This window comes from Mycobacterium montefiorense, from assembly GCF_003112775.1.
Classification (GTDB): domain Bacteria; phylum Actinomycetota; class Actinomycetes; order Mycobacteriales; family Mycobacteriaceae; genus Mycobacterium; species Mycobacterium montefiorense.
Window position 1 is genome coordinate 53,303 of sequence record NZ_BFCH01000018.1, and the last position, 57,188, is coordinate 110,490.

Annotated in this window: 53 protein-coding genes and 4 pseudogenes (1 of these 57 cut by a window edge); 33 read left to right on the top strand and 24 right to left on the bottom strand. The window is 66.3% G+C overall.

Annotated elements, in window-relative coordinates:
* From DB708_RS12960 to DB708_RS12995, 8 genes are all read left to right on the top strand, one after another.
* Positions 1 to 591, top strand: the 3' portion of a protein-coding gene (locus DB708_RS12960) for a PaaI family thioesterase (protein ID WP_409347595.1). The gene continues 33 nt to the left of window position 1, outside the view; only the last 591 of its 624 coding nucleotides appear in the window; the start codon falls outside the window, past its left edge; the stop codon is at positions 589 to 591.
* 230 nt (positions 592 to 821) lie between these two features.
* Positions 822 to 1,754, top strand: coding sequence for a glycosyltransferase family 2 protein (locus DB708_RS12965; protein ID WP_201263512.1), 933 nt, complete (start codon positions 822 to 824; stop codon positions 1,752 to 1,754).
* 179 nt (positions 1,755 to 1,933) lie between these two features.
* Positions 1,934 to 3,988, top strand: coding sequence for a threonine--tRNA ligase (gene thrS, locus DB708_RS12970; RefSeq protein ID WP_108922405.1), 2,055 nt, complete (start codon positions 1,934 to 1,936; stop codon positions 3,986 to 3,988).
* A complete protein-coding gene (locus DB708_RS12975) occupies positions 3,981 to 4,553 on the top strand; it encodes an HIT family protein (protein WP_108922407.1) in 573 nt (190 codons plus the stop codon). The genes thrS and DB708_RS12975 overlap by 8 nt, the downstream gene beginning before the upstream one ends.
* Positions 4,550 to 5,215: a phosphatidylinositol phosphate synthase gene (gene pgsA / locus DB708_RS12980; RefSeq protein WP_108922409.1), complete on the top strand. Its 666-nt coding sequence runs from the start codon at positions 4,550 to 4,552 to the stop codon at positions 5,213 to 5,215. The genes DB708_RS12975 and pgsA overlap by 4 nt, the downstream gene beginning before the upstream one ends.
* Entirely contained in the window at positions 5,212 to 6,162 is a 951-nt protein-coding gene (locus tag DB708_RS12985) for a phosphatidylinositol mannoside acyltransferase (RefSeq protein WP_108922410.1), read from the top strand. Before pgsA ends, DB708_RS12985 begins: the two co-directional genes overlap by 4 nt.
* Positions 6,162 to 7,286 (top strand): glycosyltransferase family 4 protein, encoded by a 1,125-nt coding sequence (locus DB708_RS12990; protein WP_108922412.1) that lies wholly within the window; start codon positions 6,162 to 6,164, stop codon positions 7,284 to 7,286. Before DB708_RS12985 ends, DB708_RS12990 begins: the two co-directional genes overlap by 1 nt.
* Positions 7,286 to 8,305, top strand: a complete 1,020-nt coding sequence (locus DB708_RS12995; protein WP_108922414.1) for an NUDIX hydrolase — start codon at positions 7,286 to 7,288, stop codon at positions 8,303 to 8,305. Before DB708_RS12990 ends, DB708_RS12995 begins: the two co-directional genes overlap by 1 nt.
* A 6-nt stretch (positions 8,306 to 8,311) precedes the next feature.
* On the opposite strand, the gene DB708_RS13000 is transcribed toward DB708_RS12995, so the two are convergent.
* Positions 8,312 to 9,619, bottom strand: a complete 1,308-nt coding sequence (locus DB708_RS13000; protein WP_133251006.1) for a PE-PPE domain-containing protein — start codon at positions 9,617 to 9,619, stop codon at positions 8,312 to 8,314.
* 16 nt (positions 9,620 to 9,635) lie between these two features.
* Entirely contained in the window at positions 9,636 to 10,712 is a 1,077-nt protein-coding gene (locus DB708_RS13005) for a PPE family protein (RefSeq protein ID WP_108922418.1), read from the bottom strand.
* A gap of 165 nt (positions 10,713 to 10,877) precedes the next feature.
* Here DB708_RS13005 and DB708_RS27680 point away from each other — a divergent pair.
* Positions 10,878 to 11,152, top strand: a pseudogene (locus DB708_RS27680) (pyridoxal 5'-phosphate synthase lyase subunit PdxS); the annotation flags it as partial.
* Positions 11,153 to 11,172: 20 nt separating this feature from the next.
* On the opposite strand, the gene DB708_RS13010 reads toward DB708_RS27680, so the two are convergent.
* The 3 genes from DB708_RS13010 to DB708_RS28205 are packed head-to-tail and all read right to left on the bottom strand — an operon-like array spanning position 11,173 to position 13,159.
* On the bottom strand, positions 11,173 to 12,507 hold the full coding sequence (locus DB708_RS13010; RefSeq protein ID WP_108922420.1) for a PE-PPE domain-containing protein: 1,335 nt from the start codon (positions 12,505 to 12,507) through the stop codon (positions 11,173 to 11,175).
* Positions 12,504 to 12,881: a PPE family protein, SVP subgroup gene (locus DB708_RS28200; protein ID WP_108922422.1), complete on the bottom strand. Its 378-nt coding sequence runs from the start codon at positions 12,879 to 12,881 to the stop codon at positions 12,504 to 12,506. The genes DB708_RS13010 and DB708_RS28200 overlap by 4 nt, the downstream gene beginning before the upstream one ends.
* Positions 12,878 to 13,159, bottom strand: a complete 282-nt coding sequence (locus tag DB708_RS28205; RefSeq protein WP_369692929.1) for a PPE domain-containing protein — start codon at positions 13,157 to 13,159, stop codon at positions 12,878 to 12,880. Before DB708_RS28205 ends, DB708_RS28200 begins: the two co-directional genes overlap by 4 nt.
* Positions 13,160 to 13,603: 444 nt before the next feature.
* Here DB708_RS28205 and DB708_RS13025 point away from each other — a divergent pair.
* Positions 13,604 to 13,750 (top strand): annotated as a pseudogene (locus DB708_RS13025) (exopolyphosphatase); the annotation flags it as partial.
* A 23-nt stretch (positions 13,751 to 13,773) separates the two neighbouring features.
* On the opposite strand, the gene DB708_RS28085 reads toward DB708_RS13025, so the two are convergent.
* Both DB708_RS28085 and DB708_RS28310 read right to left on the bottom strand, forming a co-directional pair.
* Positions 13,774 to 15,690: a PPE family protein, SVP subgroup gene (locus DB708_RS28085; RefSeq protein ID WP_409347605.1), complete on the bottom strand. Its 1,917-nt coding sequence runs from the start codon at positions 15,688 to 15,690 to the stop codon at positions 13,774 to 13,776.
* 54 nt (positions 15,691 to 15,744) lie between these two features.
* Positions 15,745 to 16,275 (bottom strand): annotated as a pseudogene (locus DB708_RS28310) (PPE family protein); the annotation flags it as partial.
* Positions 16,276 to 16,570: 295 nt separating this feature from the next.
* Here DB708_RS28310 and pdxS point away from each other — a divergent pair.
* Genes pdxS through pdxT form a run of 3 tightly spaced genes read left to right on the top strand, consistent with a single transcriptional unit; the run spans position 16,571 to position 18,926 of the window.
* Positions 16,571 to 17,482 (top strand): pyridoxal 5'-phosphate synthase lyase subunit PdxS, encoded by a 912-nt coding sequence (gene pdxS, locus DB708_RS13035; RefSeq protein WP_108922425.1) that lies wholly within the window; start codon positions 16,571 to 16,573, stop codon positions 17,480 to 17,482.
* Positions 17,483 to 17,496: 14 nt separating this feature from the next.
* Positions 17,497 to 18,333, top strand: coding sequence for an acyl-CoA thioesterase II (tesB, locus tag DB708_RS13040; protein ID WP_108922427.1), 837 nt, complete (start codon positions 17,497 to 17,499; stop codon positions 18,331 to 18,333).
* Positions 18,334 to 18,341: 8 nt separating this feature from the next.
* Positions 18,342 to 18,926 (top strand): pyridoxal 5'-phosphate synthase glutaminase subunit PdxT, encoded by a 585-nt coding sequence (pdxT, locus tag DB708_RS13045; protein ID WP_409347606.1) that lies wholly within the window; start codon positions 18,342 to 18,344, stop codon positions 18,924 to 18,926.
* Here pdxT and DB708_RS27280 read toward each other — a convergent pair.
* Positions 18,923 to 19,072, bottom strand: coding sequence for a hypothetical protein (locus tag DB708_RS27280; protein WP_165839816.1), 150 nt, complete (start codon positions 19,070 to 19,072; stop codon positions 18,923 to 18,925). The genes pdxT and DB708_RS27280 overlap by 4 nt on opposite strands.
* 158 nt (positions 19,073 to 19,230) lie before the next feature.
* Here DB708_RS27280 and DB708_RS13050 point away from each other — a divergent pair, with 158 nt between their 5' ends.
* Positions 19,231 to 19,986, top strand: a complete 756-nt coding sequence (locus DB708_RS13050; protein WP_108922431.1) for a YebC/PmpR family DNA-binding transcriptional regulator — start codon at positions 19,231 to 19,233, stop codon at positions 19,984 to 19,986.
* Here DB708_RS13050 and DB708_RS13055 read toward each other — a convergent pair whose 3' ends face one another.
* From DB708_RS13055 to DB708_RS13075, 5 genes are read right to left on the bottom strand one after another with little or no spacing between them, the layout of a single operon-like run.
* Positions 19,987 to 21,567 (bottom strand): polyamine aminopropyltransferase, encoded by a 1,581-nt coding sequence (locus tag DB708_RS13055; RefSeq protein WP_108922433.1) that lies wholly within the window; start codon positions 21,565 to 21,567, stop codon positions 19,987 to 19,989.
* The gene (locus tag DB708_RS13060) at positions 21,564 to 22,019 is read right to left on the bottom strand and encodes a DUF350 domain-containing protein (RefSeq protein WP_108922434.1); all 456 of its coding nucleotides are present in this window, start codon (positions 22,017 to 22,019) and stop codon (positions 21,564 to 21,566) included. Before DB708_RS13060 ends, DB708_RS13055 begins: the two co-directional genes overlap by 4 nt.
* 14 nt (positions 22,020 to 22,033) lie before the next feature.
* Positions 22,034 to 22,465, bottom strand: a complete 432-nt coding sequence (locus DB708_RS13065; RefSeq protein WP_108924155.1) for a DUF4247 domain-containing protein — start codon at positions 22,463 to 22,465, stop codon at positions 22,034 to 22,036.
* Complete coding sequence (locus DB708_RS13070; protein WP_108922436.1) at positions 22,462 to 22,974, bottom strand: DUF2617 family protein; 513 nt, start codon at positions 22,972 to 22,974, stop codon at positions 22,462 to 22,464. Before DB708_RS13070 ends, DB708_RS13065 begins: the two co-directional genes overlap by 4 nt.
* Positions 22,975 to 22,983: 9 nt before the next feature.
* Positions 22,984 to 23,592: a DUF4178 domain-containing protein gene (locus DB708_RS13075; RefSeq protein ID WP_108922438.1), complete on the bottom strand. Its 609-nt coding sequence runs from the start codon at positions 23,590 to 23,592 to the stop codon at positions 22,984 to 22,986.
* A 181-nt stretch (positions 23,593 to 23,773) separates the two neighbouring features.
* On the opposite strand from DB708_RS13075, the gene ruvC reads away from it, so the two are divergent.
* The 5 genes from ruvC to DB708_RS13100 all read left to right on the top strand — a co-directional run bounded on the left by ruvC (position 23,774) and on the right by DB708_RS13100 (position 27,243).
* Positions 23,774 to 24,355 carry a crossover junction endodeoxyribonuclease RuvC gene (gene ruvC / locus DB708_RS13080; RefSeq protein ID WP_108922440.1) on the top strand — a complete coding sequence of 194 codons (582 nt, stop codon included), beginning with the start codon at positions 23,774 to 23,776 and terminating at the stop codon, positions 24,353 to 24,355.
* The gene (ruvA, locus tag DB708_RS13085; protein ID WP_108922442.1) at positions 24,352 to 24,966 is read left to right on the top strand and encodes a Holliday junction branch migration protein RuvA; all 615 of its coding nucleotides are present in this window, start codon (positions 24,352 to 24,354) and stop codon (positions 24,964 to 24,966) included. Before ruvC ends, ruvA begins: the two co-directional genes overlap by 4 nt.
* Entirely contained in the window at positions 24,963 to 26,021 is a 1,059-nt protein-coding gene (ruvB, locus tag DB708_RS13090; protein ID WP_108922444.1) for a Holliday junction branch migration DNA helicase RuvB, read from the top strand. The genes ruvA and ruvB overlap by 4 nt, the downstream gene beginning before the upstream one ends.
* 8 nt (positions 26,022 to 26,029) lie before the next feature.
* Entirely contained in the window at positions 26,030 to 26,416 is a 387-nt protein-coding gene (locus tag DB708_RS13095) for a DUF1304 domain-containing protein (RefSeq protein WP_108922446.1), read from the top strand.
* Between the two features lie 116 nt (positions 26,417 to 26,532).
* Positions 26,533 to 27,243 carry a hypothetical protein gene (locus DB708_RS13100; RefSeq protein ID WP_108922448.1) on the top strand — a complete coding sequence of 237 codons (711 nt, stop codon included), beginning with the start codon at positions 26,533 to 26,535 and terminating at the stop codon, positions 27,241 to 27,243.
* A gap of 68 nt (positions 27,244 to 27,311) precedes the next feature.
* Here the strand turns inward: DB708_RS13100 and car are convergent, their stop codons facing one another.
* Positions 27,312 to 30,827: a carboxylic acid reductase gene (gene car / locus DB708_RS13105; RefSeq protein ID WP_108922450.1), complete on the bottom strand. Its 3,516-nt coding sequence runs from the start codon at positions 30,825 to 30,827 to the stop codon at positions 27,312 to 27,314.
* Between the two features lie 241 nt (positions 30,828 to 31,068).
* On the bottom strand, positions 31,069 to 32,409 hold the full coding sequence (gene gabT / locus DB708_RS13110) for a 4-aminobutyrate--2-oxoglutarate transaminase (RefSeq protein ID WP_108922452.1): 1,341 nt from the start codon (positions 32,407 to 32,409) through the stop codon (positions 31,069 to 31,071).
* Positions 32,410 to 32,660: 251 nt separating this feature from the next.
* On the opposite strand from gabT, the gene yajC reads away from it, so the two are divergent.
* The 6 genes from yajC (at position 32,661) to DB708_RS13140 (ending at position 40,935) form a co-directional block, all read left to right on the top strand.
* Entirely contained in the window at positions 32,661 to 33,011 is a 351-nt protein-coding gene (yajC, locus tag DB708_RS13115) for a preprotein translocase subunit YajC (RefSeq protein WP_108922453.1), read from the top strand.
* Positions 33,012 to 33,098: 87 nt separating this feature from the next.
* A complete protein-coding gene (gene secD, locus DB708_RS13120) occupies positions 33,099 to 34,970 on the top strand; it encodes a protein translocase subunit SecD (protein ID WP_108922455.1) in 1,872 nt (623 codons plus the stop codon).
* A gap of 3 nt (positions 34,971 to 34,973) precedes the next feature.
* A complete protein-coding gene (gene secF / locus DB708_RS13125; protein WP_108922457.1) occupies positions 34,974 to 36,278 on the top strand; it encodes a protein translocase subunit SecF in 1,305 nt (434 codons plus the stop codon).
* Positions 36,279 to 36,316: 38 nt separating this feature from the next.
* Positions 36,317 to 37,987 (top strand): ABC transporter substrate-binding protein, encoded by a 1,671-nt coding sequence (locus DB708_RS13130; RefSeq protein ID WP_409347607.1) that lies wholly within the window; start codon positions 36,317 to 36,319, stop codon positions 37,985 to 37,987.
* The gene (locus DB708_RS13135; protein WP_108922461.1) at positions 37,984 to 38,526 is read left to right on the top strand and encodes an adenine phosphoribosyltransferase; all 543 of its coding nucleotides are present in this window, start codon (positions 37,984 to 37,986) and stop codon (positions 38,524 to 38,526) included. The genes DB708_RS13130 and DB708_RS13135 overlap by 4 nt, the downstream gene beginning before the upstream one ends.
* 30 nt (positions 38,527 to 38,556) lie before the next feature.
* Positions 38,557 to 40,935: a RelA/SpoT family protein gene (locus DB708_RS13140; RefSeq protein WP_108924157.1), complete on the top strand. Its 2,379-nt coding sequence runs from the start codon at positions 38,557 to 38,559 to the stop codon at positions 40,933 to 40,935.
* Between the two features lie 9 nt (positions 40,936 to 40,944).
* Here the strand turns inward: DB708_RS13140 and DB708_RS13145 are convergent, their stop codons facing one another.
* Complete coding sequence (locus tag DB708_RS13145) at positions 40,945 to 42,723, bottom strand: protein kinase domain-containing protein (RefSeq protein ID WP_261859581.1); 1,779 nt, start codon at positions 42,721 to 42,723, stop codon at positions 40,945 to 40,947.
* A gap of 79 nt (positions 42,724 to 42,802) precedes the next feature.
* Positions 42,803 to 43,690: a peptidylprolyl isomerase gene (locus tag DB708_RS13150; protein ID WP_108922463.1), complete on the bottom strand. Its 888-nt coding sequence runs from the start codon at positions 43,688 to 43,690 to the stop codon at positions 42,803 to 42,805.
* Positions 43,691 to 43,793: 103 nt separating this feature from the next.
* On the opposite strand from DB708_RS13150, the gene DB708_RS13155 reads away from it, so the two are divergent.
* From DB708_RS13155 to DB708_RS13170, 4 genes are all read left to right on the top strand, one after another.
* Entirely contained in the window at positions 43,794 to 44,468 is a 675-nt protein-coding gene (locus DB708_RS13155; RefSeq protein WP_108922465.1) for an MBL fold metallo-hydrolase, read from the top strand.
* On the top strand, positions 44,465 to 45,739 hold the full coding sequence (gene hisS / locus DB708_RS13160; protein ID WP_108922467.1) for a histidine--tRNA ligase: 1,275 nt from the start codon (positions 44,465 to 44,467) through the stop codon (positions 45,737 to 45,739). The genes DB708_RS13155 and hisS overlap by 4 nt, the downstream gene beginning before the upstream one ends.
* 116 nt (positions 45,740 to 45,855) lie before the next feature.
* The gene (locus DB708_RS13165; protein WP_165839817.1) at positions 45,856 to 46,116 is read left to right on the top strand and encodes a hypothetical protein; all 261 of its coding nucleotides are present in this window, start codon (positions 45,856 to 45,858) and stop codon (positions 46,114 to 46,116) included.
* Positions 46,117 to 46,176: 60 nt separating this feature from the next.
* On the top strand, positions 46,177 to 47,544 hold the full coding sequence (locus DB708_RS13170) for an HNH endonuclease signature motif containing protein (protein WP_108922471.1): 1,368 nt from the start codon (positions 46,177 to 46,179) through the stop codon (positions 47,542 to 47,544).
* Between the two features lie 50 nt (positions 47,545 to 47,594).
* Here DB708_RS13170 and helR read toward each other — a convergent pair whose 3' ends face one another.
* Complete coding sequence (gene helR / locus DB708_RS13175; protein ID WP_201263513.1) at positions 47,595 to 49,790, bottom strand: RNA polymerase recycling motor ATPase HelR; 2,196 nt, start codon at positions 49,788 to 49,790, stop codon at positions 47,595 to 47,597.
* An 81-nt stretch (positions 49,791 to 49,871) separates the two neighbouring features.
* Between helR and DB708_RS13180 the strand changes: the two genes are divergently transcribed.
* Positions 49,872 to 50,897, top strand: coding sequence for an Rv2578c family radical SAM protein (locus DB708_RS13180; protein ID WP_108922473.1), 1,026 nt, complete (start codon positions 49,872 to 49,874; stop codon positions 50,895 to 50,897).
* 12 nt (positions 50,898 to 50,909) lie between these two features.
* Here the strand turns inward: DB708_RS13180 and DB708_RS13185 are convergent, their stop codons facing one another.
* On the bottom strand, positions 50,910 to 51,755 hold the full coding sequence (locus DB708_RS13185; protein WP_108922475.1) for a patatin-like phospholipase family protein: 846 nt from the start codon (positions 51,753 to 51,755) through the stop codon (positions 50,910 to 50,912).
* 63 nt (positions 51,756 to 51,818) lie between these two features.
* On the opposite strand from DB708_RS13185, the pseudogene DB708_RS13190 reads away from it, so the two are divergent.
* A pseudogene (locus tag DB708_RS13190) lies at positions 51,819 to 52,250 on the top strand (hypothetical protein).
* On the opposite strand, the gene DB708_RS13195 reads toward DB708_RS13190, so the two are convergent.
* Positions 52,251 to 52,589 (bottom strand): gamma-glutamylcyclotransferase family protein, encoded by a 339-nt coding sequence (locus tag DB708_RS13195; RefSeq protein WP_108922477.1) that lies wholly within the window; start codon positions 52,587 to 52,589, stop codon positions 52,251 to 52,253.
* Complete coding sequence (locus DB708_RS13200; protein WP_108922479.1) at positions 52,586 to 53,104, bottom strand: helix-turn-helix domain-containing protein; 519 nt, start codon at positions 53,102 to 53,104, stop codon at positions 52,586 to 52,588. The genes DB708_RS13195 and DB708_RS13200 overlap by 4 nt, the downstream gene beginning before the upstream one ends.
* 60 nt (positions 53,105 to 53,164) lie before the next feature.
* Between DB708_RS13200 and DB708_RS13205 the strand changes: the two genes are divergently transcribed.
* Together DB708_RS13205 and DB708_RS13210 are read left to right on the top strand one after the other, a co-directional pair.
* Positions 53,165 to 53,950, top strand: coding sequence for an aldolase (locus DB708_RS13205; RefSeq protein WP_108922480.1), 786 nt, complete (start codon positions 53,165 to 53,167; stop codon positions 53,948 to 53,950).
* 26 nt (positions 53,951 to 53,976) lie between these two features.
* On the top strand, positions 53,977 to 54,852 hold the full coding sequence (locus DB708_RS13210) for a dihydrodipicolinate synthase family protein (protein WP_108922482.1): 876 nt from the start codon (positions 53,977 to 53,979) through the stop codon (positions 54,850 to 54,852).
* On the opposite strand, the gene ypfJ is transcribed toward DB708_RS13210, so the two are convergent.
* The 3 genes from ypfJ to DB708_RS13225 are packed head-to-tail and all read right to left on the bottom strand — an operon-like array spanning position 54,849 to position 57,148.
* Complete coding sequence (gene ypfJ / locus DB708_RS13215; protein WP_108922483.1) at positions 54,849 to 55,727, bottom strand: KPN_02809 family neutral zinc metallopeptidase; 879 nt, start codon at positions 55,725 to 55,727, stop codon at positions 54,849 to 54,851. The two genes, DB708_RS13210 and ypfJ, sit on opposite strands and share 4 nt — an antisense overlap.
* Before the next feature lie 19 nt (positions 55,728 to 55,746).
* Positions 55,747 to 56,250 (bottom strand): SRPBCC family protein, encoded by a 504-nt coding sequence (locus DB708_RS13220; protein ID WP_108922485.1) that lies wholly within the window; start codon positions 56,248 to 56,250, stop codon positions 55,747 to 55,749.
* A 10-nt stretch (positions 56,251 to 56,260) separates the two neighbouring features.
* Positions 56,261 to 57,148, bottom strand: a complete 888-nt coding sequence (locus DB708_RS13225) for an oxidoreductase (protein WP_201263544.1) — start codon at positions 57,146 to 57,148, stop codon at positions 56,261 to 56,263.
* Positions 57,149 to 57,188 lie beyond the last annotated feature (40 nt).

Sequence of the window (57,188 nt, forward strand, 5' to 3'; positions counted from 1 at the left end):
GGGTTCAACCCACCCGAACCGACGACCAAGGGCGGGCCCGACTACGGCCGGTTCGTCGATGCGGTGCGCAAGCTGCAAGACCATGCGCGTGCCGTCGACGCCCCCGACGAGGTCATCAGCGAGGCCGCGGACACGCTGGAGAAGCTGTCTGCGCTGCTGAGCCCGTACGACGCCGACGAGTGGGCGTCGCCGTCGGGGCGGCGGATGGACTTGCCGATGCGCGGCAACATCCTCACGGTGCCGTTGTCGTCCCGCAAGACCGAGGACGGGCGGATCGAGGGAACGGCCCGCTTCGCGCGGTTTCACCTGGGGCGCAACGGCGCCGTGCACGGTGGGTCGCTCGGGATGCTGTTCGACACCATCCTCGGCCTGACCGCCTCAGTGCTCACCGGCAGCCCCCGTCAGCGCACCGCCTATTTGAAGATCAATTACCGCAATATCGTGCCGGTCGAAAAAGAGGTGCAGTTCGACGCGGGCATTGACGAGGTGGACGGCCGCAAAATCTTTGTGTCGGGCAGGTTGACCGACGGCGACACGCTGCTGGCCGAAGCCGATGCGTTGTTCGTGAAACTCAAACCCGGCCAGCCCTGATCGCGTTGCGTCTCGCATGACAATAGCCCCAGCTCATTGTTGTCTTGACAGACTATTGCACAGGTGTAGATTGAGCTACCGAGGTAGCTATGAGCGCGAACAAGTACGTCAGATTGTGCGTAGTGACCGCCGCGAAATCCGCGGCGAGACTGACGGTCGCGCCAAGGCCTCGTTGTTCTAGACGGGCCGGTGCCGTGCCGGCGATGGCCGACAGGCGCCGGTGCCCGTCGGTGGCGATCGTCATTCCGGCCTACAACGAGGAACGTTTCATCGGCAGGTGCCTTGAAGCGTGCCTCAATCAAACGTCGAGACCGGACGAGATCATCGTCGTCAACAACAGGTCGACCGATGGCACCGCCTCGATAGTGCGGAGATATCAAGCTGGCCAGCCCCGCACCGACATACGCCTGATCGATCAAAACGAGGTTCAGGGCATCGCGCCAACGCGCAACCGCGGGTTCGACGACGCGCGAAGCGATGTGATCGGCCGTATTGATGCCGACTCCGTCATTGCCAGCGACTGGGTCCAGACGATTCGCGGCCGCTTCCGGGACCCGGTCATCGATGCGGCGACCGGACCTGTCATCTACTACGACATGCCGATGCGCGGACTTTTCCTCCGGATCGATCGCACGGTCCGTGCCTGGTTGCAGTTCAGCTGCAAGGACCAACGGTTCCTGCTCGGGGCCAATATGGCCATCCGTGCCTCGGCGTGGAGGGCGGTCCGTCAGCTGACGCGGCTCGATCCGGAAGATCTCCTGCATGAAGACATTGACCTGGCGGTGACGCTGTTCAAGAACGACTTCGAGGTCGCATACGAGCCCACACTCGTTGCCGGCATGTCCGGTCGGCGGGTTGAATGCTTGCCGCGCGAGTTCTACCGCTACGCCACGCGCTACACCAGGACCATCAGGGCGCACGGAGTCAAGAGCGGTCCCGCCCGCTTGACGGTCGCCATCCTCCTGCTGGGGTACTTCCCAGCTCGCATGCTTCGGTTCTGTTACGACGTAGACAAACTTCGGTTCACCACGACGAAGCTGCGCGCCACACTTGGCGAGCTCACCAGCCGCGCCGGACGCGATGCGCGGGCGCAGGTGTTCAAACTGGGTGGGACCGACCCTGCCGCGCGACCGGTAGCCCCGTTGCGTGATCGAGCGGCGTAGCGGCCGACTCGCTCGCATTTGTTGAGATGTTGGTCCGCCCGGCCGCGTCCGGGATGGGTTAAGCCCCGGCCAACCGGTATTGCCTTGGGCTCCTCGAGGTCCGCCCCGATAGCATGGCAACGTCCAATCAGGATCATTGGTGACCCGCAAACACAACTAAGCCTTGGAGACCCAACTCGATGAGCGCCCCCGCCGACTCCGTCCCAGCAGCCCCGATCCGGGTTCCTGCCGGGACTACCGCGGCCGCCGCGGTCGGCGAGGCGGGGTTGCCCAGACGCGGTACGCCCGACGCCGTCGTGCTGGTACGCGACGCCGACGGCAAGCTGCGCGATCTGAGCTGGGCGCCCGAGGCCGACACGCAGGTCGTCCCGGTCGCCGCCAACACCGACGACGGCCGCAGCGTCATCCGGCATTCGGCCGCACACGTGCTGGCCCAGGCTGTCCAAGACATGTTCCCGCACGCCAAATTGGGCATCGGGCCGCCGATCACCGATGGCTTCTACTACGACTTCGACGTGCCGGAGCCGTTCACGCCCGAGGACCTGACGAAGCTGGAAAAGCGGATGCGCCAGATCGTCAAGGATGGCCAGCTGTTCGACCGGCGGGTGTACGAATCCAAGGAAGCGGCGCGCCAGGAACTCGCCGGCGAGCCCTTCAAACTGGAGCTAGTCGACGACAAGTCCGGCGATCCCGATGTCATGGAGGTCGGCGGCGATGAGCTCACCGCATACGACAACCTCAACCCTCGTACCCGCGAACGGGTTTGGGGTGACTTGTGCCGCGGGCCGCACATCCCGACCACCAAGCACATCCCGGCGTTCAAGCTCACCCGTAGCTCGGCCGCCTACTGGCGCGGCGACCAGAGCAACGCAAGCTTGCAACGCATCTACGGCACCGCCTGGGAGTCGCAAGAGGCGCTCGACAAACATCTGGAGCTCCTCGAGGAGGCGCAGCGCCGTGACCATCGCAAGCTGGGCGTCGAGCTCGACCTGTTCAGCTTTCCCGACGAAATCGGTTCTGGCCTAGCGGTTTTCCACCCCAAGGGCGGCATCATCCGCCGTGAGCTGGAGGAGTACTCGCGGCGCAAGCACATCGAGGCCGGGTACGAGTTCGTCAATACCCCGCACATCACCAAGGAGCAGCTGTACATCACGTCGGGCCACCTCGAGTGGTACGCCGACGGAATGTACCCGCCGATGCACCTCGACGCGGAGTTCAACGCAGACGGGACGGTGCGCAAGCCCGGGCAGGACTACTACCTCAAGCCGATGAACTGCCCGATGCACCACCTGATCTATCGGTCTCGCGGACGCTCGTACCGCGAGCTTCCGTTGCGGCTCTTCGAGTTCGGCAGCGTGTACCGCTACGAGAAGTCGGGCGTGGTGCACGGGCTGACGCGGGTGCGCGGCATGACGCAGGACGACGCTCACATCTACTGCACGCGAGAGCAGATGCGCGACGAGCTGACCTCGCTGCTGCGCTTCGTGCTCGACTTGCTGGCCGACTACGGTCTCAACGACTTCTACCTGGAGCTGTCCACCAAGGACCCGGAGAAGTATTCCGGCTCTGACGACATGTGGGACGAGGCCACCGAAGTCTTGCGTGAGGTCGCCGTGGCGTCCGGGTTGCATTTCGTTCCCGACCCCGGTGGCGCGGCGTTTTATGGCCCGAAGATCTCGGTGCAGGTCAAGGACGCGCTGGGCCGCAGCTGGCAGATGTCGACCATCCAGCTCGACTTCAACATGCCGGACCGATTCGAGCTGGAATACACCGCATCCGACGGGTCGCGGCAGCGGCCGGTGCTCATCCACCGGGCGCTGTTCGGCTCCATCGAGCGATTCTTCGGCATCCTCACCGAGCACTACGCCGGGGCCTTCCCGGCATGGTTGGCGCCGCTCCAGGTGATCGGCATCCCGGTCTCCGACGAACACGCGGCATACCTAAAAGATGTTGCTGCGCAATTGAGGTCGCGAGGCGTTCGGGTGGAGGTGGACAACAGCGACGACCGGATGGCGAAAAAGATCGTGAACCACACCGCCCAGAAGGTCCCGTTCATGTTGCTGGCCGGCGACCGTGACGTGCAGGCTGGGGCGGTCAGCTTCCGCTTCGGCGACCGCACCCAGATCAACGGCGTGCCGCTGGACGCCGCGATCGATACGATCGTCAAGTGGATCGCGGACCGCGAGAATGCATCTCCCACAGCAGAACTGGTAAAGGTAGCCGGCGGTGAGTGAGCAGGACAGCGCCGATGGCAGCGACGACACCATTCTCGACAGAGGTGTCGGCGAGCGTGACCATCTGCAGCGGTTGTGGACGCCGTATCGGATGACGTATCTGGCCGAATCGCCGGCCAAGCGCGACAACGGCAAAACCGAGGAGCCGTTCTCCGACATTCCAGACTTGCCCGACGAGGAGGGCCTGGTGGTCGCCCGCGGCGAGCTTGTGTACGCCGTGCTCAACCTCTACCCGTACAACCCCGGGCATCTGATGGTGGTGCCCTACCGACGGGTTTCGGAGCTCGAGGACCTGACCGGCGCGGAGAGCGCGGAACTGATGTTGTTCATGCAGAAGGCAATTCGCGTGATCAAGAACGTATCGCGGCCACACGGCTTCAATGTTGGCCTGAATTTAGGGACATCGGCGGGTGGATCGCTGGCCGAACATCTGCACGTGCACGTGGTGCCGCGCTGGGGTGGCGACGCAAACTTCATCACCATCGTCGGGGGCGCGAAGGTGATCCCGCAGTTGCTGCGAGAGACGCGCCAGTTGCTGGCCACCGAATGGTCGAAACAAGAATGAGTAAGGCGCCCTTCCTATCCCGGGCCGCGTTCGCCCGGCTCACTACTCCGACGGCCCGGGCGCTGCTGCGGTTGGGTTTGACGCCGGACGCCGTCACCATCGTGGGCACTATCGCGTCGGTCGCGGGGGCGTTGACGCTCTTCCCGATGGGCAAGCTGTTCCCCGGGGCATGTGTGGTCTGGTTTTTCGTGCTGTTCGACATGGTTGACGGTGCGATGGCTCGCGAGCGCGGCGGCGGCACCCGATTCGGCGCGGTGCTCGACGCCACGTGTGACCGGATCAGCGACGGTGCGGTGTTCAGCGGGCTGCTGTGGTGGATTGTCTTTGGCCTGCACGACAAACCGCTCGCGGCGGCGACGCTGATCTGTCTGGTCACATCCCAGGTGATCTCCTACATCAAGGCCCGGGCCGAAGCCAGCGGGCTGCGCGGCGATGGCGGAATCATCGAACGGCCGGAGCGGCTGATCATCGTGCTGTCCGGTGCCGGGGTGTCGGACTTTCCGTTCGTCGCCTGGCCGCCCGCGCTGCCGGTGGCGATGTGGGTATTGGCGGCGGCCAGCGTCCTCACCTGCCTGCAGCGGCTACACGCGGTGCGGACGTCGCCCGGTGCTCCCGAACCCTTGCCGCCCAATCCCGGTGGCCAGGAAACGAGCCAACCGTGATCTCCATTCCGCTGCGCCGCAATGTCCTCACGGCGCCGCGCGACCTGTTGACCCGGACGGCGACCGACTGGGCGTACGCGGCCGGCTGGATGGCGGTACGCACGGTCCCGGAGTTCGCCGCGCGCAACGTGTTCGACACCGGAGCGCGCTACGCCGCCCGCGGCGGCGGACCCGAGCAGCTGCGCAAGAACCTGGCCCGGGTCACCGGTGTGCCGCCGGCGCAGGTGCCGGACAGCCTGATGCGGGCTTCGCTGGCGTCCTATGGCCGTTACTGGCGGGAGGCGTTTCGGCTGCCGTCGATGGACCATCGGGTGCTGGCCCGGCAGGTCGACGAGACGTTCGTGGGAGCCGACCATATCGACGCCGCCCTGGCCGCCGGCCGGGGTGTGGTGCTGGCGCTGCCGCACAGCGGCAACTGGGACATGGCCGGGCTGTGGCTGGCGCAGACGCGCGGCACTTTCACCACGGTCGCCGAGCGGCTCAAACCCGAGTCGCTGTACCGGCGTTTCATCGCCTACCGGGAAAGCCTTGGCTTCGAAGTGCTACCGCTGTCCGGCGGCGACCGTCCGGCCTTCGAGGTGCTGTGCGAGCGGCTGCGGGCCAACCGGGTGGTGTGCCTGATGGCCGAGCGCGATCTCACCCGCAGCGGCGTCGAAGTCGACTTCTTCGGCGAGCCCACCCGGATGCCGGCCGGGCCGGCGAGGCTCGCGATCGAAACCGGGGCAGCGTTGTGCGCGGCGCACTGCTGGAATGAGCCCGACGGCTGGCCCGTCGAGATATTTCCGCCGCTGGACTGTTCCAGCGGGGATGTCAAAGCCATCACTCAGGCGCTGGCCGATCAGTTCACCCGCAACATCGCCGCGCACCCCGAAGATTGGCACATGCTGCAGCCGCAGTGGCTGGCCGATCTTTCCGACGACAGACGCGCCCGGCTGAAGGAAGCCTGATGCGGATCGGGATGGTCTGTCCCTACTCGTTCGACGTGCCGGGCGGGGTGCAGTCGCATGTCTTACAGCTGGCCGAGGTGATGCGCGCACGGGGCCATGAGGTCAGTGTGCTGGCTCCGGCGTCGCCGCATGCCGCGCTGCCGGACTACGTCGTCTCCGCCGGAAAGGCCGTCGCGATTCCGTACAACGGCTCGGTGGCTCGGCTCCGATTCGGCCCGGCGACCCACCGCAAGGTCAAGAAGTGGCTTGGCGAAGGCGCTTTCGACGTCTTGCACCTGCACGAGCCCAATGCGCCGAGCCTGTCGATGCTGGCCCTGAATATCGCTGCCGGGCCAATTGTGGCGACCTTTCACACCTCGACCACCAAATCATTGACGCTGACCGTCTTCCAGGGTTTCCTGCGGCCGATGCACGAGAAGATCGTCGGCCGCATCGCGGTGTCCGACCTGGCTCGGCGCTGGCAGGTGGAGGCGCTCGGGACGGATGCGGTGGAGATCCCCAACGGGGTCGACGTCGACTCCCTGGCCTCGGCGCCGCAGTTGGACGGGTATCCGCGGCAGGGCAAGACGGTGTTGTTCTTGGGCCGCTACGACGAGCCGCGCAAGGGCATGGCGGTGCTCATCGAGGCGCTGCCTCAGGTGGTGGAGCACTTTCCGGATCTTCAAGTGCTGGTCGTCGGCCACGGCGATGAGGACGACTTGCGCACGCAGGTAGGTGCATTGGCGGCGAACATGCGCTTCCTCGGTCTGGTCGACGACGACGGAAAGGCGTCGGCGATGCGCAGCGCCGATGTCTACTGCGCGCCCAACATGGGCGGGGAGAGCTTCGGCATCGTCCTGGTGGAGGCGATGGCTGCCGGGACGCCAGTGGTGGCCAGCGACCTGGACGCCTTCCGTCGCGTGCTGCGCGATGGGGAGGCCGGGCGGCTGTTTCCGGTCGGCGATGCGGCCGGGCTGGCCGATGGGCTGATCGAGATGCTGGAAAACGACGTGCTGCGCGAACGGTACGCGGCGGCCGCGTGCGAAGTGGTGGCACGCTACGACTGGTCGGTGGTGGCCAGTCAGATCATGCGGGTGTACGAGACGGTTGCCGGTTCGGGCGTCAAGGTTCAGGTGGCCAGCTGATGACCTGGCTGCTCGCGGTCCTCATCGTGCTGCTCATTGTGTTTGCGCTGATCGGCATTTGGGCGATCCGGACGGCCCAGCGGCTGGACCGGCTCAACGTCCGCTACGACCTGTCCTGGCAGGCGCTGGACGGCGCGCTGGCGCGGCGCGCGGTGGTCGCACGCGCTGTCGCGATCGACGCCTACGGCGGCTCCACCGAAGGCCGAAAACTTTCCGCGCTGGCCGATGCCGCCGAGCGGGCGACCCGCCAGGCGCGGGAGAACGCCGAAAACGAGCTTTCGGCGGCGCTGGCGACTGTCGACCCGGCGGCCCTGCCCGCCGGTCTGATCGCCGAACTGGCCGACGCCGAGGCCCGGCTGCTGCTGGCTCGCCGATTCCACAACGACGCGGTCCGCGACACCCTCGCGCTGGCCGAGCGGCGCCCGGTACGCGCCCTTCGGCTCGGTGGAACAGCCACGCTGCCAAGTTATTTCGAGATCGTCGAGCGGCCGCACGCGCTGGCGTATACCGGTCACGGGATGCCCAAACACCGCACCTCGGCGCGGGTGGTGTTGGTCGACGAGACCGGCGCGGTGCTGTTGCTGTGCGGCTCGGATCCGGCGGTCGCCGACGCGCCCCGGTGGTGGTTCACCGTGGGCGGTGAGGTGCGGCCGGGCGAGCGGTTGGCCGCGGCCGCAGCGCGAGAGTTGGGCGAGGAGACCGGTTTACAGGTCGCGTCGGGCGACATGATCGGACCGATCTGGCGCCGCGATGAGGTGTTCGAGTTCAACGGCACGCTGATCGATAGCGAGGAGTTCTTCTTCGTGCACCGCACCCAACGCTTCGAGCCGTCCTGCACCGGCCGGACCGAACTGGAACGCCGCTACATTCACTGCCACCGCTGGTGCGATGCCAACGACATCGCCGAACTGGTGGGCGCGGGCCAGACCGTTTACCCACGCCAGCTGTCCGAACTGCTCGCCGATGCGATCGCATTGGCGAGCAGTCGGGCGCCGGGGCCGCTGTTGGGAATTCGCTGAGGAGAGCTAGAGCCCGTTCGACGGGACGAGCAGGGCGCCCGCGGGCGGCGGTCCCGCGGCCAGCGCGAGCCCGAAACCCGGGATTGCGGCGGCGCCCGCCGGCGGTCCCGCGGCCAGCGGGAGCCCGAAACCCGGGATTGCGGCGGCGCCCGCCGGCTGTCCCAATGCCAGCGGGAGCCCGACACCCGGGCCTGCGCCGGCGACGGCGAGCGAGCCGATGGACTGCAGCGGCCCGGGAAGCCCGGTGGCGTAACCGAATTCGACTAACGGCTGCAGGAACGGTTGCAGCAGATCGGCCAGCGGATTCCCCAGGATGGGGATCAGCCGCAGTGGATCCAGCAGCGGCAAATTCATGGTGGGGACGATGAAGTAGGTCGTGTTGCCGATCTGCTGTTGGATCGCGGTGGCAAGTTGCGCAGCGGTCAGCAACGGAGTTTGGGTGTGCAGCGGCAAGCCGAAAAGGGCGTTGAGGTCGGCCGAGATATTGAAAATGCCCGCGGGAAACTGTGCGACGGGGTCCCACTGGATGCCGTAAATGGCGGTCGTGTAGATGGTGTCTATCGGCGTAGGCACGTGAAATCCGGTGAAGGCCCCCGGGATAAAGCGGGTCAGGATGCCGCCGGTCACCGGATTGTTCGGATCGGCGAGCATCATGAAGTTCAGCAGGTTGGGGCTCGGCCGCAGGGCGGCTGGTAGGGCGTCGAGATAGCGCATCTCCATCGTGGCGATCGTGGCGCTCTGCGAATAGCCGACGACGAGGATTTGGTCGCCCGCGGCGGTATGGGTCATCACCGCGTTGTTCAGTATCGCGATGCCCTCTTGGACCGACTGCCCAAAGGTTTGGCTGTTGAGGCCGGTGAGCGGCCACAGCTGCTCGGGCGTGGTTAGACCCTGCGCGGTATAGGTGGGGTAGTTCGGGAGGACGTACGTTTGGTAGACCGCCTGCAGATAGCTGGCACTGGGTTCCGGGTTGCCGGTACCGCCCATGATCAGTGCAATCTGGTTGCCTGCCGCCGACTGCATGGCGGACGCGTTGGATGCCTCGGCTTGGGCGTAGTTGTTCTCTGCGATTGTCAGCGTTTGCACGAATTGGTCGTGGAACAGTTCCGCCCGCGCGGCTAGCGTCTGATACTGCGCGGCCTGGGCGTCCAGGAATCCGGCCATGCGCACCGACACCGAATCCGTAGCCGGCGGCAGCACTCCCGTCGTCGGGGCTGCCGCGGCCGTGTTCGTCGCATCGAGTGCCGCACCGATCCCTTGCAACTCGTCGGCGGCCGCCCCTATCGCGTCGGGGTCAGTGATCACGTATGGCATCGGGCGTGCCTCCTGACTAGTCCACCATTCGGCGCGGTGGCCCACCCGCGCGGTGCGCGGCGACCGCTGGAGCGGCCGCGCTCATCAATCGCCCGGGCACATTCATCGAGGGCGGGTGCGGGGTGGCGGGCAGGCTGGTTGACAGTGGGCTCACCGTGGCAGTGGCCACCCCGGCCGCCGCGGGAACTTGGGGTGCCGCGGGCGTGGCATTGGCCCAGGTCGCCGGCACGGACAACGGCCCAACGGTGGAAGCCCTGCCCATTCCCCCGGTCATCACGGCGCCCGTGAGCTGCACCGCGCCCGGCCCGCCCACAGCCGGACTGACCGTCGACGCCAGGAAGGGATCCATTGCCGGGACACTGGCGGCACCGCTGAGCAATGGGTTCGCGCCGGACATGAGCTGGCCCATCGCCATTTGCATCGGTTCCATCGCGAACTGCGCGGGCGTCGAGAGCATCTGCAGCTGCGTCATCGGGTTCATCAGCTGCTGGGTCAGCGAATTGAACAGCGAGTCGAACAGCCGCTGAAGGGGCGAGATGTAGGTGAGGGTAGGCAAGCTGAACAGGTTCAGCGGCGGGTTGCTGAACGGCGTCCATCCCGCCTGAGCCGCCGTGATGCTCGCGTCATAGCCCGTCATGGCCGTCACGTCCTGGGCCCACATCTCGGTGTAGTCGGCCTCGGTCGCCGCGATTGCCGCGGTGTTTTGCCCCAAGATGTTGGTCGCGATCAGCGTCATCAGCAGGGTGCGATTGGCCACGACGACCTCGGGGGGCACCGTCGCGGTAAACGCCGCTTCGAATGCGCCGGCCGATAACCGGGTCTGGGTGGCCAGCAGCTCTGCGTTTGCCGACGTCGCGGTCAACCATTGCACGTAGGGAGTGGCTGCATTTGCCATCATCGTCGCCGCCAGGCCCTGCCAGGGCCCGCTGGTCAGCGACGACACCGTCGACTGGAAGGAGCTTGCCGTAGACCCCAACTGGGCGGCCACCGTATCCCAGGCTGCTGCCGCAGCCCACATCGTCCCCGACCGCGGTCCGGCGTACATGCGAGCGGAGTTAATTTCTGGCGGCAACAGCACGAAATCCGGCAACATCTCCGAACCCCTCCTCGACCAAACCCCACCGGCGGTGTGACCAGGGCTGTGACCCGTGAATTCGCACGGGCAGCAACAGTCTGCGCAAACGGTTGACGCAATTTTTAGCACAATGTGACCTACGTCGCACCCGTTTGTGACCGGAATCGGGCGGAACAGCCGTTAGAGGACAGCGGCGCGGTCGCGGTGACGGAGCTGCAGCGAGTGCCCGCCGATATTCAGGGCGGGGTGTCACGAATGCGGTGATGACTAAGGCGCAGTGGGTATTTCATTGAGGCGCTAATTCTGCGAGGCCTCGGTGTGGATTACGGTGGCAAATCCGAAGTGCTCACCCCCCGGCCGATTGCACCATCAGATCGACAAGTGGAAATTCATCGTGCTATTCGTTGGCGATCAATTTCGGCGAGGCGCTGCGGCGCATCACCGAGCGCGCGGCCATCCGTTCCACCGAGCTGCCGAGCTAGAACCCGCTCGCGACACCGGTGGGGACCAGCGAGCCCACCGGGGGCAATCCTAGGGAGTCCACCGGCGGCATTCCGATGGAGCCCAGCGCGGGGAGTTCGGTGCCGGCCAGCGCCGGCATTCCGGTGGAGCCGAACGCCGGCATTCCGGTGGAGCCGAACGCCGGCATTCCGGTGGAGCCCAGTGCCGGGAATCCGGTGGTGATCCCAGCTGTGCTGCCCGTGCCAATGGCTCCCCCGAGGTTGAGCGGACTTGGGAGCAACCCGTAGTGGCCCAGGTCGACGATCGGCTTGAGGAACGGTTGGAGCGTGTCAGCCAGCAGATTTCCCAGGGTGGGGAGGTACCACCGCAGCGGATCCAGCAGCGGCAATCGTGTGGACGGTATGAAGTGCATCGTCACGTTGCCGATTTGTTGTTGGATGGTGCCGACCCCAGATTCTAACGCGGCGATATGGGAAGTTATGTAGTGCGTGTCAAAGAAGCTGAACAGCGAGTTCAGGAAAGTTGGAGGCCACAACGGGTTCTTCGGGAAATCGGCTACCACGTCGTACTGCATCGTGAACATCTGGGTCGCGTATTGCGTCGTCAGCGGCATGGGGAAGCGTAACTCTCCGAAACCCGGGATCGGTTGCGTCAGAATGCCGCCGAACGGGTTACTCGGATTGGCTGTCAACGTGAATTCCAGTAATTGTGTACTTGGCCGTAGGGCGGCCGGAAGGGACTCCAGATAGCGCATGTGCACGCTGGCGACGGTTGCGCTCTGCGAATGCCCTATGACGACAACCTTGTTGCCAGCGAGGGTCTCCGTCATGACTGCATGGTTCAAGGCTGAGACACCTTCGGCGACCGATCTGCTGAAGGTTCGGCTGCCGATAATCGGCGCGAACTCTGACGGAGTTCGCAGACTCACCAGTTCGATGTTTGGGTATTTCTGCAGAAACGCCTTTTGGATTGTCGTCATATACGCGGGGTCCGGTTTCGGGTTTCCGGTGCCGCCCATGATCAGCGCTTTTGTTCTTTGCGTCGCCGCCCCCGCCGCCATGCTGGCGTTATTTTCGGCTTCGGTTTCGGCATAGTACTTCTGCGCATTGAGCAGGGTTTGCACGAACTGCTCATGAAATAGCTTCGCCTGCGCGCTGACCACCTGATACTGCTCGGCCCGTGCGACCAGGCGTGCCGCCGTTCGCACCGATACTGAATCCGTGGCCGGCGGCGGCACAGCCGTCATCGGGGCCGCGGCGGCGGCGTTCGTCTCGTGCAGCGTCGCACCGATCCCGCGCAACTCCCCGGCCGCCGTGCCTATCGCTGCGGGGTCGGTAATCACAAATGTCATTGGGCGCGCCTCGTTGTGGCCACGCTCGTCGAAACCGGGCTCACCGCGGCGGTGGACACCCCGGTCGCCGCGGGAATTGCGGGCGCCGCCGACGTGGCATTGGCCCAGGTTGCCGGCACGGACAACGGACCAATCGAGGCCGCCCGTCCCGCGCTCGCGCTGACCAAGCGGCCAGCTGCCGCCGGACTGACGGCGGATGCCAGCACCGGATTCATCGCCGGAACGCTGCCGGCAGTGCTCGGCAACACGTTGGCGCCGGACATGAGTTGGCCCATCGCCATTTGCATCGGTTCCATCGCGAACTGCGCCGGCGTCGAGAGCAGCTGCAGCTGCGTCATCGGGTCCTTCAGTTGACCCATCACCGCGCCTGTCATCCACTCGAACAACTGCTCAGGGAAGGAAACGAACCTCCCCTCGGGATGCTGGCCGATAATGCCGTTTGGAGGGCCACCGCCGCTGCGTTTTCCGAGTCGCAGTTAACCACTGCACGTACGGAGCGGCTGCGGTCGCCATCATTGTCGCCGCCGGGCCCTTTCAGGGGCCCGGCGGTCAGCGACGTCACGGTCGCACGGAAGGAGCTTGCCGTGTACTCCAACTCGTGCCAGGCTGCTGCGGCTGCCAACATCGGCCCCGAGTGCGCCCCCGAATACATGAGTCCTGAATCGATTTCCGGCGGCAACAGTCCGTAGTTCAGCGACACCTGATCCTCTTCTCGTTTCTCGCTCTCGGCCAAACCTCAAATTCCGAGGGCCGAAGTGTGGAGGGCGACCTCCCCCCATAGATATCGGGCAAAGGAGCACAATGGCCTGTTGCGGATATCTGACCGTATTTTTAACACGACGTGGCGGCCATTTGCGGGCGATGTGACACGCGTCAACCGCCCCATGGAAATCTCACATAAACGGCGGGAAAACCGCTTTCGTGCCTCACCACTAGAGTCCAAGCGCGACTCAAGGCGACAGGGACCTAGTGGACAGCGGCCAACAGTCGAGTACGGCACTGACGGGAACGGCGCGGGTCAAGCGCGGTATCGCCGAGATGCTCAAGGGAGCACCGCACCTCGGCACGGGTGGTGATGACCGAATCGAGCACCGTGCTGTCCGAGGAGACCGATTTACCGGTTGCGTCGGCCGGCATCGTCGGACTGATTTGGCGGCGCGACAAAGTGTTCGAGTTCAATGGCGCGCTGATCGACAGCGAGGAGTTCTTCTTCGTGCACCGCACGCAACGCCGTGAGCCGTCGCCGGCTGCAGTCCATGCGCTGAGCTAGAACCCGCTCGCCACACCGGCGGGGACCAGCGGCGGCAACGGCATCCCGATGGAGCCCACCGGCGGCAACGGCATTCCGATGGAGCCTACCGGCGGCATTCCGATGGAGCCCAGTGCGGGGAGTTCGGTGCCCACCGGCGGCAACGGCATCCCGATGGAGCCTACCGGCGGCATTCCGATGGAGCCCAACGCCGGCATTCCGGTGGAGCCCAGCCCGGGGAGCTCGGTGGAGGCCAGCACCGGCGTTCCGGTGGCTGCCAGCGCCGGGAATCCGGTGGTGATCCCAGCTGTGCCGCCCGTGCCAATGGCTCCCCCGAGGTTGAGCGGACTCGGGAGCAACCCGTACTGGCCCAGGTCGACGATCGGCTTGAGGAACGGTTGGAGCGTGTCAGCCAGCGGATTTCCCAGGGTGGGGAGGAACATCCGCAGCGGATCCAGCAGTGGCAGGTTCACGTTCGGGATGAAGTGCATCGTCACGTTGCCGATTTGTTGTTGGATGGTGCCGATCCCGGATTCTAACGCGGAGACATAGGAAGCCATGTGGTGTGCTTTAAACAAGCTGAACACCGAGTTCGCGCCAGTCGGAAGCCAGAACGGGTTCTTCGGGAAGTCGGCGACCGCGTCGTATCCCAGCGTGAATATCCGGGTCGCGTATTGCGTCGTCAGCGGCGTCGCGAAGCGAAACTCTCCGAAGCCAGGCATCCCGAACCCGAAGAGCCCTTGCGACAGACCCCCGGTGAACGGGTTGTTCGGATTCGCCGCCAAGGTGAATTCCAGTAGTTGTGTACTTGGCCGTAGGGCGGCCGGAAGGGACTCCAGGTAGCGCATGTGCACGCTGGCGATGGTTGCGCTCTGCGAATATCCCATGACGACAACCTTGTTGCCGGCGAGGGTCTCCGTCATGACTGCATGGTTCAAGGCTGAGACACCTTCGGCGACCGATCTGCTGAAGGTTCGGCTGCCCAGGCCGGTAAGAGGCCAGAGCTCTTCCGGAGTTCGCAGACTCACTAGTTCGATGTTTGGGTATTTCTGCAGAAACGCCTTTTGGATTGTCGTCATATACGCGGGGTCCGGTTTCGGGTTTCCGGTGCCGCCCATGATCAGCGCTTTTGTTCTTTGCGTCGCCGCCCCCGCCGCCATGCTGGCGTTATTTTCGGCTTCGGTTTCGGCATAGTACTTCTGCGCATTGAGCAGGGTTTGCACGAACTGCTCATGAAATAGCTTCGCCTGCGCGCTGACCACCTGATACTGCTCGGCCCGTGCGACCAGGCGTGCCGCCGTTCGCACCGATACTGAATCCGTGGCCGGCGGCGGCACTGCCGTCGTCGGGGCTGCCGCGGCCGTGTTTGTCGCATCGAGTGCCGCACCGATCCCGCGCAACTCCCCGGCCGCCGTGCCTATCGCTGCGGGGTCGGTAATCACAAATGTCATTGGGCGCGCCTTATGCCTAGGCCCGTACCGGGCACGATGTCGGAGCCTTTGCGCGCCGCGGCCGCCGCTGCCGCGGCACCCACCACTCGCCCGGGCATGCTGATCGAGGGCGAAGACGACGTTGTGGCCACGCTCGCCGAAAGCGGGCTCACCGCGGCGGTGGACACCCGCGGTCGCCGCGGGAATTGCGGGCGCCGCCGACGTGGCATTGGCCCAGGCTGCCGGCACGGACAACGGACCAATCGAGGCCGCGCGTCCCGCGCTCGCGCTGACCAAGCGGCCAGCTGCCGCCGGACTGACGGTGGATGCCAGCACCGGATTCATCGCCGGAACGCTGCCGGCAGTGCTCGGCAACACGTTGGCGCCGGACATGAGTTGGCCCATCGCCATTTGCATCGGTTCCATCGCGAACTGCGCCGGCGTCGAGAGCAGCTGCAGCTGCGTCATCGGGTCCTTCAGTTGACCCATCACCGCGCCTGTCATCCACTCGAACAACTGCTCAGGGAAGGAAACGAACCTCCCCTCGGGGACGCTGAACAGGGTCAGCGGCGGTATGCTGAACGGTGTCTGCGTGGCGCCGGCCGCCGCCGTGGCGAGGTCATAGCCGGTCATGGCCGCGACATCTTGGGCCCACATCTCCATGTACAAGGCCTCGGTCGCCGCGATTGCCGGGGTGTTTTGACCCAAGATGTTGGTCGCGATCAAAGCCAGCAGCAGGTCGCGGTTGGCCTCGATGACCGGTGGGGGCACCGTAGCGGCAAACGCCGCTTCGAACGCGCTGGCCGATAATGTCGTCTGGAGGGCCACAGCCGCTGCGTTTTCCGAGCTCGCAGTTAACCACAGCACGTACGGAGCGGCAGCCGTCGCCATCATTGTCGCCGCCGGGCCCTTCCAGGGCCCGCTGGTCAGCGACGTCACAGTCGCACGGAAGGAGCTTGCCGTGTACTCCAACTCGGCGGCCACCACGGACCACGCTGCTGCCGCTGCCAACATCGGCCCCGAGTGCGCCCCCGAATACATGCGCGCGGAATTTATTTCCGGCGGCAACAGTCCGTAGTCCAGCGACATTGAACCTCCCCCGTTTCTCGCTCTCGGCTAAACGCCAAACATCAAATACCAAAAGGCCGAATAACAAAGGCCAAAATAATGAGGGACCCCTCCCTCAACTAAATATCCGGCAAAGGAGCTCAATGGCACTGCTGCGGATATCTGCAAGCATTTCTATCACGAAATGATGGCCATTTACGTCCTCTGTGACTTAGGTCAAACGGCTCATAGAAACCTCACACGAACGGGGGGGAAACCGATTTTTGTGCCCCACCACTAGAGTGGAAGCGCGATGGTTCAAGGAGAGAAGGGGCTAGTGAACAGCGGCGCAGAGTCGAGCCAGGCCAACAAGACGGGAACGGCGCGCGTCAAGCGCGGCATGGCCGAGATGCTTAAGGGCGGCGTCATCATGGACGTCGTCACCCCCGAGCAGGCCCGGATCGCGGAGGGGGCCGGCGCCGTCGCGGTGATGGCGCTGGAGCGGGTGCCCGCCGATATTCGTGCTCAGGGCGGGGTGTCGCGGATGAGTGACCCAGACATGATCGAGGGGATCATCGCTGCCGTCACGATTCCGGTGATGGCCAAGGCGCGCATCGGGCATTTCGTCGAGGCGCAGATCCTGCAAAGCCTCGGTGTGGATTACGTCGACGAGTCGGAGGTGCTGACGCCCGCCGATTACACCCACCACATCGACAAGTGGAAGTTCACCGTGCCGTTCGTGTGCGGGGCGACCAATCTCGGCGAGGCACTGCGGCGCATCAACGAGGGCGCGGCGATGATTCGTTCCAAGGGCGAGGCCGGCACCGGAGACGTGTCCAACGCGACCACACACATGCGCGCCATCGGCGGTGAGATCCGTCGCCTGACCTCCCTGTCTGAAGACGAATTGTTCGTTGCGGCAAAGGATTTGCAAGCACCGTTCGAGCTCGTCGTCGAGGTTGCCCGGGCGGGCAAGCTGCCGGTCACGCTGTTCACCGCCGGCGGGATCGCGACTCCGGCGGATGCGGCGATGATGATGCAGCTCGGCGCCGAGGGGGTGTTCGTGGGCTCGGGGATTTTCAAATCCGGCGACCCCGCGCAACGCGCCGCCGCTATTGTCAAGGCCACCACGTTCTACGACGATCCGGACATGCTGGCCAAGGTTTCACGCGGCCTCGGCGAGGCGATGGTGGGCATCAATGTGGATGAGATAGCGGAGCCGCATCGCCTGGCCCAGCGCGGCTGGTAGGCCGAAGGTCATCGGTGGCGATCGAAGAGATCCTCGATCTCGAGCAACTCGAGTTCAACATCTACCGCGGCAGCGTCTTTAGTCCGGAATCGGGATTTCTGCAGCGCACCTTCGGCGGCCACGTCGCCGGCCAGTCCCTGGTCTCCGCGGTACGCACCGTCGACCCGCGCTATCAGGTGCATTCGCTGCATGGCTACTTCCTGCGACCCGGGGATGCGTTAGCGCGAACGGTTTTCATCGTCGAGCGCACCCGCGACGGTGGTTCGTTTGCCACCCGGCGGGTCAACGCCATCCAGCACGGCGAAATCATCTTCAGCATGGGGGCTTCCTTCCAGGCGAATCAGGAAGGCATCCACCACCAAGACGCGATGCCGGCCGCGCCACCACCCGACGGGCTACCCGGGTTGGACTCGATCAAGGTGTTCGATGACGCGGGGTTCAAGCAGTTCGAGGAGTGGGACGTCTGCATCGTGCCGCGCGATCGCTTAAAGCTGTTGCCTGGCAAGGCCTCTCAGCAGCAGGTGTGGTTTCGTCACCGGGACCCGCTGCCGGACGACCCGGTGCTGCACATCTGCGCGCTGGCCTACATGAGCGATCTCACGCTGCTGGGATCGGCGCAGGTCACCCACCTCGACGTGCGTGAGCATCTGCAGGTGTCCTCGCTGGACCACGCGATGTGGTTCATGCGGGCGTTCCGGGCCGACGAGTGGCTGCTTTACGACCAGTCCTCGCCGTCGGCCAGCGGCGGCCGCTCGCTGTGCCAAGGAAAAATCTTCACCCAGTCCGGTGAGATGGTCGCGGCGGTCATGCAGGAGGGGCTGACCCGCTTCAAGCGCGGATACCAGCCGTGAACCGTCCGATGATCGGCGTGCTGGCCCTGCAAGGCGACACCCGCGAGCACCTGTCGGCGCTGCGCGACGCCGGAGCCGAGTCGATGGCGGTGCGCCGCCGCCGCGAGCTCGAGGTGATCGACGGGCTGGTCATTCCGGGTGGGGAATCCACCACGATGAGCCACCTGCTGGGAGACCTCGACCTGCTCGAGCCGTTGCGGGCGCGGCTGGCCGACGGGCTTCCGGCCTATGGCGCGTGCGCCGGCATGATCATGCTGGCCAGCGAGATTCTCGACGCAGGTACGAACGGACGCGAAGCGCTGCCGCTAAGTGGAATCGATATGACGGTGCGGCGCAACGCTTTTGGACGTCAAGTCGATTCGTTCGAAGGTGACGTCGAGTTCGAGGGCTTGGACGGCCCTGTGCGGGCGGTGTTCATCCGGGCACCGTGGGTCGAGCGCGTCGGAGACGGCGTGCAGGTGCTGGCCAGAGCCGCGGGACACGCCGTCGCGGTCCGGCAGGGACCGAAGCTGGCGACCGCGTTTCACCCGGAGATGACCGGAGACCGGCGCATCCACCAGCTGTTCGTCGACATCGTCAGGGGTCGCAGCTAACGCGTGCTCTCATCCGGGACATTGCGTTGGGATTGATGCAAACCCGGCGCGTCAGGGTCGTCGTCCTGTTGTTCCAGTTTTTCCTGCTGCCGGCGCTGCTCTTCGGTCGACTCCCTGGCGTCTTCGGGCTCTTTCGGCTGATTCACCCTCTCAGGGTCTCCCGAATCGCACACTCCGAAACCGAGCTGTGAGCGTCGGTGCACACGCGACGTCCGGGTATTCGGCAGTGGCCGGATAACTCGCCCCGATCGTCCACGTAGACTCGTCGGCGAACTTTAAGTAACAGAAGAGGTAGAACACACAGATGAGCGGCCATTCCAAGTGGGCCACCACCAAGCACCAGAAGGCCGTCAAGGACGCCCGCCGTGGCAAGGAGTTCGCCCGGCTCATCAAGAACATCGAGGTCGCCGCCCGTACCGGCGGTGGCGACCCGGGAGGCAATCCGACGCTCTATGACGCCATCCAGAAGGCGAAGAAGACCTCGGTGCCCAACGACAACATCGAGCGTGCCCGCAAGCGCGGTGCCGGCGAGGAAGCCGGCGGCGCCGACTGGCAGACGATCATGTACGAGGGCTACGCGCCCAACGGCGTGGCGGTGCTGATCGAGTGCCTCACCGACAACCGCAACCGCGCCGCCAGCGAGGTGCGGGTGGCGATGACGCGCAACGGCGGCACCATGGCGGACCCGGGCTCGGTCTCCTACCTGTTCACCCGCAAGGGCGTGGTGACGCTGGAGAAGAACGGCCTGAGCGAGGACGACGTGCTGACGGCGGTGCTCGACGCGGGCGCCGAGGATGTCAGCGATCTCGGTGACAGCTTCGAAGTCGTCTCCGAGCCAACCGATCTGGTCGCGGTGCGTACCGCGTTGCAGGACGCCGGCATCGACTACGACTCGGCCGAGGCGAGTTTTCAGCCGTCGGTTAGCGTGCCGGTCGACGTCGAGGCTGCCCGCAAGGTGTTCAAGCTCGTCGACGCGCTGGATGACAGCGACGACGTGCAGAACGTCTGGACCAATGTCGACCTGTCCGACGAGGTGCTGGCCGCTCTCGACGACGAGTGATTAGTCGTAGCCGTGGCGCATGTCCTCGACGATGCGCGGGTTGTCCAGCGTTGACGGTTCCAGCGGCCGCGGCGCGATGTCGTCGGAGAACACCGTTGCGGCCTGTAGTACCTGCGGGTTGAGGTAGCGCAGCGGCGGCGTGTCGGGCGGCATGCTGGGCATCGGTGCGGCGTTGCCGGGGCGGGCCAGTACGAAACCCCAGTCACCGAATGTCGGCACGTGCACGTGATAGGGCGTGACGGCATACCCCGCTGAGTGCATGGTCGACACCGTGCGCCAGAACGCGGTCGGTGTGGAGAACGGGCTGCCCGCCTGGACCACGAGCAGCCCATCGGGGGAAAGTGCATGTGCGACAAGGGCATAGAACTCGGTTGAGTACAGCCGGCCCAGCACGGGTGTGTCCGGGTCGGGCAGGTCGACGATGACCGCGTCGAACCCCCCGGCGGGACGCAGCCCCGGATGCGATGCTCGAAGCCAGCGCATCGCGTCGTCGATCACCACCGAAACCCGAGGGTTGTCCAGCGCTCCGGCATTGGCGTCGTGCAGGGTGGTGCGGGCGATCTCGATCACGGCGGGATCCAGCTCTACCTGCACGATCTTGTCGATTCCGTGCTGGCGCAACAGTTCACGTGCGGCCAGCCCGTCACCGCCGCCCAGCACCAGCACCGAGTGCGCGCCGTTGCCGAGCGCGGGATACACCAGGCTTTCGGTGTAGCGGTATTCGTCCCGAGTGGAGAACTGCAACCCGCCGTCCAGATATAGCCGGGTGTCGCTATCGCGGCGGGTGACCACGATCTCCTGGTAGGCGGTGTGCCGGTAGGCGATGATCGGATCGGCGTAAAGCCTTTGGCGGCTCGTTAGTTCGATGTCATGGGCGTGTACCAGCAGCACGGCGAGCAACCCGAGGGCCGCGGCGAGCGCGCACAGCGCCGTCACCAGCTGCGCGGTGGAGATGACACGCCGCAGCAGGAACATCGCCACGATCCCCGCCGCGACCAGGTTGATGACGCCGGTGGCCGCCGCGCCGCGGATCATCCCGAGATGTGGCAGCAGGGCGAACGGCCAGACCAATCCGCCGACCAGCGCCCCGAGGTAGTCGGCCGCGGTGAGGTTGGCCAGGGTGCGGCCGGTGTCGGTCGCGCCGGACGTGCGGCCACGTTGCAGCAGCGTCATCAGCAACGGGACCTCGGCGCCGACCAGGCCGCCGATCAGCGCGGTGCCCACCGCCAGCACCCACGTCGAACCGATCGCGCCGTCCAGGAATGCGAACACCGCATACAGCGTCGCCGCGGACAAGCCGCCGATGATGCCCAGCAGCGCCTCGACGGCGACGAACGTGATGCCTGCATGCCGTAGCAGCGGTTTGACCAGCAGCGCGCCCATGCCCAGCGCCGCGATGTAGCCCGCGACGATCAGTGAGGTGGCGACGATACCGCCGCCGTTCAGGCTCGCCGACAGCGTCAGCAGCGCCAGTTCGTAGATGATGCCGCACGCCGCGCACGCCGCGACGGCGGCGAGTAGCACGGCTCGCCAGCGTGTCGACGGTTGCGCGGCCCGGACCGCATCCTGGCTGGTCGTCATGACACCGCGGCGGCCGTCACTCCTCCTACCGCCAACAACATCAGGGCCACCGCGAACGAGCCCGGATGCAGCTCGGGGTCGTCGACGTGCTGGTGGAAGCTGCCCGGGATCACCAGGTGCAGTGTCAGCAGCGCGATGCCCAACAGGATCACGCCCAAGAGTCCGTACACCCCCACGCCCACCAGCCCCTGAGCCAACTGGCTGTAGCTGTTGACGATGGCACTGACGATGACGGTGGTGAGCGCGACATACATCGCGCTGGCGACCACGACGGCGTTGGGGCGGCGGTCGACGAAGACCAGCTGGCGCAGCTTGCCCGGGGTCAACACATCGACCATGTAGAACCCGATGATCAGGACTGCCGTGCCGACGACGAAGTACAGCAGCGTCGCGACGACGCCTTTCAGGACGGGGTCGAGGTCCACGTTTCCGATATCGAAGGCGAGGTACATGGCTGTCTCCTTTGTTATTTCGTTCCGCCGGGGCCGCCGGGGCTACCGCCGGAGCCGCTCGACGGGGATCCTGGATTGAAGCCCGGGCCGAGGTAGATGAACGAACCGTGGCTGTATCCGGCGCCGAGGCTTTCGACGCGAATGCTGCACGGTTGGTTTCCATCTGGGCCGACGATCACGATGTTGTTGCTGTAGCGCAGGTAGTCGTTGTTGTCGTTGTCCGCGCGCGCCTCGGGCTCCTGGTAGTCGGCGAGTGTGTCGGCCACCTGGTCGGGTGATCCGCTGCACAGGTATCGCGTGCCATTGGCGTCGCGCGAGTACTCGCGGTAGTTGCTCGCGATATACGACGCAATATCCTTCTGCAGCAATATGATTCCGACAATCAGGGACACCACGGAAGCCAAGGCCAGGCCACCGCCGAGCCAGAACAGATGTTTGCGGCTCACGGACGCCACCGGCTCGCCGTGTGAACCACTTCGCCACCGGACCCAAAAGGACTGCGCGGGTAAAGGTGCCACGTCTGCCAGCGCCAGCCGGCGCCGTCGGATTCGGCGGCCAGCACGGTCAACGCCGCGTCATCGCCGGGGAAAGTACCACCGAGCCAGCCGGTTTCGGCTCGACACCGGTCGCGCAGCTCGCGGGCCAGTCGGCGAAACGCCGCCTCGTCGTGGGTGTCGGTGCGCGATTCCAGCGAGTAACCGCAGGCTTCGGCGCGCTCGGGCAGCTCGCCGGTATCGCTGCCCGCGGTGCAGGACACCTGTTCGGAGAAGCTGCTGTCGGCGTGCTCGACCGTGACCAGATGCGAAGCGCCGAGCACCCCGAGCCGCAGCGCGCTGCCGTCGGGATGGCGGAGCAGGTGGCTGGCCAGCAGCGGGGGTGCGGGCGCGTTGAGCGCGAGCCGCAGCCTGCTTCCAGACACGTCGGCCGGAGCCACGGCGAGCTGATAGAGCGGCACCGCGCGGTCCTACGCGGAGGCCGGCGGCGCCGGGTAGACGGTGAGCTCGCCCGGCGATACCGGCTTGCCCGTCGAGATCTCCCAGGGCGTGCCGGGTGCCCAGCACTCGAAGGAGAGCAGCACGGACTCGTCGGCATTGGCACAGTCGACGAACTCCATCTCGCCGCCGGCCGGCAGGCCCGTGGTGCCCTCGGTGGTGTAGGACGCCCGACCGCGCTCCGCCTCGCGAAATGCCATCCCGTCCACGACATACTGGTCGCCGGGCTGCAACGTGAGGTCCTTGCGAGTCACCCACATGACCAGCTCGAGGCGGCCGTCGTCTTCTTCCACGGCGAACCAGGTCGGCTGGTCGCCGCCTTCCAGCAGGTGCTCCCACCACACGAACGGTCCCTCGCGAAACGTCACCGATCCGCGGACCACGTAGTCGACACCGCCATAGCTGACGATGGCGCCCGGGCCCAGTTGCCGGGGTCCAAACTGCGGCATGGCATCGGAGGAGAAGGGGTCGCTGCGCCCGCGCGGCCCGGCCGCTGCCTTGGGCCGCCGTGAAGCCACCACAAACACCACGATCGACGCGATGAACAGCACCGCAGCCAGCACCACCAGCACTGTTCCCACGCAAACCCTCCCGTCGACGCGGCGGCGGAGCGAACGTCGGCTTAAGTTAACAGCTTTTGCCGGCTGGGAGCCCTAAAGTGCCCGACCCAAAAGTGGGTGGGTGTCGCGTGTCCTGTCCCTAGGGGTCGGACCCGACCGCTAGGCTATCGAACAGCTGTTCGGTACTAGGTTGGAGCATGCTATGCGCGTGATGGGCGTCGACCCAGGATTGACCCGATGCGGGCTGTCCGTAGTCGAAAGCGGGCGTGGGCGAAATATCGTCGCGCTCGATGTCGACGTGGTCCGTACCCCGTCGGATGCCGCCCTGCCCAAACGGCTGTTGGTCATCAGCGACGCCGTCGAGCACTGGCTGGATACACATCATCCTGACGTGATCGCGGTTGAGCGGGTTTTCGCCCAGCACAATGTGTCGACCGTGATGGGCACCGCGCAGGCCGGTGGCGTGATCGCGCTGGCGGCGGCCAAACGCGATATCGACGTGCACTTCCATACCCCCAGCGAGGTCAAGGCCGCGGTCACCGGCAACGGCGCTGCCGACAAAGCCCAGGTCACCGCGATGGTGACCAGAATCCTTGCGCTGCAAGCCAAACCGACCCCGGCCGACGCGGCCGATGCGCTGGCGCTGGCCATCTGCCACTGCTGGAGAGCGCCGATACTGGCCCGGATGGCCGCGGCCGATGCGCTGGCCGCCGAGGCGCGCCAGGTTTACCGCGCCAAGTTGGCGGCCAAGGCCAAGGCGGCCAAAGCGGGAGCGGGCCGATGATCGCCTCGGTGCGCGGTGAGGTGCTCGAGGTGGCACTCGATCATGTGGTGATCGAAGCCGCCGGTGTCGGCTACCGGGTGAACGCGACCCCGTCCACGTTGGCGACGTTGCGCCACGGCAGCGAGGCCCGCCTGATCACCGCGATGATCGTCCGCGAGGATTCGCAGACGCTGTACGGGTTTGTCGATGGCGAGAACCGCGACCTGTTCCTGACGCTGCTATCGGTCTCTGGAGTCGGGCCGCGACTGGCGATGGCGACCCTGGCCGTGCACGACGCCGCTGCGCTGCGCCACGCACTGGCCGACGGCGACGTCGCCGCGCTGACCCGGGTGCCGGGCATCGGTAAGCGCGGCGCCGAGCGCATGGTGCTGGAGTTGCGCGACAAGATCTATCCCGCCGGCACGCCCACGGCAGCACCGGCGGGTGCGGGTCTCAATGGCCACGGGGTACGGGGCCCGGTGGTCGAGGCGCTGGTCGGTCTGGGCTTCGCGGCCAAGCAGGCCGAGGACGCCACCGACAAAGTTCTTGCCGCCGTCCGCGAAAACGGCGAACAGGCAACGACTTCCGGCGCTTTACGGGCCGCGCTGTCGTTGCTGGGTAAGTCCAAATGAGTGACGAGTACTCCGAAGACCATGCGGATCGCGACCTGTCCCCGGCGCTGACCATCGGGGAGGGCGACATCGATGTCAGTCTGCGGCCCCGCTCGCTGCGGGAGTTCATCGGCCAGGCCCGGGTCCGCGAACAGCTGCAGCTGGTCCTCGAAGGCGCCAAAAACCGCGGCGGCACACCGGATCACATTCTGCTGTCCGGCCCGCCGGGGCTGGGCAAGACGTCGCTGGCGATGATCATCGCCAGCGAACTCGGGTCCTCATTGCGGGTGACCTCGGGGCCGGCGCTGGAGCGTGCGGGCGATCTGGCCGCGATGCTGTCCAACCTGGTCGAGCACGATGTGTTGTTCATCGACGAGATCCACCGCATCGCCCGCCCGGCCGAGGAGATGCTCTACCTCGCGATGGAAGACTTCCGGGTCGACGTCATCGTGGGCAAAGGCCCTGGGGCAACATCGATTCCGTTGGACGTTGCGCCGTTCACCCTGGTCGGTGCGACCACCCGGTCCGGCGCGCTGACCGGACCGCTGCGGGACCGCTTCGGGTTTACCGCGCACATGGATTTCTACGAGCCGGCCGACTTGCAGCGAGTCCTGGCGCGTTCGGCCGGGATCCTGGGCATCGAGCTGGGCGCCGAAGCCGGCGCGGAAATCGCCCGTCGCTCCCGCGGCACGCCCCGGATCGCCAACCGCCTGCTGCGCCGGGTGCGGGACTTCGCCGAGGTGCGGGCGGACGGGGTGATCACCCGCGACGTCGCCAGGTCGGCGCTGGAGGTTTACGACGTCGACGAGCTCGGGCTCGACCGGCTGGACCGGGCGGTGCTGTCGGCGCTGACCCGCAGCTTTAGCGGCGGGCCGGTCGGGGTTTCGACGCTCGCGGTGGCGGTCGGGGAGGAGGCGACCACCGTCGAGGAGGTGTGCGAGCCGTTCCTGGTGCGCGCCGGCATGGTCGCTCGCACGCCGCGCGGCCGGGTGGCCACCGCGCTGGCCTGGACTCATCTGGGTATGACACCGCCAGCCGGAGTCACCGGTCTGGCTCAACCTGGGCTGTTCGAGTAGGAGGCGTCATGATCACCGCCGGACTGGTATTCGCCGCGCTTGCGGCGCTATTGCACGTCTACATCTTCACGATGGAGTCGTTGACCTGGACCTCACCCCGTACCCGCGCCGCCTTCGGTACGACGGCCGAGGAGGCCGAGACCACCAAGCTGCTCGCCTTCAATCAGGGCTTTTACAACCTTTTCCTGGCGATTGCCGCGGGCATTGGGATCGCCGAGGTCGCGATGGGACACCGGGCCGTCGGAGCGGCACTCGTCTTCGCCGGGATCGGATCCATGGCCGCGGCCGCGGTCGTCCTGGTGGTGTCGGCGCCGGACAAAGCGCGGGCAGCGGTGACGCAGGGGGCGTTCCCGTTGATCGCAATCGTGCTACTGGCGCTTGGCCTCGCCCCGTAACAGCAGACACGCCGGCCACACGGGTCACGGCCGTGGGAGCTGCCAGAGGTTACAAGCGCGAACCGCAGGGTATCCCCGCCCTGCTGAAGTAGTCCGGCGTCTATAGGGGGATGTAAATGAGTAACGCACAAGAAGGCCATCCAGGCAGGTTGTGGATGCCACGTTCCCGCGGCGCGGTCTGCGGGTTGATCCTGGTCGTCCTGGGTGCTTGGGGTGCGTTGATACCGTTCGTCGGTCCGCATTTCAATTTCGCCTACACGCCCGATCAGGATTGGGCATGGAGCACGGCCCGGGGCTGGCTCGAGGTGTTGCCAGGAGGCATCGCCGCGCTGGGCGGCCTGCTGCTGATCTTTTCCGGAAATCGGATCACCGCGATTGTGGGCGGCTGGCTGGCGGTCCTGGCCGGCGGATGGTTCGTGATCGGTGGTGAAGTCGCTCCGCTGCTGGGAATCGGGTCTGCCGGAGACCCGATCGCCGTGACCGAGCGGAAGCGGGCCGCGCTGGAGATTTCGTACTTCTCAGGGCTGGGCGTCCTGATCGTCTTCGTCAGTGGCATCGCGCTGGCGCGCCTTGCGGTGCGACTCGCCAGCGACATCGAAGCCCTGGCACGGGTGCGGTCGGCGACGCCGGTGGCCGGCGAGCCCGTCTACATGTCGGGGCTGGAGGAGCCTCACCGTGAGGTGGAGGCAGACGCGATGACGACACCGCGGGCAGACCACTACGAGTCGTCCGAGGAGCCGAAGACCGGCGGCTGGCGCAAGCAGCGGACAGACGCCGCTCCCGCAAAGGGCGCGTCATACCTGCGCTGGCCGCATCCTCAGCGCTAACAACACATCACGCTAAAGCCGGTCGCCAGCTGGGTATCTCGAGCTGGCGACCGGCTTTTGCGGTGCCCTTAGAGCAGGCCGAGCAACTGTAGGTCGCTGACGTACTTGTTGATGATCGGCGCGCTGATGTGCGGAATATCTTTGTCCGGGCCGACTTTGGCGTCCTGGACTGCCGCACGGAACAGATCGGTCGGTGCCATCGATCCGCGGATCGGGTGCTCCGGCTTCTGGTAGTTGTGCAGCAGCGGCAAAAGCGATGCGTTGCGCTGCTTTTCGGGCAGCGCGCGCAGGCTGGTCTCGAACCGTTGCAGCCACTCGCCGTAGTCATCAACGCGGCGGATGGCGGATCCGCCCTCGATGAGCCAGTCGACGAACTCGTCCATGCCGATGCCGTCGTCGTACGGGTTCATCACGTGGAAGGTGCGGAACCCGCCGGCGCTTTGTGCACCCAGCGTCGAGATCGCATCGGCGATGAACTCCACCGGCAGCCCGTCGTAGTGAGCGCGCTGGCGGTTACCGATTGCGTCGCGCTCGTAGAACGAGGCGGGCGCGATGCCGGTGGCCACCAGGCTCAGCATCATCCGGGTGAACATGTCCGGCACGTTGAGCTGACCGGCGTAGGTGGTATCGGCCAGGATCATGTCGCAACGGAACACCGCGACCGGTAGGCCACACAGGTCGTTGGCCTCGCGCAGCAGCACCTCACCGGCCCACTTGCTGTTGCCGTAACCGTTGGCGTAGCTGTCGTTGATCTGCCGGGTGGCACTGATCTCGCGGATGTCGGCGTCCTCGACGAACGCGCCCGGCTTGATCTGGTCGCCCACCCCGATCGTGGACACGTAGGTGTACGGCTTCAACTTCGCGGTCAGCGCGATGCGGATCAGCTCGGCGGTGCCCAAGGCGTTGGGACCGAACAGCTCGCTGTACGGCAGCACGTGGTTGACCAGGGCGGCGGGATCGACGATCAAATCGACCGTGTCGGCCAGCCGCTGCCAGGTCTGCTCGTCCAGGCCCAGGTTTGCCTCTCCCTTGTCGCCGGCGATGACCTCGAGGTGATCGCCGGCCAGCTGCCGGTAGTGGGCCAGCAGTTGGGCGTCACCGCTATCAAAGGTCGCATCCAGCCGGGCGCGCGCGGCCGCGTCGTCCTTGGCGCGGACCAGGGCGATCACCTTGCCGTCGACCAGGTCCATTCGCTCCAGCCATTCCAGGGCCAGGTAGCGGCCGAGGAAGCCGGTGGCTCCGGTCAGCAAGACGGTGCGCACCTCGGTGGCGGCGGCGGGCAGCTCCGGTGCGGCCGCCAACGTCGGCGCGTCGATGAACTTGTCCAGCGTGAGGTCACCGGCGTGCACCTCGACGGCGTTGCGCCCGTGCACGGCGGCGAAGGTGGGCCGCTTGTTGCCCTGGCGCTCGCTTTCGATGTAGGCGGCGATCGCGGCCAGGTCGTTGGCCGGGCTGACGATCACACCCACCGGGACGTCGACGTCGAAGATCTCGTGCAGCAGATTGCCGAATGTCAACGCCGACAACGAGTCTCCGCCGAGGTCGGTGAAGTGTGCTTCCGGCGACAGGTCGCCGCTCGCCGCACCCAGCAGTGCGGCCGCGGCCCGGCTGACCGTTTGCAGCACCGGGGCCTGGGCCCCGCTGCTGCGCAGTTCGGAGAGCTCGTTGGCCTGGGTCGCGGCCAGGTCGGTGTAGAGCTGTTCGAGCCGCTCGCCGTAGTGCTGCTTCAGCTTCGGCCACGCCAGCTTGCGGATGCCGGTCAGCAGACCATTCTCCAGCGTGAAAGGCGTTGTCTCGATGAGGAAGTCGCGCGGCACCTCGTAGGACTGCAGGCTCGCTTCCTTCGCGACGTCCTGCAGCGAGTCGGCGATCAGTCCCTTGAGCACCCCAAGCTCGTTTCGCCGCAACGCTTCTTCGGTCGGCACCACGACGGCCAGCAGGTAGGGGTGTGCACTGTTGCCATAGACGTAGATCTGCCGGATCAGCGGGCTGTTGCCGAATACCGCCTCCAGCTTGGCGACGGTGACGAATTCACCCTGCGCCAGCTTGAGCACGTTGTTGCGGCGGTCGACGTAGACCAGCCTTCCGGGCGCTACCTCGGCGACGACGTCGCCGGTCCGGTAGTAGCCTTGCGCGTCGAACACGCCGGCAGTGACCTCTGGCCTCTTGTAGTAGCCGGGGAACATGTTCTCGGTCTTGAGCAGCAACTCACCGCGCGGGTGCGGCCGGTCAGTGGCGAAGTACCCCAGATCCGGCACGTCGACCAGCTTGTAGTCGATGACTGGCGGCTTCTGGACCTCGCCGTCGAACAGCACCATCCCGGCCTCGGTGGAGCCATAGCCGTCCAGCAGATGCATCTCGAGCAGGGCTTCGACCCAGGCCTTGAGTTCTGCAGAGGTGGGCGCCGAGCCCGTCATCGCGAAGATGAACCGGCCGCCCAGCAGGTGCTGCCGCTGCTCGTCGAGGACCTCGGTTTCGATGGCCGCCCGGTCAGCGGAGGCGCCGGCGTCGGCGATCCGACGCTCGACCTGGCGCTGGTATTCGCTGTAGAGGGTCTCCCAGATTCGCGGCACGAAGTTCATCTCGGTGGGCCGCACCAGCTGGATGTCTTCCAGCAGGGTGGACAGGTCGCTCTTGGCGGCGAAGTAGGCCGTGCCGCCGTTACCGAGCGTGCCGTAGAGGATGCCGCGCCCCATGACGTGGCTCATCGGCATGAAGTTGAGCGTGATCGACGCGGCACTCGGCGCGAACCAGTTGCGGCGCGACCGGCACCACATCTTGCCGATGTTGCCGGCCAGATACATCGCGCCCTTGGGTGCGCCGGTGCTACCGGAGGTATAGATCAGCAGGGCCAACGGGTTATCGGTTGCGTCTGCATCCGAAACAGGCAGCGCCGGAAGCACTTTCCCGCGCTCGATGATCTCGGCGAGCGGCTCGATAACGACCGCGGTGTCGGCCAGACGCGCACGGGCGGTTTCGACCGCCTCGCGCTGGTCGTCGACCTCGGGGTGGTAGTCGAAGACGACCAGCTTGGCCGGGGTGTGGCCGGTCAGGATCAGCTCGACGGCTTCGGGCAGCTGGTTCGCGCTGGCCGCGATCACGCCGGGCTCGGTTTCGGCCACGATCGGCTGCAGCTGCGTGAGGGCCGCGCTGGTCTGTAGCGGGACCGACACGGCGCCGATGTGGGCCAGTGCGACGTCGATAGTGGTGAAGTCGACGCTGTTGAAGCCCAGCACGGCGACGCGGTCGCCGGCCTGCACCGAGTCGGCGGCCAGCGCGCGTGCCAGGGCATCGACGCGCTCGTCCAGTTCGCGGTAGGTGATGGTCTCGAAGCGGGGGAGCAGCTCTGGCGAGGTGCGCCCGGTCTTCGGGTCTTTGACGAACTCCACGACGCGCTGGCCAAGAGCCGGGCGGTCGGCGTAGCCCTCGAGCACGGTCTTGATGATCTGAGGCAGACGCAGTCCAGGCTGTTCGAGAGCCGCGGCGACGGCCGGGTCGGTCTTGGCGGCGGCGAACTGCGGGTCGTTGGCGGACAGCTCCGCCACGCGGCGTTCGAGCCGCTCGTCCTGACTGGAGGTTGACATGACACTTCTCCTTGAAACAACTGAGAAATATGAGCTGTGGTCGCGCGACACTGCGCTAACCCTTAAAACGTTAGCGAAACTAACGGTATTCCTCAATGGGCTGTGGTTGGCAGTTCACTGTGAGTTATGCCACCGAGGTTATCCTCGCGAGTCTTCCGGATCGAGTGTGTCGAGCAACCGTTGCATCGTCGCTCACGTCGGCGAGCAGCCGTCGTCCCCGGGTCGGTCGGCCGGGTTCTGGTCAGAGATCGGCCAGTAGCGCGCGCAGCACGTCGAGTCCCTCGGTGAGCAGCTCGTCGCTGATCGTCAGCGGCGGCAGCAGCCGGATGACATTGCCGTACATGCCACAGGTCAGCACGATGATGCCGGCGGCGCCGGCCGCGGTGGCCAGCTTGTTCGTCAGCTCGGCGTCGGGTTCGCTGGTCCCGGATTTCACCAGCTCGACCGCGACCATGGCGCCGCGGCCGCGGACGTCACCGATTCGATCGTCGCCGGTCTGCATCCGCAGCAGCACGTCGGTGATCAGCCGCTCGATCTGCTGGGCCCGTTCGACCAGACCGTCGTCCTCGATCGTCGCGATACTGGCCAAGGCTGCCGCACACGCCACCGGGTTTCCGCCGAACGTGCCGCCCAGCCCGCTGACATGCGGGGCGTCCATGATTTCGGCTCGGCCGGTCACCGCCGACAGCGGCAGGCCCCCGGCGATGCCCTTGGCGGTGCAGATCAGGTCGGGCTCGATGCCTTCGTACTCGCAGGCGAACATTGCGCCGGTGCGGGCAAACCCGCTTTGCACCTCGTCGGCGATGAACACCACGTTGTTCTTGCGGCACCAGGCCAGCAGCGTGGGCAGGAATCCCTCGGCCGGCACGATGAACCCGCCCTCGCCCTGGATGGGCTCGATGACGACGGCCGCCAGGTTGTCGGCGCCGATCTGCTTGTCGAACACGCTGATGGCGCGCTTGGCGGCTAGCTCGCCGTCGGTGGCCAGCTCCTTGTCGAGCAAGCCATCCCGGTACGGGTAGGACATCGGCGCCCGGTAGATCTCCGGAGCGAACGGGCCGAAGCCGCTCTTGTACGGCATCGACTTCGCGGTCAGCGCCATCGTCATGTTGGTGCGGCCGTGATACGCGTAGTCGAAGGCCGCCACGGCGGTCTTGCGGGTGTATGAGCGAGCAATCTTGATGGCGTTCTCGACGGCCTCGGCGCCGGAGTTGAACAGCGCCGAGCGCTTCTCACCCGAGCCGGGAGTGATCCGGTTCAGCGCTTCGGCGACCGCGATGTAGGACTCGTACGGCGTCACCATGAAGCAGGTGTGGGTGAACTCGGCCACCTGCTCGCGCACCGCGTCCACCACCCGCGGCGAGGAGTTGCCGATCGTGGTGACTGCGATGCCGGAGCCCAGGTCGATCAGCCGGTTTCCGTCGACGTCCTCGACGATGCCGCCGCCGGCGCGGGCGACGAACACGGGCAGGGTGACGCCCACGCCGTGCGACACCGCCGCGCTTCGGCGTTTGTTCAGCTCCAGCGACCGGGGACCAGGGATTTCGGTAACCAGTTGGCGGGTCTGCTCAAGGCTGGTCACGGCATCCTCCCTGCGGCGCGCGGGTCGCGTCGCGCTGAGAGCCTATATGTTCGGGCGGTCGTGGTGCCTGCCGAGGACATGGTCGCGGTGTGCGGCCGGTGTGGTCCGCGCAGGTGCCGATCCGTCGCGACCGGTGGCCTGCCAGACTGGACGGGCACACTGGACCCGTTACGCGCTGCGTGACCTCCCGGTCGGCCGGCGTCGACCGTTGGCATACCCAGCAATACCGATACGAAAGACAGGCTTGTTCGATGGAAAGTTTGGTTTTGTTCCTGCCGTTCCTGCTCATCATGGGCGGGTTCATGTATCTGGCGTCGCGCCGCCAGAAGCGCGCGATGCAAGCCACCATCGACCTGCACGACTCCTTGCAGCCGGGGGACCGCGTGCACACGACGTCCGGCTTGCAGGCGACCATCGTCGCGTTCACCGACGACACCGTCGACCTCGAGATCGCGCCCGGCGTGGTGACCACCTGGATGAAGCTGGCCATCCGCGACCGGATCGTGGCCGAGGACGACTTGGATGAAGACGACGCGGCCTTTGGAGAGTCCGAAGGTCCCCAAGACCCTGCCGACGAGAGTCGGCTGACCAAAGATCAGTGACCGCTCCGGTCCGATAAGCGTTTTGCGCGACTCGGACACGTAGGCTCTGTCGGGGATAAAACCGATTTTCAAGGAGATATTAGGAAAGTGGCATCGTCTTCGGCGCCGGTGCACCCTGCCCGCTACCTATCGGTTTTCCTGTTTCTGCTGGTCGCTGTCTATTTGACGGTGTTTCTCACCGGTGACAAGCGGGCCGCCCCGAAGCTCGGCATCGATCTGCAGGGTGGCACCCGTGTGACGCTGACCGCGCGTACTCCGGACGGGTCGCGCCCGAGCCGCGAGGCGCTGTCGCAGGCGCAGCAGATCATCAGCGCGCGCGTCAACGGCCTGGGCGTCTCCGGCTCGGAGGTTGTCGTCGACGGTGACAACCTGGTGATCACGGTGCCCGGCAACGACGGCAACGAGGCCCGCAATCTGGGACAAACGGCTCGGCTCTACATCCGGCCGGTGCTCAACGCGGTGCCGGCCCAAAGTGCCGAACCCAAGCCTGGGGCCCAGCCGCCTGCGGGGAGCCCATCGGGCGCCCCGGCGCCCGGGCAGCCGGCACCTCCGCCTGCCGGCCAGCCCGCGCCCGGGCAGTCGGCACCTCCGCCTGCCGGCCAGCCCGCGCCCGGGCAGTCGGCACCTGCGCCTGCCGGCCAGCCCGCGCCACCGCCGGCCGGACGGCCGGCGCCGCAACCGCGGCCCTATCCGCAGGACCCGCCGCCGACCCCCAGCCCCGCACCGAGCCCGGCGCCCGCGCCCGGTAATGCGCCGGCACCCGGAGCGCCGCCGCCCGGAGCGCCCGCCGCCGACGCGCCGCCGCCTGAGGCACCCGCGCCGCCCGATCCGCGCAAGGATCTGGCGGAGCGCATCCAGGCGATGAAGGATTTCCGGCAGAGCCCCAACCCTTACATTCAGATGGTTGCGATGCGCTGGGTTGCTGCCCACTGCGACAAAGAGGACATTCTGGCCGGCAACGACGACCCGACGCTGCCGCTGATCACCTGTTCCACCGACCACAAGACCGCCTACCAGCTGGGGCCGTCGATCATCAGTGGCGATCAGATTCAGGACGCCAGCTCGACGATGAACCAACACGGCATCGGCTACGTCGTCGACGTTCAGTTCAAGCCCGCCGCGGCCAACACCTGGGCTGACTTCACCGCCGCCCACGTCGGTACCCAGACCGCGTTCACCCTGGACTCGCAGGTCGTCAGCGCCCCGATGATTCAGGAAGCGATCCCCGGCGGCCGGACCCAAATCACTGGTGGTGACCCACCATTCACTGCCTCGACCGCCGGCCAGCTGGCCAACGTCCTGAAATACGGCTCGCTTCCGCTGTCCTTCGAATCCTCGGAAGCCCAAACCGTCTCGGCCACATTGGGATTGACCTCGCTGCGCGCGGGGCTGATTGCTGGCTCGATCGGCTTGCTGCTGGTGCTGCTCTATTCGCTGCTGTACTACCGGGTGCTTGGATTGCTAACGGCACTATCGTTAACTGCTTCCGGTGCAATGATTTTCGCGATCTTGGTGATCCTGGGCCGACAGATCAACTACACCCTGGACCTGGCCGGCATCGCGGGTCTGATCATCGGTATCGGAACCACCGCCGACTCGTTCGTGGTGTTCTTTGAACGCATCAAAGACGAGATCCGCGAAGGCCGTTCGTTCCGGTCGGCGGTGCCTCGAGGCTGGGCGCGGGCCCGCAAGACGATCGTGTCGGGTAACGCCGTCACCTTCCTGGCCGCCGCCGTGCTGTACGCCCTGGCGATCGGCCAGGTGCGCGGATTCGCCTTCACCCTGGGCCTGACCACGGTGCTCGACATCGTGGTGGTGTTCCTGGTGACCTGGCCGCTGGTCTACCTGGCCTCCAAATCTCCGACACTGGCGAAGCCCGTCTACAACGGCCTGGGAGCTGTCCAGCAGGTCGCCCGCGAACGCCGGGCTTCGTCGAGCGTGAAGACGGGACGGGGATAGGCGATGACCTCCAAAGGCAACACCGGCTCCGAGGCCGAGGACACGAAGGCCGACTCGGAGACCAAGAGCGACGCGGCCGAAATCACCGAAGCCAGCGAGGGCGTGGTGGAGCCGACGTCGGACTCCCGCGCGCGGCTGCCGCATCACAGCTTCATCGCGCGGCTCTACACCGGAACGGGTGCGTTCGAGGTGGTCGGGCGGCGCCGGCTGTGGTACGGCATCAGCGGTGTGATCGTCGCCATCGCGATCCTGTCGATCATCGTGCGGGGCTTTACTTTCGGGATCGATTTCAAGGGCGGCACCACGGTCTCGTTCCCGCGCGGCGACGTGCAGACCTCGCAGGTGCAGGACGTGTTCAGGAAGACCCTGGGCCGTGATGCCGAATCGGTGGTCACCGTCGGCAGCGGAGCTTCGGCCACGGTGCAGATCAATTCGGAAACGCTGTCCAACGACCAAACCTCGAAGCTGCGCAACGCGCTGTTCGACGCGTTCGGGCCCAAAGGTCCCGACGGCAAGCCGAACAAGGCGGCCATCAGCGACTCGGCGGTATCTGAGACCTGGGGCGATCAGATCACCAAGAAGGCGCTGTTCGCGCTGGCGGTGTTCCTGGTGCTGGTCAGCATCTACATCATGGTGCGCTACGAGCGCTACATGGCCATCTCTGCGCTGACGACGATGGTGTTCGACCTGGCCGTCACTGCCGGCGTTTATTCGCTGGTCGGCTTCGAAGTCAGCCCGGCCACGGTGATCGGTTTGCTTACCATCCTCGGGTTCTCGCTTTACGACACCGTCATCGTGTTCGACAAGGTTGAGGAGAACACCCACGGTTTCCAGCACACCACCCGGCGCACCTTCGCCGAGCAGGCCAACCTGGCGATCAACCAGACCTTCATGCGCTCGATCAATACCAGCCTGATCTCGGTACTGCCGGTGCTGGCGCTGATGGTGGTGGCGGTGTGGCTGCTGGGTGTCGGCACGCTGAAGGACCTGGCGCTGGTGCAGCTGGTCGGCATCCTGGTCGGCACTTACTCGTCGATCTTCTTCGCCACCCCGCTGCTGGTCACGCTGCGCGAGCGCACGGAGCTGGTGCGTTCCCACACCCGACGCGTCGTGAGACGGCGCAAGCCCGGCACGCCGGAGCAGGTGAGCAGCGTCGGCGAAGAAGCGTCTGAAAGCACCGAAGAGACAAAGAAAGCCGCAGCGGCGTCCACCGAGTCGGCGCCGAGCAAGCCGGCGCCGGGTGCTCGGCCCGTGCGGCCCACCGGTACCCGGCGGCCGAGCGGCAAGCGAAACGCCGGCCGGCGGTAGCCGAGATGGCCCCCTGGTGTCCGCGGACTGTGGGCACCATTGGCATGCGGATCAGGCGGGGCCTGCGGCGGGCGGCGCCCGCCGCAGTGGTCGTGGCGCTCGCGTGCGCAGTCGCGCTGACCGGGTGCTCGAGTAGCGCCGCCTCGCAGATCGACTATGTCGTCGACGGCCCGCTGAGCAGCTACAACGTCAACACCACCGTCGGTTTCGCTTCGGCCGGGGCGCAGGCCTTCGCTCGCACGCTGACCGGGTTCGGCTATCACGGCCCCGACGGACAGGTCGTCGCCGACCACGACTTCGGCACCGTCGCGGTGGTGGGCGGTTCGCCGTTGGTGCTCGACTACCAGATCGCCGACAATGCCGTCTACTCCGACGGCAAGCCGGTGACGTGTGACGACCTGGTGCTCGCCTGGGCGGCGGCGTCGGGTCGGTTTCCCGGCTTCGACGCCGCCACTCAGGCCGGCTACGTCGACATCGCCAACGTCGAATGCATACCGGGGCAGAAAAAGGCGCGGGTGTCGTTCGTCCCGGACCGAGGCGTCGTCGACTACATGCAGCTGTTCGCCGCGACGACGATGCTGCCGTCGCACGTAATCGCCGACCAGCTCAACATCGACGTGACCGCGACGCTGCTCAGCAACAACGCGTCCTCGGTCGCACAGATCGCGCAGCTGTGGAACACCACGTGGAACCTCAAGCCCGGCCTCAAGCACGACGACATCGTCAAACGCTTCCCGTCGTCGGGGCCTTACAAGGTCGAATCCGTCCTGGACGACGGCGCCGTGGTGCTCGTCGCAAACGATCGGTGGTGGGGCCCCAAGGCGATCACCAAGCGGATCACCGTGTCGCCGCAGGCCGCCGACATCCAGGACCGGGTCAACAACCGCAACGTCGACGTGGTGGACGTCGCGGCCGGATCCTCGGGAGCGCTGGCCACACCGGACAACTACGAGCGCACCGATTTGTCATCGGCGGGCATCGAGCAGCTGATCTTTGCGCCGCAGGGCCCGCTGGCGCAGGCCAAGGCCCGTCGCGCGTTCGCGCTGTGTACGCCCCGTGACGCGATCGCGCACGACGCCGGGGTCCCGATAGCCAACTCGCGCCTGTCTCCGGTTGCCGAGGACGCCGTCGCGCTGGCCGACGGTGCCGCCGAAGCCGCCCCGTTCAACAAGGCGGACCCCGCCGCTGCCCGCGATGCGCTGGGCGGTGCGCCGCTGCCGGTGCGGATCGGCTACCAGGGCCCCAACGCCCGGCTCGCGGTCACCGTCGGGACCATCACCAAGTCCTGCGCGGCGGCCGGGATCGGTGTGTCCAACATCACGCTGGATACGTCCGGACCCCAGGCGCTCAAGGACGGAAAGATCGACGTCTTGCTGGCCAGCACCGGTGGAGCCAATGGCAGCGGGTCCACCGGATCGTCGGCGATGGACGCCTACGACTTGCACAGCGGCAACGGCAACAACCTGTCCGCGTATTCGAATCCGCAGGTCGACGGCATAATCGGGGCGCTCGCGGTATCGGGCGACCCGGCCGAGCGTGTTCGCCTGCTTGCCGAGGCTGCCCCGGTACTCTGGGGGGACATGCCAACGCTGCCCCTCTATCGGCAGCAGCGCACGTTGCTGATGTCGAAGCGGATGTACGCCGTCAGCGCAAACCCGACTCGGTGGGGGGCCGGTTGGAACATGGACCGATGGGCTTTGCTGCAATGACGAGTGTTCGAGAGGACGCGCTGCTGGCCGCCCACATCGCGTCGTTGACGCGCGCGGTGGCCGATTTTCCGCAGCCGGGAGTCCACTTCAAAGATCTGACCCCGCTGTTCGCCGACGGGGAAGGCATGGGCGCGGTCACCGATGCGCTGGCAGATCTAGCCTCCGACGTCGATCTGGTGGCCGGTATCGATTCCCGCGGGTTTCTGGTGGCGGCGGCCGTGGCCGAACGGCTGGGCACCGGCGTCTTGACCATCCGCAAGGGCGGCAAGCTGCCGCCGCCGGTGTACGCCGTGGAATACGACCTGGAGTACGGCAGCTCCACCCTGGAAATCCCGGCCGACGGCGTCGAACTGCGCGACCGCAGCGTGATGATCTTCGATGACGTGCTCGCCACCGGTGGAACGCTGCGCGCGGCGGCCCGACTGCTTGGGCAGGCCGGGGTCCGGTTGGCGGGGGCGGCGGTGGTGCTGGAGCTCACCTCGCTGGGCGGCCGCGAGGCGGTTGCTCCGCTGGAAGTACACAGTTTGTGCCGTGGGTAAGGAATATCCTCGAATTCGGAGGTGACCGACGTGGCGGATGAGCAGAGCACGGCGCAAGCTGTGGTGCCGCCCATAGAGTCGCCAGCATCGCTACCACCCCTCGACCCGCCGGGGCCGCCGGAGCCACCGGCCGAGTCTCTGAAGACGTCGAGCAGTGCGTCTCGTCGCGTCCGGGCCCGGCTGGCCCGGCGAATGACCGCCCAGCGCGGCGCGCTGAACCCCGTGCTCGAGCCGCTGGTGGCGGTGCATCGGGAGATCTATCCCAAGGCGAACCTTTCGATGCTCACCCGGGCGTTCGAGGTCGCCGACGAACGCCATGCCACACAGTTGCGGTATTCCGGTGATCCCTACATCACCCACCCGCTGGCTGTCGCCAATATTCTCGCCGAATTGGGCATGGACACCACGACTTTGGTGGCCGCGCTGCTGCACGACACCGTCGAGGACACCGGCTACACGCTCGAGGCTTTGAGCGAGGAATTCGGCGAAGAGGTAGGCCACCTGGTCGACGGCGTGACCAAGCTGGACCGCGTCGAACTGGGCAACGCCGCCGAAGGCGAGACCATCCGCAAGATGATCACCGCGATGGCTCGCGACCCGCGAGTGCTGGTGATCAAGGTGGCCGACCGGCTGCACAACATGCGCACCATGCGCTTCCTGCCGCCGGAGAAGCAGGCCCGCAAAGCCCGTGAGACACTGGAAGTCATTGCACCCCTTGCACATCGGCTGGGTATGGCCAGCGTCAAGTGGGAGCTCGAAGACCTGTCTTTCGCGATCCTGCACCCCAAGAAATATGAGGAGATCGTTCGCCTCGTCGCCGGGCGGGCGCCGTCGCGCGACACTTACCTGGCCAAGGTCCGTGCCGAGATCGTCAACACCCTGGGCGCGTCGAAAATCAAAGCCGTGGTGGAGGGTCGCCCCAAGCACTACTGGTCGATCTACCAGAAGATGATCGTCAAGGGCCGCGACTTCGACGACATCCACGACCTGGTCGGCATCCGCATCCTGTGCGACGAGATCCGGGACTGCTATGCCGCTGTCGGCGTGGTGCATTCGCTGTGGCAGCCGATGGCCGGGCGATTCAAGGACTACATCGCCCAGCCCAGATTCGGTGTCTACCAATCGCTGCACACCACGGTTGTCGGGTCGGAGGGTAAGCCGCTGGAAGTGCAGATCCGCACCCGGGACATGCACCGCACCGCCGAGTACGGCATCGCCGCGCACTGGCGTTACAAGGAAGCCAAGGGCCGCAACGGTCTTCCGCATCTGCACGCCGCCACCGAGATCGACGACATGGCCTGGATGCGTCAGCTGCTCGACTGGCAACGTGAGGCCGCTGACCCGGGTGAGTTCCTGGAGTCGTTGCGTTACAACCTTGCGGTGCAAGAGATTTTTGTGTTCACCCCCAAGGGCGATGTGGTCACCCTGCCGAACGGTTCGACGCCGGTGGACTTCGCCTACGCGGTGCACACCGAGGTCGGCCACCGATGCATCGGCGCCAGGGTCAACGGGCGACTGGTCGCGCTGGAGCGCAAGCTCGAAAACGGGGAAGTCGTAGAGGTTTTCACCTCCAAGGCGCCCAACGCCGGGCCGTCGCGGGACTGGCAGCAGTTCGTGGTGTCGCCGCGAGCCAAGGCGAAGATCCGGCAGTGGTTCGCCAAGGAGCGCCGCGAAGAGGCGCTCGAGACCGGTAAAGAAGCGATGGCTCGCGAAGTGCGCCGCGGCGGACTTCCGTTGCAGCGCTTGGTTAATGGTGAGGCCATGGCCGCGGTGGCCCGGGAGCTGCATTACACCGACGTCTCTTCGATGTACACCGCGATCGGCGAGGGGCATGTGTCGGCGCGCCACGTCGTACAACGGCTACTGGCCGAGCTCGGCGGCATCGACCAGGCCGAAGAGGACCTCGCCGAGCGGTCCACGCCGACAACGATGCTGCGCCGGCCGCGCAGCACCGACGACGTCGGCGTCTCGGTCCCCGGTGCCCCCGGGGTGCTGAGCAAGCTGGCCAAATGCTGCACACCGGTGCCGGGCGACCAGATCATGGGCTTCGTCACTCGCGGCGGCGGCGTCAGCGTGCACCGCACCGACTGCACCAACGCCGCGTCACTGCAGCAGCAGGCCGAGCGCATCATCGAGGTGCTCTGGGCCCCGTCGCCGTCGTCGGTGTTCCTGGTGGCTATTCAGGTCGAGGCGCTCGACCGCCACCGGCTGTTGTCGGACGTCACGCGGGTACTGGCCGACGAAAAGGTAAACATCCTCTCGGCATCGGTGACCACCTCGGGTGACCGGGTTGCCATCAGCCGCTTCACTTTTGAGATGGGTGACCCCAAGCATCTCGGGCACCTACTCAATGTCGTGCGCAATGTCGAAGGCGTTTACGACGTCTACCGCGTGACGTCGGCCGCGTAACGCTCGCGTTTAGCCGAGTCGCACCGATTTGATCGTGATCGGGGCGGCGGGAAGACCGCTGTCCCGATTGCCGGCCACACCCGCCGCGCCGATCTTGTCGAGAACCGCCAGGCCGGCCTCATCTATCGTGCCGAGCACGGTGTTCACCGGTGTTGTCTCGGTGTCCGCGAAGAACATGATGAATTGGCTGCCGTTCGTGTTGGGCTCGGAGGTGGCCATGGCCACGGTTCCGCGCGGGTACACGACGGTCGCCCGCAGCGCGGCATCCCCCGCGGGGTATTGGTTGGTCGGGTACTCGTCGGCGAATTCGTAGCCGGGGCCACCACCGCCGTCCGTGTCGGGGCCGCCGCACAGCAGTGACGCGGAGTCGGCGGTCTTGATTAGTCGCGCGCATGAGGTGTCGCTGAAGAAGCGTTGTCGGGTAAGGCTGGCGAAGCTGTTCACCGCGCAAGGGGCCTTGGCGTTGTCGAGCTCGAGGCCGATCTCGCCGACGTTGGTGGAGATGATCGCCCTGATTACCGGCGGGTCGGTGGCTACCCTGCCGGAGCGGGGCGGGTCGACGGGCTTGGGCGACGCATCGGGCGAGTCGGCGGCCACGACCGGATATTGGCAGTTGGCACCCAGGTCGGCCGGCGGCGCAAATGCGGGCAGCGGCGGCGCGGTGGCCCCGTTCAGGGTGGCCGAGGTCATCGGTGTGCCGGGCCCTCCCATGGCCGGCCCTTGTTTTGGCGTCCGGGGATGGGGTGCGGCGCTGGACGCGGTATTGCTCGCGGGGGAGTCGCCGTTCGTGATCAGCGAGACGACCAGGATCGTCACCATCGCAAGCGTGAAGATCGATGCGGCGACAATGCCGACGATCAGGCGCGTGTGCGAGCGCTGCGCAGGCTGCTGCAAGGCGGTGGCCGGTGCAACCGGGTACTGCGGCCCAGTGGCGGCCGTCGCTGGGGATGGCGGTGGTGGCGCGCCGCCGTGCTGGCCTGCCAGTGCGGCTTTGGCCGCCTCGGCGAACTCGAGCGCCGTTTGGTAGCGGTGGTCGAGATCTTTTGCCATGCCCCGGGCGACCACGTCGTCAAGGGCCTGGGGTACGCCGGGCGCGGTGAACGAGGCGCGCGGCGGCGGGGTGTTCAGATGCGCGTTGAGCTGTTCTTCAAAGGTGTCGCCGGGGTAGGGCAGATGTCCGGTCAGGCATTCGTAGAGAACGCAGGCCAGCGCGTAGACGTCGGCGCGGTGATCGGTCATGCCCCGGAACCGCTCGGGGGCCATGTAGGCCATCGTGCCCATGGTGTGGCCGGTGTGCGTCAGCGCGGTGTCGGCGGCGGTGCGTGCCAGGCCGAAGTCGATCAGGTAGATGAAGTCGCGGTTGGATACCAGGATGTTGGATGGCTTGATGTCGCGGTGGATCAGTCCGACTTCGTGTGCCGTATCCAATGCTGCGGCAACCTGTTCGACGACCGCGACCGCGCGCTCGGGTGCCAGGCGTCCGCCGTTTTCGGCGATGTACTGCATCAGATCGCGGCCCTCGATCAGCCGCATATCGACGTAGAGCCGACCGTCGATCTCGCCGTAGCTGTGGATCGGCACCATGTGCGGATCGCTCAGGCTGGCGGCGATCCGTGCCTCGCGGCGGAAGCGTTGCTGGAACTCGGCGTCTTCGGCCAGATGCGCGGGCAGCACCTTGAGCGCGACGATCCGGTCGGTACTGGTGTCGTAGGCGCGGTAAACCTGTCCCATGCCGCCGCGGCCCAGCAACTCACGCAGTTCGTACTGTCCGAATGACTCCGTCCCCACGCACCGACCTTAAGGTGTGGGCGATCCAGGCGCCGAATTCTGACGAATCCGTGGCGATTCGTGTTGGGTCAGCCGGGGTCTAGTCGAGAAGTATCGACTTGATTGTGACTTCGCTGGCCGGGGCTCCGTCTTCACCGCCGCCGTTGACACCGGCCTTGGCGATTTTGTCCAGAACGGCCAGCCCGTCGGGCTGAATCGTGCCGAAGACGGTGTATTGGGGCGGCAGCTGAGAGTCCTTGTAGACCAGGAAGAACTGGCTGCCGTTGGTGCCCGGTCCGGCGTTGGCCATCGCCAGGGTGCCGCGGGGATAGGTGACCGGTTGCTGCGACTTGGGGTCGTTCGGCGGGTACTGGTCGGTCGGGTACTCGTTGTCGAACTTGTAGCCCGGACCGCCGGTGCCGTCGCCCTTGGGGTCACCACATTGCAGGACGCCCAACGTCTCCGAGGTGGTCAGCCGATGGCACTTGGTGTTGTCGAAGTACTTCTGGCCAGTCAGACTCGCGAAACTGTTGACCGTGCAGGGTGATTCGTTGTTGGCCAGCATCAGGCCGAGGTTGCCCTGGCTGGTCGACATGCTGGCGCTCACCTGAGCCGGATCGGTCGGCACCTTGCCGGTGCGTGGCGGCTTGACCGGCTTGGCGGCCGGTTCCTGCGGTGTCGCCGGGTACTGGCAGTTGGCGCCAACGGTGGCCGACGGCTTGAAAGCCGGCAACGGCGGAGCCGGCGGGACCTGCCCGGTCGGGGCCGTCGTGCTCGCCGCGGGAGAGGTGGCGGGCGACGCCGTGTTGTCCTTGTGTTTGTTGGTGTTGATCACGGTGATCACCACCGCGGCCACCACCGCGACAGCCGCGACGGCGCCCCCGACGATCAGCAGGAGGCGGCGCAGTCGGGCTTGCTTTGCGCGGCGCTCCAGCTGCCGTTCGAGTTTGCGCTTGGCGTTCGCACGTCGCTGTTCGTTGGTCGGCACGGCCGGTATGCCTCCATGGTTGTGAGCGGGGGCGGGTAGCCAGCTCAGGCTAATGCGAGCGCGGCGTTCGGTGTCAAGCGGCCCCCGTGGGAAACTGGGAAGCGTGTTGATCACCGGATTTCCCGCTGGCATGTTGCAGTGCAACTGCTACGTGCTGGCCGAGCGACCCGGAACGGACGCCGTCATCGTGGATCCTGGGCAGCGGGTGATGGGTCCGTTGCGGCGCATCCTCGACCAGAATCGGCTGACGCCGGCCGCGGTGCTGCTCACCCACGGGCACATCGACCACATGTGGTCTGCTCAGAAAGTGTCCGACAGCTACGGCTGCCCGACCTACATTCATCCCGAAGATCGTTTCATGCTGAAAGACCCGATTCACGGCCTTGGGCCGAGGCTGGCGCAGCTGGCGACGGGTGCCTTCTTCCGCGAGCCCAAGCAGGTGGTCGAGCTGGACCGCGACGGCGACAAGATCGACCTCGGCAACGTGAGCGTCAACGTCGATCACACACCAGGGCACACCCGCGGATCGGTGGTCTTCCGGGTTGCGCAAGCCGCCAAAGCCGACGCCGACGTGGTGTTCACCGGTGACACGCTGTTCGAGCGCTCGGTGGGCCGCACCGACCTGTTCGGCGGCAGCGGTCGCGATCTGCTGACCTCGATCCTCGACAAACTGTTGGTGCTCGACGACAACACCGTGGTGCTGCCCGGCCACGGCAACTCCACCACGATCGGCGCCGAGCGGCGTTTCAACCCGTTCCTCGAAGGCCTGACCGGATGACGGAGTCTTTCACTACGTTCTCTGGTCCCAAGGGTGTGCCGGATTACGTTCCACCGGACTCGGCGCAGTTTGTCGCGGTGCGTGATGGGCTGCTCAGCGCCGCCCGTCGGGCCGGTTACGGCGATATCGAGCTACCCATCTTCGAGGACACCGGGCTGTTCGCCCGCGGTGTCGGTGAATCCACCGACGTGGTGTCCAAGGAGATGTACACGTTCGCGGATCGCGGTGATCGCTCGGTGACGCTGCGGCCGGAGGGCACCGCCGGGGTGGTACGCGCGGTGATCGAACACGGCCTGGACCGCGGTGCGCTGCCGGTCAAACTGTGTTATTCGGGTCCGTTTTTCCGCTACGAGCGACCGCAAGCCGGCCGCTATCGCCAGCTGCAGCAGGTCGGCGTCGAGGCGATCGGCGTCGACGATCCCGCGCTGGACGCCGAGGTGATCGCCATCGCCGACGGCGGGTTCCGGTCGCTGGGCCTGGATGGATTCCGGCTGGAAATCACCTCGCTGGGCGATGACAGCTGCCGGCCGCAGTACCGGGAAGTGTTGCAGGAGTTCTTGTTCGGGCTTGACCTGGACCCCGAAACACGCAGGCGCGCCGAGATCAACCCGCTGCGGGTACTCGACGACAAACGACCCGAGGTCAAGGCGATGACGGCCGATGCCCCGGTGTTACTCGATCATCTTTCGGATGCCGCCAAACAGCACTTCGACACGGTGCTGGCCCACCTGGATGCACTGGGCGTGCCGTACGTCATCAACCCACGGATGGTGCGCGGGCTGGACTACTACACCAAGACCACCTTCGAGTTCGTGCACTCTCGCCTGGGCGCCCAGTCGGGTATCGGCGGTGGTGGCCGCTACGACGGGCTGATGCGCCGGCTCGGCGGACAAGACCTGTCCGGCATCGGATTTGGGCTTGGCGTGGACCGGACGCTGCTGGCGTTGCGGGCCGAAGGCCGCAGCGTGGGGGAGACTACGCGCTGCGAGGTCTTCGGTGTGCCGTTGAGCGAACCGGCCAAACTGCGGCTGGCGGTGCTGGGCGGTCAGTTGCGTGCCGCCGGTGTCCGGGTGGACCTGGCTTACGGCGACCGGGGGCTCAAGGGCGCGATGCGCGCGGCCGACCGGTCGGGGGCCCGCATCGCGCTGGTCGCCGGGGATCGCGATATCGAATCCGGCACCATCGGGGTAAAGGATCTCGCGACCGGTGAGCAGGTGTCGGTGTCGATCGATTCGGTTGTCGCCGAAGTACTTTCGCGTATCGAACGGTAGTCGCGGGCGAGTCGGACGAGTTTGGGCCGCTGTCACCAGAAATTTGGCCGAATCGTCAATAAATCTCTGCGTTCGTCGTATTCTCTTCCCAACATTGCGCGGGGAGGGAGACATCCGTGGACCGTGTCGAGTCGCATGGCGCCGAGAATCCGCCGGCGGTGAAAGCGTTCCGCGACTTCTCCAGCGTCAGCGTCCAGTGCACGACTCTGGGCGCCTCGGCCTCGCTGGGGTCGTTGTCGGTGCCGGCGGCATGGCCGACGTCAACGGCGAAAGCCACCGATGCCCCGACCGCGGCTACGGATAAGCCGCCGGGACTCACCTACCAGGACGGCCTGATGGGTGTGGTGACCGGGAGCGGTACGGCTGCCCCAGCGTAATCACTTGTGCCACTTGCGTTTCAGTAATTTCTTGTCGGTGGGTGGCGATACCATTCGAACATGCGTTCGAGCGCCGGTGACGAGATCCAAGAGGCTGTCGACGCGATCGACGCTGACCTTGACCGCGTCTGCGAATTGTCGTTCGACGCGTTGACCAACCCTGAGCGCTTGAGGCTGCTGGAACGGTTTGAAGAGATCGCGCGGCGACTGCCGGTGCCGGCCCATGCGCTGATCAATGGCCTTGTCCGGGAGGCGACACCGGATGAGATCGGTGGAAAGCTGTCGCGTGTGCTGGCCGACCGGCTGCGCATCACCCGCGCCGACGCGGCACGCCGGATCAGTGTGGCCGACGACCTGGGTACACGCCAAGCGCTGAGTGGTGAGCGGTTGGAGCCGCGGTTGCCGGCCACTGCTGCCGGGCAGCGCCAGGGCGCCATCGGCAGCGGCCACGTCGCGGTGATTCGCCAGTTCTTCGATCAGTTGCCGGCCTGGGTGGACGTTGAAACCCAAGGCCTGGCCGAACAACAGCTGGCCCACCAGGCCACCCAATTTCGCCCCGAGCAGGTGAGCAAGTTGGCGGACCGACTTGCCTACTGCCTCAACCCGGATGGCAACTTCACCGACGTTGATCGGGCTCGCAAACGTGTACTGACGTTGGGGAAGCAGGACGTCGATGGGATGTCGCGGCTCACCGGCTGGCTGACGCCGGAAACGCGTGCCACCTTCGAGGCTGTGATGGCCAAACTGGCTGCCCCCGGCATGTGCAATCCCGAGGACCAAACACCGACCATCGATGATGCGACACCGGCGGAGGCGATGCAGCGCGACAACCGCACGTCCGGCCAGCGCAGCCACGACGGCCTCAACGCCGCCCTGCGCGCCGTCTTGTCATCTGGAAAGCTCGGGCAGCACAACGGGTTACCGGCGACGATCGTTGTCACCACCACGCTCCAAGAGTTGGAGGCCGCTACCGGCAAGGCGCTCACCGGCGGCGGCGCCCTGTTGCCCATGTCCGACGTCATCCGCCTGGCCACCCACGCCCATCACTACCTGGCGGTCTTCGACAAGAGCCGCCCGGTAGGCCTCTATCACGCCAAGAGACTGGCCTCCCCGGGGCAGCGAATTGTGTTGCATGCCAAAGATCGTGGGTGTTCGGCTCCCGGCTGCGACGTACCGGGTTACCTCTGCGAAGTCCACCACATCGATGACTACGCGGCCTGTCATACCACCAACGTGGACAACCTCACCTTCGCGTGCGGGCCCCATCATCGGCTGATCAAGCCCGGCGGCTGGACCACCCGAATACGCAAAAACGGCGACGTCGAATGGATTCCGCCACCACATCTGGACTACGGACAGTCGCGAAGCAACAGGTTCCATCACCCCGAGGAGCTGCTGACCGGTAAGGCGTCGCGGGCAGCGCCCTGAGACGTTGCGAGGCGTCGCAATGGCGCTGACACTGGCTCCGGGCCACCGTGCTAGACGTGAGCGCGTGGCTCGTACTCGGCCAACCCCGCCAGCGCCTGTGGCAGTGGGTCGCGGTGCACAACGCCGGGGCGTTGCGTGGCGCGGGTGAGGGCGACGTAGAGTTCGGCCGCGCCGCGAGGGCCGTCGGCGAGGATCTGTTGCGGGTCGACGACCAGCACGGCGTCGAACTCCAGTCCCTTTGTCGCCGACGCCGGCACCGTGCCCGGCACGCCGGGCGGGCCGATCACGATGCTGGTGCCTTCGCGATCGGATTCGTCCCGAACGAAATCGTGGATAGCACCGGCTAATTCGTCATCGGTGACCTGTCGCGACCACGGCCGCACGCCGCAGGCGCGCACCGACTCCGGCGGCTGGACCCCGGGCGCGAACTCCTCGAGCAACGCGGCGGCGACCGTCATGATCTCCTCCGGGGTCCGGTAGTTCACGGACAGCGGCCGGTATTCCCACCGGCCGGACACGTACGGCTGCAGCATCGCCCGCCACGATGTCGCTCCGGCCATCGACCGCCGTTGGGCGAGATCGCCTACCACCGTGAAGGATCGACCGGGGCAGCGTCGCATCAGCACCCGCCAGTCCATTTCGGACAGTTCCTGGGCCTCGTCGACGACGATGTGCCGGTACGTCCAATCCCGATCCGCCGCAGCACGTTCGGCGAGTTCACGAGTGTCGCGCTCGACGAACCGGTCCGCCAGGTCCTCGGCGTAGATCATGTGCTGGGCGCGCAACTGCTCCTCGTCGTCCATCGAGTCCTCGCTGCGCAGTTCGAGTAGGTCCAGCACGCCGGCGGCGTACTCCGCCTCGTAATTGCGCTCCCGCTCGGCGCTGGCCTCGGCGGACGCGGCGGCCTTGTCGCGGCCCAGCAGATCGACCAGCTCGTCGAGCAGCGGCACGTCTGACACCGTCCAGGCCTGGCCATCAACGCGCAACAGCGCCTGGGGAGCACCCACGGCATGCAGCCGCTCGGGGGAGAGGTACAGCGAAGTCAACAGCTCCTGCGGTGTCAAGATCGGCCAGAGCCGGTCGAGCGCGGCGGCGAACTGTTGGTTGTCGGCGAGCTCGGAGAGCAGATCCGTGCGCAGCTGCTCCCATGCGTCGCGGTCCTTGCGGGTCAGCCAGCCGCGGCCGATCCGGGCTATCGCCCGTTCGGTCAGTGCCCAGGTGAGAATGTCGACGAACACCGCGCGGGCCTGGTTATGCGGCTGTCCGCTGCCCCGCGCCTCTTCGCGCGCCCACCCGGCGATCTCGGCGTCGATGCGCATCGTGACGTCCGCCAGCTCGATTTCCACCGGACGTTCGGGCACCCGCTGCCGATCGGCGATCGCTGCCGCCAGCACGTCCAAAATCTTCAGTGAGCGTTTGATCGCCGCGCATTGCGGGGTGTCCTCGGCGGTGATGTGTAGCCCGGGAACCAGATCGCCCGGTGTCACGAACACCACGCTGGACTCGCCCAGCGACGGCAGCACGCGGTCGACGTGGCGAAGGAACGCCGCATTGGGCCCCACCACAAGCACCCCGTGCCGCTCGATGCGCTCGCGTTGGGTGTACAGCAGGTACGCGACCCGGTGCAGTGCGACGACCGTCTTCCCGGTCCCGGGGCCGCCCTCGATCACCAGGACGCCCGGGTTGTCGAGCCGGATGATCTCGTCCTGCTGTGCCTGAATGGTGGCAACGATGTCGCGCATGCCCTCGCCGCGCGGGGCGTTGACCGCCGCCAGCAGAGCCGCATCGCCTTGCGCGTCTCCGCCCGGCCGGCCGAACACCTCATCGGTGAAGTCGACGATGCGCCGCCCTCGGGTGTGGAACTGGCGACGCCGGTGCATGTCCTCGGGGCTGGCGGCGGTGGCGACATAGAAGGCCCGCGCGGCTGGAGCCCGCCAGTCGAGCAGCAGCGGTTGGTACTCATTGTCGGCATCGAAGAGGCCGATCCGGCCGATGTAGGACCGTTCGCCGGAAATGGCGTCCAACCGCCCGAAGCACAGCCCGTAGTCCGCCACGTCCAGCCGCTTGACCTCCCTGGCCACCGCGCGCACCTCGGCATCCCGATCCGAAAGGCTCTCGCCATCGCCCAGCAGTGCCGCGCGGAATCGGTCCTTCGCCCGCGCACGTTCGGCATCGAGACGCGCATAGAGCTCGGTCACGTAGCCCTGCTCGGACCGCAATTCGTCTTCGTACTCTGGATTCGACAAGCGCCCCTCCGGCAGTTTTCGTCTCGGCCAAGTGTAGGGGGCCCGCTTGACATTGCATCGAACAATTGTTCGAATAGCGGTATGCGGTGGGCGAACCAAGCCGTCGCTGTCAACGGCGAACCGGTTGACGACGGAGCACTTCCAGGGCTGCAGCGGATTGGCCTGGTCCGAAGCGTGCGCGCCCCGCAGTTCGAGGGGATCACCTTTCACGAGGTGCTCTGCAAATCGGCGCTCAACAAGATTCCGGACGCGGCCGCACTGCCGTTTCGCTACACCGTCAACGGCTACCGGGGCTGCTCGCATGCCTGCCGCTATTGTTTCGCGCGGCCCACCCACGAATACCTGGACTTCGACTGCGGCACCGACTTCGACACCCAGGTCGTGGTCAAGACGAATGTCGCGGAGGTTTTACGCCGCGAGTTACGCCGGGCGTCGTGGCGGTGCGAAACCGTCGCGCTGGGCACCAACACCGATCCCTACCAGCGCGCCGAGGGTCGTTACGCCCTGATGCCGGGCATCGTAGGCGCGCTGACCGAGGCCGGCACTCCGCTGTCCATTCTGACCAAGGGCACCTTGCTGCGACGGGACCTTCCGTTGATTTCCGCTGCGGCCCAACAGGTTCCGGTGTCGGTCGCGGTGTCGCTGGCGGTCGGGGATGCCGAGCTACACCGGGATGTCGAGCCGGGTACGCCGACGCCGCAGGCGCGGCTGGGTCTGATCGCCGCGATCCGCGACGCCGGGCTGGACTGTCATGTGATGGTCGCACCGGTGCTGCCGCATCTCACCGATTCCGCCGAGCACCTCGACGGGCTGCTCGGCCAGATCGCGGCTGCAGGCGCCACCAGCGTGACCGTGTTCGGCCTGCATCTGCGACGTTCGACCCGCGGCTGGTTCATGTCCTGGCTGGCCCGCTCGCATCCCGAGCTCGTCGAGAACTACCGCGAGTTGTACCGGCGCGGAGCGTATTTGCCGCCGGACTATCGCGAGATGCTGCGGGCACGGGCGGCCCCGCTGATTGCCAAACACCGACTCACCGGAGACCAGCGGGCGTTCGCACAACCGCCCAGAGCCCTCGACCCGGAGCCGGCCCAGCCCACGCTGTTCTGAGCGAAGCCCGACCTAGTGGGTATGCGGCTCGAGTAATGCGGCCTGGCCGGTGGTCGGCGGGTGCGCCGCCAGCCACTCGCGGGTGGCCGCGTGTGATCGCTCGATAAGCGTTGCGGCGTGCGAGAAGTCCGCTCCCGAGGTGGCGATCGGGCATAACGGATGGACAACGCGTAGATCGACTGCCTGCTCGAAGCGTTCAATGTCGGCGGCCAGGCGATGGTTGAGGGCCAGTGTCATGGCGTGTAGCGCCATGTTCACCGCAGTTGTCGGCGACGCCGGCAGATCGCACGAGTAGCCGGTCGGCAATACCCAGACCCGGTCGGCCCCGAGCGCGACGGCATGGGAGATCGGAGTGTTGTTCACGATGCCGCCGTCCATCAGATCCCGCCCGTTGATTCGCACCGGCGGGAATATGCCCGGGATCGCGGCGCTCGCGGCGATCGCGTCGGCCGCGTTGCCGGACGACAGCAGCACATCGGCGCCCGAGACCACGTCCGTGGCCACCACATGCAGGGGGATCGGTGCATCCTCGAGCCGGGTGAACTCCAATTTGTCGGTCAGCACGCGTCGTAAACCGGTGTTGGGTACCAGGTGCGACCGGCGGCCAAGCATGCCCAGCGCCCCGGCGACCGGATGGGCCGGAAATATCTCCTTTCGCGACAACGAAATCCAGAGCTCTGCCAGTCCGCGAATTCCGGGGAGGTCGGGCCGTGACGCGATCCACCCGCCATTGACCGCACCGACCGACGTGCCGACGATCAGATCGGGCCGTTCCCCGACGCCGGCCAGGCCGAGCAGCATCCCCACATGGACCGCACCGAGGCTGGCGCCGCCGGACAACACGAATGCTGTGGGCACAGATGCATACTAGGGATTTCCGCCAGAAGTGCCATGGGTAACGCATCCGGTAGCGTTTTCGATATGAAGAACGTGCACAGAATGGCGAGCGCGGTCTCAGCGGTAATGCTGGCAACAGTCACAGGGGTGGTGTTCACGCCCGCGACCAGCCATGCGGATGGCCACCAGGTGACCTACACCGTGTCGAGCGCCAACAATCTGACCGCCACCGTCTCGTACGTGAACGCCGACCCGCCTAGCCAGGCCGCTTAAAGCGCGGACCCGTCGAAGTTCATGACCAACCTGCAGGCCCCGCTCAGCGCCGGAGCGCCGGTTGTTTACACGGTCACGCTGGCGAACCCGAACCAGTGGGCGAGCGTCACCGCCAGCGGCATGCTGCACTGGCCGGATTCGGGCAACGGCCCGGCCTCGTTCCACTGCGAGATCGCCGTGGACGGTCAGGTGGTCGTGCAGCAGGACGCCACCACCACTGTCACCTGCGCGGCCCGGCGATAGTCAGCCCGCGAGGACGTACACCCAAGCGGTGGGACCGGAGGCCAGCGGTACCGCGATGCGGCGGTAGTCGTCCACTTCGTACTCGTCGGCGGCAGCCAACTCGGTCCCGCTGATCTCGAACACCATCCCGTCTACCTGCGCGCCGGCCCGGTCGGTGGGACGCAGGATCGGATGGCGTTCGCTGCCGCTGGTCGCGATCACGTGCGGGTCGGTGATGGTGACGTAGTCCAGGTCGTATCCGACGATCGCGTCGCGACGGCCGCAGACTTCGCGCCCGAACGTCGCCCGCTGGACCGCCGGGAGCTGCAACGTGCCGTAGGAGAACACCAGTTCGGTCATCGCGGTTCGGTCTGCGCGACGACGACGACCTCGGCCGGATCGCTGCCGATCGCGCGGATTTGGTGGCTGACCGCTGCGTCGAAGTAGGCGCTGTCGCCGGTATCGAGCTTGATGATCTGGTCTCCGTAGTCGAGTTCGATCCGTCCCGCGTGGACGAAGACGAACTCCTGTCCGGTGTGCTCCGCGTGCGGATTGTCGGCCGCGGTTGCGGTCGGCCGAACGACGAACGGCGACATGGACTTTCCGAGTAGCGCCGACGCCAGCACCCGGTAGCGTTGGCCGTCCGCCCCGGCGGCACGGTCGACGGTGATCTTTTCCTCGGCCGCGTCGTCGGAGAACAGCCGGCCGACATCGACCTGCAGTGCCCGCGCGAGCTTCAGGGCCACCGCGATCGACGGTGTGCTCTGGCGCCGTTCGATCTTGGACAGGTAGCTCTTGGTCAGCCCGGTCTGTGCGGCGAGCTGTTCGAGGGTCAGGCCACGTTGTCTGCGGACGGCACGCAGTAGCGCTGTCACCGGCGGTGCCTCCGTTCCTGGTCCAATGACACAAGGTGTCCTAGATGCTACCTTAGTGTCATGGCAACCACGTTCAGCGATTCGAAGTCCGACCTGATGCGTCGCGCCGAGCAGCAGCTGGCCGCTAACGTGGCCGATTCGCAGCTGACCACGCGGCAGAAGCTGGCGCTGACCTGCCGCGCACTGTTCGACGCCGGGCACGATTCCGGGCTGGCCGGACAGATCACCGCGCGGGCCGAAACCGAGGGGACGTACTACACCCAACGGCTGGGCCTCGGGTTCGACGAGATCACCGAGGACAATCTGCTGCTGGTCGACGAGGACCTCACCGTGCTCGACGGTGACGGAATGGCCAACCCCGCCAATCGTTTTCACAGCTGGATCTACCGCGCCCGACCCGACGTGCAATGCATCGTGCACACGCACGCCTTCCACGTGGCGGCGTTGTCGATGCTGGAGGTCCCGCTGGTGGTGTCCCACATGGACACCACCCCGTTCTACGGCGACTGCGCGTTTTTGGCCGAGTGGCCGGGTGTACCGGTCGGCAACGAGGAAGGCGAGATCATCAGCGCCGCGCTCGGTGACAAGAAGGCGGTGCTGCTGGCGCATCACGGCCACGTGATCGCCGCCGCCAGTGTCGAGGAGGCCTGCTCGCTGGGGATCCTGATCGAGCGGGCGGCCAAGCTGCAGCTGGCGGCCATGGCCGCCGGGAGGGTCAAGGAACTCCCCGAGCAGTTGGCCCGCGAGGCGCACGACTGGACGCTGACACCCAAGCGAAGCCAGGCCAACTTCGCCTATTACGCGCGCCGCGCACTGGCGCGCCACCCTGACGCCCTGACGAGCTAAGACGCCCTGACGAGTTAAGGAGCCCTGTGTCCGAGATCCACGGCATCATCGCCTATCCGGTGACTCCCTTCACCGAGACCGACAGCATCGACACCGCCCGGCTGGCCGCGCTGGTCGACCGGCTCGTTTCGTCCGGGGTGCACGCGATCGCACCGCTGGGCAGCACCGGTGAGTTGGCCTATCTCGAAGAGTCCGAGTTCGACACCGTGCTGGACACCACGATCGCCGCTGTCGCCGGCCGGGTGCCGGTCGTCGCGGGCGTGTCAGATGTGACTACTGCCAAGACTATTCGGCGTGCCGAGTATGCCCAACAGGCCGGTGCCGACGCGGTGATGATCCTGCCGGTGTCCTACTGGAAGCTCACCGAGCGTGAGATCGTCGCGCACTACCGCAGCGTCGGCGACGCCATTTCCATCCCGATCATGGCCTACAACAACCCGGCTACCAGCGGCGTGGACATGCCGCCCGAATTGCTGGTGAAGATGTTCGAGACCATCGACAACGTCACCATGGTCAAGGAATCCACCGGCGACCTGACTCGCATGCAGCGCATCACCGAACTGTCCGGTGGCCGACTGCCGTTCTACAACGGCAGCAATCCGCTGGTGCTCGAGGCCCTGAAGGCGGGCGCCTCCGGATGGTGCACGGCCGCACCGAACCTGCGACCGCGGCCGTGCATCGACCTGTATGACGCGGTGCGCGCGGGTGATCTGGAGAAGGCGCAGCTGCTGTACGACGACCTCAAGCCGTTGTTGGAGTTCATCGTCGCGATCGGCCTGCCCACCAGCGTGAAGGCCGGTCTGGACCTGCTTGGATTCCCGATCGGGGACCCGCGGGCGCCGCTGCTGCCGCTCGATGAACAGGGCCGCGCCGAGCTGCAAGGCCTACTGGCCGGGGTCTAACCGAGATTCGTTGAGGCGAAGGTGTCGCACTGGTGCGGGTCACCGGCCTGATAGCCGACGGTGAACCACTTTTGGCGTTGCTCGGCTGATCCGTGTGTCCACGACTCCGGGTTGACGCGTCCGGTCGCCTCCTTCTGGATCCGGTCGTCACCGACGGATGCGGCGGCCGAGAGCGCGTCCTGAATGTCCTTGTCGCTCAACGGCTGTAGGTAAGGGACGCCAGTGCTTTCCTGTTTGACCGTCGACGCGTAGTGCGCCCAGATGCCGGCGTAGCAGTCGGCCTGCAATTCGGTGCGGACCCCATTCCCGGCGGCGCCCTGTGCGCCTTGCTGGGAGCGGCCCAGCACGCCCTGCAATTGCTGGACGTGGTGGCCGTATTCATGGGCGACCACGTACTCCTGCGCGAAAGGCCCACCGCTGGAACCGAATTTATCGACCAGCTCCTTGAAGAAGTCGGTGTCGAAATATGCGGTCTGATCCACCGGGCAGTAGAACGGTCCGACCGCGGTGGTAGCGGGTCCGCAGCCGGTGTTCACCGAGCTGGTGAACAGGCGCACATGCGGCCGGGTGTAATTCGGCATCAACTGATGCCACACCGCGTCCACCGAGTTTCCGGTAGCGACCACGCGGCACTGCACGTACTTATTGGCATCGGCTCCGGTCTTGCACTGGCTCAGGTCGAAACCGGGAGCCGAATAGCCGCCGGTGTTCGGCTGCTGCTGCGTCAACGCCCCCGGATCGACGCCGAAAAACAACGCCGCGACCAGGATCAGCAGCCCGATGCCGCCACCACCGAAGGCCAACCCCATGCCGCCACCGCCGCCGGACGACGCCGCCGTGCTGGTGTCGATCTGCATACCCTCGTTGAAGGTCATGATTCAGCTTTGCACACACCTACCGCTGTTGCGTAGCAGCGAATCGGCTGTCGGTGTAGCGGCGCAGGTTGCCTAGAAACCGGCGCAGCCCCAGGTTCAGCAGTGGCCCGGTAACGACCATCGCCAGCCGAGCGGGCCCCGCAGGTTTCTGTGCCATGGTCCACGTCAGCCGGCAGCCACCGGGAATGACCTCGACGCGATAGTCCTCGGCAAAGGCGGCGACGGCTTTGGTGGAGCACTCGTTGAACCGGAATGCCATGTGGGTGAACGGTTCCCAGGCCAGGTACTCCTCGTCGCCGACGATGCCGCCTCGCATCTCGACGAGGCGGGTGGTGCCGATCCCGCGCGGCTCGGGGCTGGTCCACGTCACCTTGGTGATCACCGACGCCCAGCGCGGCCAGGCTTCGGCGTCGGCAAGCACTTCGAAGACCTGCTCGGGCGTGATGGCCAGGTCGACACTGTTGCGGAACCGGTATGGCGCGTTGTCGATGAAGTCGAGGTCGACGCGCTCGCAAGGATGCATGGCAGTAAACCTAGCCCGGGCCGTCGCTGGCCGCGGCCAGCAGTGGCACCAGCACGTCGCTGATCGGCGTGGCCAGGTTGTGTGCGCGGGCCTTACGGATGATCACCCCGTTGCGGATGTCCCATTCCATCGGCCGGTGATACTCCCGGTCGGCCAGTATCGAGGTGCCCATGTCTTCCGGTGCCTGGCGGAACAAGTCGGTCAGCTCGTCGGCCACGCTGTCCGGCAGCCGGGCGCCCTCGGCCCGCGCGACCGCAAGGCATTCGGCGACATAGCGACGGGACAGCGCGGCGACGTCGTCGCGGCGAAACATCCCGGAACGCCGTCCCGACAGCGCCGTGAACCCGGCCAGCGCGTTGGTGAGCAGCTTGCGCCAGCCCGCGGTGATGAGGTCGGTCTCGCAGTCGACCCGGCAGCCGGCGCCGCGCAGCAGTTCGACAACGGTCTGAGCCGACGGCCCGCTGGGCAGCACCAGCGCGGCTTCACCGCGCAGTCGCACCCACCCTTCCGGCTGGGTCTCGGCGGAGTACCACACGATGCCCGGGACCACGGGCGACGACGGGCACAGCGGCTGGACCTGCTCGACCTGCTCGACGCCGTTCTGCAGCACCGTGACGATGGTGTGCTCGTCGCACAGCTTGGACAGCCAGGTCGCCGCGCCGGCGTTCTGGGTGGCTTTGACCGCCAGGATCACGAGGTCGACGGTGCCGGATATCTCGCCGGGGTCGGTGTGCACCGGCCCGGGCACCACGATCGGCTCCTGGCCGTCGGGGCGCAGTTCGATGTTGTCGCGGGCGCTGCGACCGCACACCAGCACCGAATGCCCGGCCTGGTGCAGCAGCGCGGCAACCGTCGTGCCGACGGCACCGGGACCGATGAGTGCGATGTTTGTGGCGATAGAAGCGAAGTTACGCCGCGCACGGCGCCGCGTGTTCACG

Excerpts from the sequence above, each read along its gene's own strand:
- DB708_RS13050 (WP_108922431.1), top strand. The coding sequence starts at position 19,231 with ATGAGCGGCCATTCCAAGTGGGCCACCACCAAGCACCAGAAGGCCGTC.
- DB708_RS13205 (WP_108922480.1), top strand. The coding sequence starts at position 53,165 with ATGGCAACCACGTTCAGCGATTCGAAGTCCGACCTGATGCGTCGCGCC.
- DB708_RS12995 (WP_108922414.1), top strand. The coding sequence starts at position 7,286 with ATGACCTGGCTGCTCGCGGTCCTCATCGTGCTGCTCATTGTGTTTGCG.
- yajC (WP_108922453.1), top strand. The coding sequence starts at position 32,661 with ATGGAAAGTTTGGTTTTGTTCCTGCCGTTCCTGCTCATCATGGGCGGG.
- DB708_RS12990 (WP_108922412.1), top strand. The coding sequence starts at position 6,162 with ATGCGGATCGGGATGGTCTGTCCCTACTCGTTCGACGTGCCGGGCGGG.
- DB708_RS28200 (WP_108922422.1), bottom strand. The coding sequence starts at position 12,881 with ATGACAGGCGCGGTGATGGGTCAACTGAAGGACCCGATGACGCAGCTG.
- pgsA (WP_108922409.1), top strand. The coding sequence starts at position 4,550 with ATGAGTAAGGCGCCCTTCCTATCCCGGGCCGCGTTCGCCCGGCTCACT.
- ruvA (WP_108922442.1), top strand. The coding sequence starts at position 24,352 with ATGATCGCCTCGGTGCGCGGTGAGGTGCTCGAGGTGGCACTCGATCAT.
- ypfJ (WP_108922483.1), bottom strand. The coding sequence starts at position 55,727 with ATGACCTTCAACGAGGGTATGCAGATCGACACCAGCACGGCGGCGTCG.
- hisS (WP_108922467.1), top strand. The coding sequence starts at position 44,465 with ATGACGGAGTCTTTCACTACGTTCTCTGGTCCCAAGGGTGTGCCGGAT.
- DB708_RS28205 (WP_369692929.1), bottom strand. The coding sequence starts at position 13,159 with ATGTATTCGGGGGCGCACTCGGGGCCGATGTTGGCAGCCGCAGCAGCC.
- DB708_RS13000 (WP_133251006.1), bottom strand. The coding sequence starts at position 9,619 with ATGCCATACGTGATCACTGACCCCGACGCGATAGGGGCGGCCGCCGAC.
- DB708_RS13170 (WP_108922471.1), top strand. The coding sequence starts at position 46,177 with ATGCGTTCGAGCGCCGGTGACGAGATCCAAGAGGCTGTCGACGCGATC.
- DB708_RS13095 (WP_108922446.1), top strand. The coding sequence starts at position 26,030 with ATGATCACCGCCGGACTGGTATTCGCCGCGCTTGCGGCGCTATTGCAC.
- DB708_RS13195 (WP_108922477.1), bottom strand. The coding sequence starts at position 52,589 with ATGACCGAACTGGTGTTCTCCTACGGCACGTTGCAGCTCCCGGCGGTC.
- DB708_RS13220 (WP_108922485.1), bottom strand. The coding sequence starts at position 56,250 with ATGCATCCTTGCGAGCGCGTCGACCTCGACTTCATCGACAACGCGCCA.
- DB708_RS13100 (WP_108922448.1), top strand. The coding sequence starts at position 26,533 with ATGAGTAACGCACAAGAAGGCCATCCAGGCAGGTTGTGGATGCCACGT.
- DB708_RS13135 (WP_108922461.1), top strand. The coding sequence starts at position 37,984 with ATGACGAGTGTTCGAGAGGACGCGCTGCTGGCCGCCCACATCGCGTCG.
- DB708_RS13060 (WP_108922434.1), bottom strand. The coding sequence starts at position 22,019 with ATGTACCTCGCCTTCGATATCGGAAACGTGGACCTCGACCCCGTCCTG.
- car (WP_108922450.1), bottom strand. The coding sequence starts at position 30,827 with ATGTCAACCTCCAGTCAGGACGAGCGGCTCGAACGCCGCGTGGCGGAG.
- ruvC (WP_108922440.1), top strand. The coding sequence starts at position 23,774 with ATGCGCGTGATGGGCGTCGACCCAGGATTGACCCGATGCGGGCTGTCC.
- DB708_RS13010 (WP_108922420.1), bottom strand. The coding sequence starts at position 12,507 with ATGACATTTGTGATTACCGACCCCGCAGCGATAGGCACGGCGGCCGGG.
- DB708_RS13180 (WP_108922473.1), top strand. The coding sequence starts at position 49,872 with ATGCGGTGGGCGAACCAAGCCGTCGCTGTCAACGGCGAACCGGTTGAC.
- secF (WP_108922457.1), top strand. The coding sequence starts at position 34,974 with ATGACCTCCAAAGGCAACACCGGCTCCGAGGCCGAGGACACGAAGGCC.
- DB708_RS13055 (WP_108922433.1), bottom strand. The coding sequence starts at position 21,567 with ATGACGACCAGCCAGGATGCGGTCCGGGCCGCGCAACCGTCGACACGC.
- pdxT (WP_409347606.1), top strand. The coding sequence starts at position 18,342 with ATGATCGGCGTGCTGGCCCTGCAAGGCGACACCCGCGAGCACCTGTCG.
- thrS (WP_108922405.1), top strand. The coding sequence starts at position 1,934 with ATGAGCGCCCCCGCCGACTCCGTCCCAGCAGCCCCGATCCGGGTTCCT.
- DB708_RS28085 (WP_409347605.1), bottom strand. The coding sequence starts at position 15,690 with ATGACAGGCGCGGTGATGGGTCAACTGAAGGACCCGATGACGCAGCTG.
- ruvB (WP_108922444.1), top strand. The coding sequence starts at position 24,963 with ATGAGTGACGAGTACTCCGAAGACCATGCGGATCGCGACCTGTCCCCG.
- DB708_RS13005 (WP_108922418.1), bottom strand. The coding sequence starts at position 10,712 with ATGTTGCCGGATTTCGTGCTGTTGCCGCCAGAAATTAACTCCGCTCGC.